We start from the raw sequence: 57,671 nt of genomic DNA on the forward strand, positions 1-57,671 counted from the left end.
AACAAAAAGACACCAAAAACTGGCATCAAAAAAACAAGCCACCCCCACCAAAGGAAGACGAGGAGTCCCCCACGAGGATGGCCAAAAACAACAAACAAAAACCACCAAACACACTATTGAGTTCTCAAACAACACACCCGGCATCCCCGCCCGACCGCGCATCTACCCCGCGACTTTCGCCGCGTGCTAGTAGAGCGGACAGTTGGAAGACCACCCGTATCCGGGCAAGTCTTCCTCGGTGATGCCGTCGCGCTCCTCGGCTTGGCCGGGTCGCGGCGACCTCCACAAGTTACGTGCCGGATAACGGAGAGTCAAATGGCCAGGTAGACGGAGTGTCGGGCACAAGTTCAGGCCGAGAGCGTCCGCTCGACCCCCGCCACGTTGCGCTTGCCGCGCCTCAACACGAGCCACTTGCCATGAAGGAAGTCCGCCGGCTCGGGCGCCCAGTCATCGCTCTCGACGCGGATGTTGTTGACGTACACGCCGCCCTCGGACAACGTGCGTCGCGCCTCGCCCTTGCTCTTCGAGAGTCCAGTGGCCACCAAGAGGTCACCGATCCCGTCGGGAACACCCGCCGCGAGCTGGGCCACCGCCGTCTCGCGCAGCGCGGCGCCCAGTGTCGATTCGTCCAGTCCCGCCAGCTCGCCGCGGCCGAACAGTGCCTGGCTGGCCAGTTCGACCGACTCGGTGGCAGCCTGACCGTGGACCAGCGTGGTGAACTCCTCGGCGAGCCGCCGCTGCGCAACGCGTTCGTGAGGTCGTTCGGCCGTCGCGGTCTCCAGTTCGGCGAGTTCGTCGGCCGACAGGAACGTGAACCAGCGAAGATAGCGGATCACGTCCGCATCGGCGGTGTTCACGAAGTACTGGTACCAGGCGTACGGGCTCGTCATCTGCGGGTCGAGCCAGAGACTTCCGCCACCGGTCGATTTGCCGAACTTCGTCCCGTCGGCGGCCGTGACCAGCGGAACCGTCAGCGCGTGCACCGTCGCACCCAGCTTCTGACGGACCAGGCGTACGCCGGCGATGATGTTGCCCCATTGGTCGGAGCCGCCGATCTGCAGCGCGCACCCGTACTTCTGATGCAGTTCGACGTAGTCGTTGGCCTGCAAGAGCATGTAGCTGAACTCCGTGTAGGAGATGCCCTCGCCGTCCAGGCGCCTGCGGATGGTGTCCCGATCGAGCATCACGTTGACGGAGAAGTGCTTGCCGACGTCGCGCAGGAACTCAATCGCCGAGAGCTGCGACGTCCAGGTCAGGTTGTTCTCGACGATCGCACCGGTGGGCGACCCGTCGAAGTCGACGAACCGCTCGAGTTGGCCGCGAATGCGGTCGGCCCACTCGGCCACGGTGTCGCCCGTGTTCAGACTGCGTTCGCCAGCGTCACGGGGATCGCCGATCATTCCGGTGGCGCCGCCGGCGAGCACGATCGGACGGTGCCCCGCGCGTTGGAACCGTCGCAACGCCAACAACGGCACCAGGTTTCCGGCGTGCAGGCTCGGTGCGGTCGGGTCGAAACCTGCATAGACGGTCAGCGGTCCTGCGGCGGCCGCGGCGGCCAAGGCCTCGCGGTCGGTGGACTGCGCAATCAAGCCGCGCCAGTCCAATTCGTCGAGGATGCCGGCGCCCTGAGAAGTCACGGGCCAATCCTCCCGCATCAGTCGCTCTCGCCCGGCGCGGGTGCCCGCGGACTTCGGCGGTACGAGGACACCTGCGGGCACTCCGCCAGCCAGAACCGCCACGGCCTGTCTGCGGCCTTGCTCACCCCGACGCGCGGGCCGCTGACGACGGGCCGGGCCGCCGAGAGTTCGAGACCGACGAGGCCGCGACCGTCGCAGAGGTCAATCCCGTTGTCCTCCATCGTGATTCCCAGCGCCGAACAGAGATTGCCGGGTCCACGGGCCAACGCCGCTGAGGTCACGGCGCCGCGGCGGGCGTGGGCGATGTCGAACCCGTCCGTCACCACTGCGGCTCGGAGAAGGACGGCGGCGGCCACGCCTTCCTCACCGCAAACGACGTTCGCGCACACGTGGATGCCGTGGCTGCGGTAGGCGTACATCCGGCCCGGCGCACCGAACATGACGGCGTTGCGCCCTCCGCGGCCGCGGAAGGAGTGCGCGGCCGCGTCGGGCCACGGTCCGTCTGGCGGGCCGCCGTACGCCTCGACCTCGACGACCACCGCAGAAGCTCCGCGGCCGGTCAGCAAGGCTCCGACCAGCAATTGGGCGGCCGACACCGGGTCGGTAGCCAACCGTTCCGCGCTCACCGAAGGGATTCTGCCCGGCGTCCTTGACACCGCTGACCGGGGGGAGGATATTCACCACATGATGACTTCATCGCACGATGAATTAATTCGGAACGGCACCGAACCCGCCGTCTCCGTCGAGCATCTGACCGTCATCCGCGGCAAACGCACTGCCCTCGACGACGTCACGGTGCACATCGCCCCCGGCACCATCACCGGCGTGCTCGGCCCCTCCGGCTGTGGCAAGACCACGCTGATTCGCAGCATCGTCGGCACCCAGATCGTCGTCTGCGGCACGGTCACCGTGCTCGGGCGGCCCGCGGGTTCCGCGGAGCTCCGGCACCGCGTCGGTTACGTCACCCAGGACGCCACCATCTACGAAGACCTCCGCGTGATCGACAACGTGCGCTACTTCGCGTCGCTGTACGGCTCCGGCGCGAAGGCCGCCGACGAAGCCGTCACCAACGTCGGACTGGACGACCATCGAACGGCGTTGTGCGGCGACCTCTCCGGCGGTCAACGGACCCGCGCCTCGTTGGCGTGTGCGCTGGTGGCGCATCCCGACCTACTGGTACTCGACGAACCGACCGTCGGCCTGGATCCCGTGCTCAGGGTCGACCTGTGGGAGCAGTTCCACCACCTGGCCCGCCGGGGCACGACGCTGCTGGTGTCGAGCCACGTCATGGACGAAGCCGACCGCTGCGGGGACCTCCTGCTGCTGCGGGAGGGTCGCCTGCTCGCCCACACCACGCCCACGAAGCTACGAGAGGGAACGGGATGTCAGTCACTGGAGGAAGCGTTTCTGTCCGTCATTCGGCACAGCACCGCACCCGCGCTCGGCTGAGCCCGCGGGCCTATCTGGCCACCACCGGGCGAATCCTGCGGCAGCTCGCCGGCGACCATCGCAGCGTCGCGATGATCCTCGTCGTACCCGCCCTGATCATCACGTTGATGTACTTCATGTTCAAGGACGTGCCGCACCCGCCGGGCACGCCGTCGCCGTTCAACAACGCGTGCCTGATCATGCTCGGGGTGTTTCCGTTGATCGTGATGTTCCTGATCACGTCGATCACGATGCAGCGCGAACGCGTCTCCGGAACCTTGGAACGGATCCTGACCACTCCCCTGCGCCGACTGGACCTCCTGGCGGCGTACGGCACTGCGTTCTCCCTCGCCGCGGCGGCGCAGGCCACCCTGGCGTGCCTGATCTCCTTCTGGCTGCTCGGACTCGACACGGCGGGCAGCCCCGGCCTGGTGTTCGCGATCGCCATCATCAATGCCGTGCTCGGTGTCGGACTGGGGCTACTGTGTAGCGCGTTCGCGCGCACCGAGTTTCAGGCCGTCCAGTTCATGCCCGTGGTGATCGCGCCGCAGCTCCTGCTGTGCGGGATCATCGTGCCGCGCGAGATGCTGCCGGACTGGCTGCAGTGGATAAGCAACGCGCTTCCCGCCAGCTACGCACTCGAGGCGTTGAAGGAGGTCGGCGCCCATCCGGACCTCACGGCCACGGCAGCGCGCGACATCGCGATCGTCGTCGCGTTCGCGGGGGTGGCGATGGGACTGGCGGCGGCCACCCTCCGACGAAGGACGCCGTGAGCAACGCGAGCCGCAAGCGCCCGGGCCGCCCGCCCGGCACCTCCGACACCCGCGGACGGATCCTCGTCAACGCGCGAGAACTGTTCGCTCGCAACGGAATCGGTAACACATCGATCCGTGCGATCGCGGTGGCCTCGGACGTCGATCCTGCGCTGGTGCACCACTACTTCGGCACCAAGGAACAACTGTTCGCCGCAGCGGTCCACATCCCAATCGACCCGATGCAGGTCATCGGTCCGATGCGCGAGGTACCCGTAGAGGACCTCGGGCTGACGCTACCGTCGCTGCTGCTGCCGCTGTGGGACTCCGAGATCGGTTCCGGGTTCATCGCGACATTGCGGTCACTGCTCGCCGGCGATGACGTCAGCCTCATCCGGTCGTTCCTGCAGGACGTGATCTCCGTCGAAGTCGGCTCGCGCGTGGACGATCCGCTGGGCTCCGGTCCGATCCGCGTTCAGTTCGTCGCGTCGCAGTTGGTCGGCGTCGTGATGGCGCGCTACATCCTCGAACTCGAACCGTTCAAGTCGCTGCCCGTTCAGCAGATCGCCGAGACGATCGCACCGAACCTCCAGCGCTACCTCACCGGCGAGCTGCCCGGACTCGGCTAGGGTTCGCCGCGTTCCACCAACGCCGCGTGTTCGGCGTCGTCGGTGATGGTCACCGCTTCGTCGACCAGCAGCACGGGGATGCCGCCTTCGATGCGGTAGGACAGGCGCAGCCGCGGGTTGTAGAGCGCCTCGTCACCTATGAGCAACAGCGGTCCGCGATCCTGCGGACATACCAGGAGGCTGCGTAGACGTTGATCGAGCATCGAGTCAGCCGAGCGGGATGTTGATGCCGCCGCCATCATTGGGATTGAGCGCACCGTTGCCCCCGTTGCCGCCGATACCGATGGTCGGCGGGTTGAGCGCGGGGCCACCGCCCTGGCCACGGGAGGCCTGCCTCATCTGAAACACCAAAGTGGACTCGAGGGCTGCGACCAGCGGCGCCTGGTTCGGCCGCTTGTCCAGTGCGGCCGCGATTGCTTGCTTGTTGGCATTCGACGGGTAGTAACCCGCCTGGCGCAGCTTGAGGATCTTGTGGATCAAGGTGGACAGCTGACCACCACCAGCGCCGGTGTCGTATTCAGTGGCGATGATGGAGAGGGCCTCGTCGGCGGTCATCGCCGGGGCGGCCGTCGCATCGTCGGGAGCCGCTGCCTCAGTGGTGGGCTCAGCCCACGCCGGCGCGGAGCCCAGTCCGGTCACGAGTCCAGCTGCGAGCGCTGCGCTCGCCACGGCACCCGTGAACGCGCGACGCCAGCCGTTCTTGCTGGTCCGTACAGACATCAAACCTCCATCGTCGAGCGTGTATGAGTATCCCCCCCGACCCGGGTGGCCACGTACAGCCAGGCGGAGCCTAACAAAGCGTGAAGATCACGGCAGCGTGTCACTCGCTTCACTCTGATCACTCCTCGGGCGCCGTCCCGCTGATCTCGGCGCGTACGGCAGCCGTCAATCGCTTGTAGTTCCCGGTGTCGTCGTCCAGATACCAGGCATGACGGGACGGTTTCGGCATGCCCGCCGCACGCAACGGACCGAGCAGTGGCCGATACGTCGCGCTCAGCTTCATGTCCGGCACGACGTGGACGATGTCGGGCGGCTCGCCCACGGGAAGAACGGCGAGCGCCTCGTTCAGATCGGCCGTCGGCACGCTGCCACCAGGGCTCAGCACCAGCGCCGATACCGCGAGGTCGCGGCCGTCGACGACCACCCGATACGTCACCGCCAGATCGACCGCATCGACCCGTCCCACGGTGTCGTTGACCGCGGCGCTGAACACCGGTCCGCGATCGGTGCGGATGACCGACCCACGGTTGTCGACCAACCAGTAGTCGCCGTCCTCGTCGCGCCGGAACAGGTACTCCGTGGACACCCAGAGGTCGTTGGGCGCGAACACGCCGCGCTTGATCGACGCGGTCGGATCGACGGGCCCCCGCGGGTGCGCCAGCAGGACGCCTACCTCGTTGGTGCCTGCCAGCGAAACGAAGCCGCGGTCGTCTTCGAGGATGAGGTCATCCTCGGAGTCGTAGGCCGCGAGCGCGATCTGCCCGCTTCCCGGCAGCGGCCTGCCCTCGCTGCCGATCTTGGCCGCGGAGACGTTGGCCAACACGGCCTGTCCGTCGGTGGTGGCGAAGAACTCGACGATGTGTGCGGGCGCGAACTCCTCCTCGACGCGCTTCCACAGCCCGGTCGGCATGCCGGACCCGATGAACAGCCGCACGGGATGGTTGCCGTGGAGCACGAACGCCGGGTCGTCGATGACAGCGCGAAGCATCGCCCAGGTGTAGGACACGACCGTCACGCCGTACTGCCGCAGCTCGTGGACGAATTGGTCCGGACGCAAACCCCTGGACAACGCGATGCGGGTGCCACCGACCACCGCGCCACCCAGGCTGACGAGGAGCCCGGACTGATGATGCAGCGGAGTCAGGCAGTACACGGTGTCACCGGAGCCGAGGTTGGCTGCGGACGCCGTGCCGAAGGCTGACAGGGCCCACCGAAAGTTCGTGATCTGACGGGCGACGAGTTCGCCACCGACCGTCGCGAACGCGACGTAGGCTAGGTCCTTGGCGAAACCCGGGTCTGGCCGATACCAGCCGGGCAGCGCCACGACGTCCGGGTCGATCTTCTCCATGTCGACGACGTCGTCGTCGGCTCCGAGGTCCAGATGGCGCGCCTCACCGCCGCCGAGGACCAGCACCCTCAACGGGAGCTTCTTCGCCGCCTCGAGGTGAACGGGGTCGGCGATCACGTCGGACGCCGAGCCGAGCCGGGCCGCCTCGGTCAGGTCGGCGTCAGGCGGCATCAGCACGGCGACCGCGCCGAGACGCGACAGCGCCGCGATCGCGACGAGCGCGCTCGGCCTGGTCTCCATGAGCACGCCCACGTGGGCGCCCTGCCGCACACCGACGTCGATGAGGCCGCGGACGACGTTGTTGATGCGGCGGTCCACCGCCTCATAGGTGTGCACGCGCCCGTCGAACAGCAGGAACTCGCCGTCCGGCGTCGCCCGCGCCTGCTCGGTCATGATCCGCCCGAGCGAGATCCGGGTGTGGTCGTTGACCTGACCCAAGCGAGCCAGCCTTGGCAACGTGCGGGCCGTTTCGGCGATCAGCGCGCGGGCCGACTTGTTGGCGGCGAGGAACGCACCCGCCGCGGAACGGGCCACGCTGAACGTCATCTCCGCGGCCGCGCCCGCGCCGTGCACGATGCGGGTGGCCAGCGCCACACCGGACTCGTTGCTCTGCTCGGACTGCAGCGCCATCGGGACGACGTCGGCGGGCATTTCGCCGTCACCGGTGAGCCACTTCACCCACGCCGCCACCGTCGGCCAGGTCTGAGTGGCCGCCTTCGATCCCACGACGAGGCCGAAATGCCCTGAGCGAATGAGGTATTCGTACACGTCGGCCCGTGGTGAGGCGCGCTTGATGCCACGCACCGACGCGGGCTGGCCGATGTCGTCGACCTCACCGACGACGGCGAGCACGGGGCAGTCGATGTCGCTGAGCGTGACGAGGTCGCCCCGGATCGCGAAGCCGCCACTCATCATCCGGTTGTGGGCGATGAACTGTTTGAGCAGTTCCGCAATCGCCGGGCCCGACCACGCGATGTAGCCATCGGACGCGAGGAACCGGCGTTGCTGCTCGCGCGGCAGCAGGGCCTCGCGGTCGTGCAGCTGACGGACGAAGTCCAGCCGCGACTGTGCCGTCTTGACGGGGTCGAGCAACTGAAAGCCCGTGCGGGCCAGCCAGCCGGGAATGTCGAGGTGGCTGAAGACGTGGTCGGCCATGAAGTCCGCCGCCCCGACGGCCAGCCCCGCGGGCAGGTTCATCGGCAGCGCGGCCAAGGTGTCGACGGGCGACCCGAACGCGACGATGCTCGCGAGATCCTTCGATCGTCGGTACGCGGCGGTCTGGTAGGCGAACATGCCGCCCTGCGAGTAACCGGCGAGGTGGACGTCGCGGTCGGTGACCTTCTTCACGGTGTCGATGGCTTCGCTCAACGCGACGACGTGATCGGAGAGGTTTCGCTGCATGCCGCCCTCGACCTGATCGGGCGAGCCGAAGTCGATGACCCAGGGGTCGATCCCCGCCTCGTGAAGGATGCCGACCGCACCCTCGTCGCGGGTGACGTCCCACATGTCGGCCGACATCATCATCGGGTGCACCATCAGCACCGGTGGACCGGCCGGCTTGGCCCCCGGCCTGCTGTCGGGCGGGAAGTACCGGCGCAGCCGGTACATGGGCACGCTCTCGATGATCTGGAAGGGTGACGGCACCGCGCCGGTCTCGAGACCGCCGTAGCGCAGCACTTCCAGACCGTTCTGCGCGGTCGCCATCAACCGCCCCACGGGCCCGGTGATTGCCGAAAGGTCCACCACGACCGTCCCCTTTCGTGCGACGCGCGAATCCCCCGATCCGACGTCATCATGGCACAGCGCACTTGGGACTCCTCCCGGATCAGCCCCTATGATCGGCGCCTGATGGCGAACCTGATCAACCTCGAACGCGCAACCGTTGGTTACGGCACGCGAACACTGCTCGACGGCGTGAGCCTCGGCGTCGACGAGGGCGACGCGATCGGCGTCGTCGGCCGCAACGGCGACGGCAAGACGACGTTGTTGCAGATCCTGACGGCGACCCGTCCACCCGATTCCGGCCGCGTCACCCACACGTCGGGATCGTCCGTCGGCTACCTCCACCAGTCCGACGACTTCCATCCCGACGCAACCGTGCGGGACGTCATCGTGGACGGCAGAGCCGACCACATCTGGGCGGCCGACGCGGAGACCAGGTCGGTGGTGGAGAACCTGCTGACCGAGGTCTCGCTGGACCGGGAGGTGAACAACCTCAGTGGCGGTGAGCGACGCCGCGTCGCGCTGGCCGCGATTCTGCTCGCGGGTCACGACGTTCTCGTGCTCGACGAACCGACCAACCACCTCGACGTCGAGGTCATCGGGTGGCTGGCTGGACACCTCGCCCAGCGGCGCTCGGGGTCACTGGTGGTGGTCAGCCACGACCGGTGGTTCCTCGACGCGGTGTGCACGCGGACCTGGGAGGTGCACAGCGGACAGGTCGACGCCTACGAGGGCGGTTACGCGGCCTACGTGCTGGCCCGCACCGAACGGATGCGGGTCGCGGCGGGCACCGAAGCGCGTCGTCGCAACCTGATGCGCAAGGAACTGGCCTGGCTGCGACGGGGCCCGCCGGCGCGGACGTCGAAACCCAAGTTCCGGATCCAGGCGGCCAACGACCTGATTGCCAACGAGCCGGAACCACGGGACTCCCTGGCACTGCAAAAGTTTGCGACCGCGCGCCTGGGCAAGGACGTGTTCGACCTGCACCGGGTGTCGCTCGAGGCGGGCGACAAGGTGATCCTCGACCAGCTGGACTGGTCGATCGGGCCCGGCGTGCGCATCGGACTGGTCGGCGTCAACGGCACCGGCAAGACGTCGGTACTGAAGCTGTTGACCGGTGAGCTGACACCGACGTCCGGCACCGTCAAACGCGGGAAGACGCTGAAGATCGGCTACCTCAGCCAGGCGCTGGTCGAGGTGGACGGCAACGAACGCGTCCTCGACGCCGTCGAAAGCGCCCGTCGGATCACCGAACTCGCGGGCGGCCGCGAGGTCAGCACGGCCTCGCTGCTCGAGGACTTCGGATTCACGGGCGACAAGCTGACCACCCGGCTGTCCGAACTCTCCGGCGGGGAGCGACGGCGATTTCAGTTCCTGCGATTGCTTCTCGACGAACCCAACGTGCTGCTGCTCGACGAGCCGACCAACGACCTGGACATCGACACGCTGAACGTCATCGAGGACTACCTCGACGGCTGGCCCGGCACGCTGATCGTCGTCACCCACGACCGCTACTTCCTCGAGCGCGTCGCCGACGTGACCTACGCGCTGCCCGGCGGGGGCCGCTGCGTGCTCCTGCCCGGCGGGATCGAGCAGTACCTAGCCGAACGGGTCGCTGCGGAGAGCACGTCGACTACGCGTCCCGGCGAGCGCAGGGAGACCGACTCGGCTCGGGAGCGCAGGACGGGAAAGGAGCTGTCCCGCATCGAGAATCAACTGGGCAAGCTCGACGAGCGGATCGCGAAGCTGCACCTCACCATGGCCGACGCCGCCGCCGACCACGTGCGGCTCGGCGAGCTCAATGAGGAGCTCCGCGAGGTGCAGAAACGCAAGGACTCGCTCGAAGGAGAATGGCTCGAATTGGCCGATGACTAACCGCGAAGTGGCGCCTATGGTTTGTACATGGGGGCTGATCTTGAACTGCGGCGCCGCATTGAGCGCTTCGACCTGGACGCCGGCGCGTATCCGGGCTACTTCGTGGAAAAGCTTGCGTACGAGAACAGTTGGACTCGTTCGTTCGCCGAGCGCGTGCTCGGCGAGTACCGCCGTTACGTGTACCTCTCGTGTACGGCCGACCACCTCGTCGTGCCCAGCGACGAGGTGGACATGGCCTGGCACCAACACCTGCTCGACACCGAACACTACTGGGGTGAGTTCTGTGCGATCGTGCTGAAACGGCCACTCCACCAACGTCCAAACAAGGGCGGGAGCGTTGGTCAGCAAGATCACCTCGACCTCTATCGATGCACTCTGCGAACCTATGAGCGGACGTTCGAGTGCCAACCTCCCGAAGACGTGTGGCCACCTGCGACTCGTCGGTTCGCCGCTGGATCGACTCACCGGCGAATCACGCTCGCGCACAACTGGATCGCATCGACGAGACGGATCCGGGTCGTTGGTGTCGGGGTGCTCATTGCGCTCGCGTTGCCCACGACCGTGGCATGGGCTATTCCATCCGTCGTCGTGCCGAGAGCGTTCGGACTCAGCGACCTCGACTGGACCGATGGCACGTCTTCCGTCGCATTCGCCTTCGCGAGCGTCATTGCGGTGCTGATGTCATACGTATTGCGACGGACGCTGCTCAGCACCGTTTCCGCGACCGCGGTGGATTCGGTGAACAATCCAATGGACCCCTACGGGACCGCCGTGCTCAATGCCAACACCCAACACGCCGTTAATGTGGCCGTGGCCGCGCTCGTCCGTGACGACGCACTCGGCTTCGACAAAACGATCCGGCAACCGAAGACCCGGGCGTACTGCCTCGTCCGCACCGGTCCCCTTCCGGTGCAATCACTTCCGTTGGAACGTGCCGCGTACGGTGCGGTCACGACCGCAGGCGGGAGCGCCACTCTCCGCGAGGTACACGAAATGATACGACCCGACGCCAAGCGCATCCTGGACTCGCTCCGCCAACGTGACTTGCTCCGACGCCACGACCGCTACCTCGGTCGCCGATGCGTCGTCGCATGCCCGATCGTGCTCGTGGCCATCCTCGGTGCCTTTGCGATCCCGACGAGCGGTGCCACCACGACTGGGATCATCGTGATACTCATCGCCGTTCTCCTCATCTTCGCAATCGGCCTATCCGCCGCTCCGCCGCAACTGACGGCGTTGGGCCTCGACGCACTGGACGCGACACGGGAGCAGCACCCGCCGAAGTCTTACGTCGGACGCGACAACGTCACCGACGGCCGGGCGTTGTCCTGGGTCGTCGCACTTCAGGGCGCAACCGTCCTTCGTGCTTCGCTGTCCACCCTTCGCGACGCGATCAACGCCCCGGCGGCGATGGGCGGCGGTGGACGCGGCGTCAAGAGTGCAGGCTGCGGAGGTGGGACAAAGCAAGGAGGCGGCTCGACTGGGGCGCGTGGATGCGGCGGCGGTGGTGGATGCGGCGGCAGCGTCGGCGGCGATAGTGGTGGATGCGCCGGCAGCGGTGGCGCCGATGGTGGTGGTGGATGCGGGGGCGGTTGCGGCGGCGGTGGAAGCTAAGCTAAGAGGCGACGGCCGCAGCCCGATTCGCAACCGATCCGCCGGAAGAGTGGCTGTCGCTAGCCGAGGACTAGCGCCAGCCGACCGCTGAGGGAATTGCGCCTTCGGCAACCGCGGCGGCCAGCTGGCGGTGATCGTGCTCATTCTGGTCGGCGTACGCCGAGGCGAAGTCGACGAGTGACGTCTCCACCCGGCTGCCGGTGCCCAGATAGTCCGCAATCGCGGCTGAATCACCGCTGCGGGCGTGTGCCCGCGCGAGCACCTGACCGCACAGACCCGCGAAGTCCGACAGCTGGGCGGCGATCGTCTCCCCCTTGGGAATCACCTTGCCGTCGCGGAACTGCCGGACGTAGTAGTCGTTTCCCTCGATGGTGGTCCACCCGACGAACATGTCGGTGGAGCTCTGAATCAGCCTCTGGCCGTTGATGACACGCTGACCGTGATGGGCGTACTCACTGCGCTCGGCGAACTGCTCGTACACCGATGGGCCCGCTTGTTTGATCTGCAGAAAGAACGGATCGCGGGTGCGCCGTTCCTCGAGCAACACGAGGTAGACCCGCATCCCGACGCTACCGACACCGACGACCTGACGGACGGAGTCGGCGAGGTCGAATCGCGTCAGGAGGCTCCAGACGTGATTCGGCAGCGAGTCACGGTAGGCGAGGAAGATCTCATCCGGATCGGCATCCGCTTCGCCGAACGCGTGGGTGCGGAACGGGGGATCCTCGACGATCCTGCGACGGCCCTCGGTGACGGCGGTCAACTTCCTGGCTGCTCCGCGGCTGGTGCGCTTTCGCAGCTGGCCCTCGAGCTGACTGCCGACTTCGTCGGCGTCGTACGGCGCCAGGTACTTCAGCAGGTCGTCGACCACGATCTTGTCGTACCAGATGTCGATCTCCGGCATCGGTGCGTACCCGTGCATCCGTGTCGAGTAGCCGCGATAGGAGGCAGAGACAGATTGTCGGCCAACGGATTCAGACAATCCGTGCGCGCGGGCCAGGACGACCAGCGACGCCGCGAGGCGCTTGAGGTCCCACTCGAAGGGGCCGGGCAGTGTCTCGTCGAAGTCCCGGAGATCGAAGGACACGTTGCGCTCTGGGGTGTTCCACAGGCCGAAGTTGAGCACGTGCGCGTCGCCGCACAGTTGGACGGTGATGCCGGTGTTCGGTGTCGACGCGAGATCTGCCGCCATCACCGCGGCGGCTCCGCGGAAGTACGTCCACGGCGATGCGGCCATCCGGCCGTGCCTAATGGGTAACAGGTCCTTAGCGCGGATCGCATTCTGCGCCAGAATCGTCGCCAAAGCGTCGTGCCCGCGGGTGTCGGGGTCCCAGGTCGCGAGGCTACTTCGCGACACCACCTTCCTGGCGGCGCGCCCATCTCCGGTGTGGCTGCTCAGGCTCGAGGCGGGCGACATCGATCAAGACTAGTCGCGCAGGCGGATCCACAATTGATCGGCGGTGTCGCGGACGACCCGAAGCTGTTTGGCGACCTGGACGGGTGCCGTGCCGCCGCGGGCGTCACGCGAGTTCACCGAACCTTCGACCGTCAGCACCTCGCGGACCTCGGGCGTCAACCCCGGGTGGATGCCCGCCAGTTCGTCGTCGGCCAGTTCTTCGAGCCCGACGCCGCGTGCCTCGGCCACCCGCACCGCAGCACCCGCGGCTTCGTGGGCGACGCGGAACGGAAACCCCTGCCGGACAAGCCATTCCGCGACGTCTGTGGCAAGGGTGTACCCCAGCGGCGCGAGCTCGGCCATCCGGCTTGCGTCGAAGGTCAGCGTGGCGACGAGTCCGGCCATCGCGGGCAGCAGCAGCTGCAGCTGGGCCACCGAGTCGAAGACCGGCTCCTTGTCCTCCTGCAGATCGCGGTTGTACGCCAACGGTTGCGCCTTCAGGGTGGCCAGCAGACCGGTGAGGTTGCCGATCAGGCGGCCGGACTTGCCGCGCGCCAGCTCCGCGATGTCGGGGTTCTTCTTCTGCGGCATGATCGAACTGCCCGTGGACCAGGAGTCGTGCAACTTGACGTAGCCGAATTCGGTGGTGCTCCAGAGGATGACGTCCTCTGCCAGCCGAGACAGATCGACCGCGATCATCGCGAGGACGAAGGCGGCCTCGGCCGCGAAGTCGCGGGACGCCGTCGCGTCGATTGAGTTGTCGGCGGCGGCGGTGAAGCCGAGGTCGGCGGCGATCGCGTCGGGGTCCAGGCCAAGCGACGAACCGGCAAGCGCCCCAGAGCCATAAGGTGATATCGCCGCGCGGTCGTCGAGGTCGAGGATCCGGTCGACGTCGCGCAGCAGCGGGTGGGCGTGAGCCAGCAGGTGGTGCGCCAGCAGGATCGGCTGTGCCGACTGCAGATGTGTCTTGCCCGGCATGATCTCGGTGGGATGGGACGCGGCTTGGGTGGCCAGTGCCCCCACGACGTCGAGCACACCGTTGCCGATCACGCGCATCGCGTCGCGCAGCCACATCCGGAACAGCGTGGCCACCTGGTCGTTTCGCGACCGGCCTGCCCGCAGTCGTCCACCGAGGTCGTCACCCGCCCGGTCGATCAACCCGCGTTCGAGCGCGCCGTGGACGTCTTCATCGCTTGGCAGGGGCACGAAGCTGCCGTCGGCGACGTCGTCCCCGAGCGCGTCGAGCCCGGCCAGCAGACCATCGCGTTGCTCCTCGGTCAGCAGGCCGGCGCGGAAGAGCACCTGCGTGTGCGCCTTCGACGCCTTGACGTCATACGGCGCCAGCACCCAGTCGAAGTGGGTGGACTTGCTCAAGGCGGCCAGGGCGTCCGACGGGCCGTCGGCGAACCGTCCGCCCCACAGCGATCCCTCGTTGGTGCTCAACTCACGCTCCCCCGCGAGCGTGCGTGAACTCCGAAATTCGACCGGCGTGTCGCCCGCAGACACGCACGCTCGCGCTATTTGGGGGCACTGTTCAGGTCCCTGCGGGCGGCGATCTTCGACGACAACCCGTGCACGTGGACGAAGCCCTTCGCGCTGGACTGGTCGAAGGTGTCGCCCTCGTCGTAGGTGGCGAGGTTGAAGTCGTACAGCGACTCGGCGCTGCGCCTGCCGTTGACGGCGATGTGCCCGCCGTGCAGCACCATTCGGATCTCCCCCGTGACGTGCTCCTGGGTGGTCGCGACGAATGTCTCCAAGGCGTTCTTCAGCGGCGAGTACCAGAGTCCGTCATAGACCAACTCACCCCAGCGCTGATCGGTGGTCCGCTTGAATCTGGCGAGTTCGCGCTCCAGCGTCACGTGTTCGAGTTCGGTGTGCGCGGTGATCAGCACCATTGCTCCAGGCGCCTCGTAGATCTCGCGGCTCTTGATGCCCACCAGCCGGTCCTCGACGACGTCGAGTCTGCCGACGCCCTGCGCGCCGGCGCGACGGTTCAGCTCGACGATGGCCTCGAGCACGGTGACCGGCCTGCCGTCGATCGAGACCGGCCTGCCCTTCTCGAAACCGACGATCACCTCGTCGGGCGAGCTCCAGTTGAGCGTCGGGTCCTCCGTGTAGTCGTACACGTCCTTCGTCGGCGCATTCCAAAGGTGTTCCAGGAAGCCAGTTTCCACCGCGCGGCCCCACACGTTCTGGTCGACGGAGAACGGCGACCGCTTAGTGACGTTGATCGGGATGGCGTTCTCCTCGGCGAACGCGATGGCCTTCTCCCGGGTCCACGCGTAGTCGCGGACGGGCGCCAACACCTCGAGATCGGGTGCCAGCGAGGCGAATCCGACCTCGAAGCGCACCTGGTCGTTGCCCTTGCCGGTGCAACCGTGCGCGACGATGCCGCCACCGTGCTCGCGCGCCGCCTCGACCAGATGCTTGACGATCAGCGGGCGGCTGATCGCGGACACCAGCGGGTAACGGTCCATGTACAGGGCGTTGCTCGTGATGGTCGGCAGGCAGTACTGCTCGGCGAACTCGTCGCGGGCATCCACCACGACCGCCTCGACTGCGCCACAGTCCTGTGCGCGCTGCCGCACGACCTCCATGTCCTCACCGCCCTGGCCGAGATCGATGGCTACGGCCACCACCTCGCGCCCGGTCTCCTTGCCGATCCAGCTGATCGCCACGGAGGTGTCCAGACCGCCGGAGTACGCCAGGATGACGCGTTCGGACATTGAATCGATCTCCTTACTTCAGTTCTTCGAGGGTGCTGGCCAGCTCGGCACCCGTCATGGGTTCGCGCGCCACCACCAGGATGGTGTCATCCCCGGCGATCGTGCCGACGACGTAGGGCAGAGCAGAGCGGTCGATGGCGCTCGCCAGATAGTGGGCCCCGCCTGGCGGGGTGCGCAGAACGGCGAGGTTGCCGCTCGCGTCGGTCGACACCAGCAGATCGCCCAGCAACCGCGACATCCGGTCGGTGCCGCCGGAGACCCCGCGGACGGGGCTGCCGTCCTCCGGCACCATGTAGACCCCGGTGCCGCCGTCGGCGCCCCGCAGCTTGACCGCGCCGAGCTCCTCGAGGTCCCGGGACAGCGTGGCCTGCGTGACGTCGATGCCCTCGGCCGCCAGCATCGCGGCCAGCTCGCTCTGACTGCGGACCGACTTCGACGACAGGAGCGTCACGATGCGCGCCTGTCGTCCAGCCCTGGTGGCCCCAGTCATGCGCGATCCAGCAGCCACACCAGCAGCGCCTTCTGCGCGTGCAGACGGTTCTCGGCCTCGTCCCAGACCGCGCTCTGCGGCCCGTCGATGACGTCGTCGGTGATCTCGTGCCCTCGGTGAGCCGGAAGACAGTGCAGGACAACGGCATCCGGGTCCGCGAGCGCCATCAGCCCACCATTCACCTGGAATGGCCGGAACGGGCGGACGCGGTCGAGCCCGTCGTTCTCCTGCCCCATCGACGTCCAGGTGTCGGTCACCAGGACGTCGGCACCGTCGGCGGCGGCCCTCGCGTCGGCCGTCACGGTGACGGTGGCCCCGGTGTCGGCGGCGCGGCCTTCCGCGGCGGCCACGAACTGCCTGGCTGGCTCGAAACCCGTTGGCGCGGCGATTGTGACGTTGATTCCCGCGGTGACGCCACCGAGCATCAGCGAGTGGGCCATGTTGTTGGCACCGTCGCCGAAGTAGGCCATCCGCAGGCCCTTCAGGTCACCCTTGCGTTCGGCCAGCGTCTGAAGATCGGCCAGCACCTGACACGGGTGGAACTCGTCGGACAGCGCGTTGACGATGGGCACCGTCGAGCCGGAGGCCATGGCGGTCAACCGTTCCTGCGCGAAGGTTCGCCACACGATCGCGTCGACGTACCGGGACAGCACCCGGCCGGTGTCCTCCAGCGTCTCCTCACGGCCCAGCTGGGTGCTGCGTCCGTCCACGACGACGGCGTGACCGCCGAGCTGCGCAATGCCCATCTCGAACGAGAAGCGCGTCCGGGTGGAGTTCTTCTCGAAGATGACGGCGACGCCGCGAGGCCCTTCGAGCGGGCGCCTGCTGAACGGCGCCTTCTTGAGTTCGGTTGCAAGAGCAAGGACTTCGGCCTGCTCACCGGGCGAGAGGTCATCGTCACGCAGGAAGTTCCGGGCGGTCACGAGGCTTCCACTGCGGTGTCGAGGACCGCGGGCAAGGCGGTGAGGAATGCGTCGATCTGCGCGTCGGTGATGACCAGGGGCGGCGCGAGCCGCACCACGTCGGGCGCCGCGGCGTTGACCAGGAAGCCCGCGTGACGCGCTGCGGTCTCGACCGCCTTGCCGTGCGGCGCGGTCAGGACGATGCCACGCAACAGGCCGCGGCCCCTGACGTGGTCGACGAGCGGATGTCCGATCGCCTCGATGCCGTGGCTGATGGTCTTGCCGAGTACGTCCGCACGGGTGATGAGGTCGTCCTCGGCAAGCGTCTTGAGGACGGCCAGTGCCGCGGCGGTGCACACCGGGTTGCCCCCGAAGGTGCTGCCATGCAGGCCCGGCGTCAACAGTGCTGCCGCGTCCCCGATCGCCAGGCAGGCGCCGATCGGCAGCCCGCCGCCCAGGCCCTTGGCCAGGGTGACCACGTCCGGGGTGATGCCGTCGTGCTGATGGGCGTAGAAGGAGCCGGTACGTCCGACACCCGTCTGCACCTCGTCGAGCACCAGGAGCGCGCCGTGCCGTGCGGTGATCTCGCGGGCCGCAACGAGGTAGCCCGGCGGCGGCGTCACCACGCCGCCCTCCCCCATGATCGGTTCGAGGAAGACCGCGGCGGTCTGGTCGGTGACCTCGGCGGCCAGTGCGTCGACGTCGCCGTAGGGAACGTGGGTGACATTGCCGGGCAGCGGCTCGAACGGCGCCTGCTTCGACGGTTGACCGGTGAGCGACAGCGAGCCCATCGTGCGGCCGTGGAACGCGCCCTCGGCGGCCACCAGCTCGATGCGGCCGGTGAGTCGGGTGATCTTGAAGGCGACCTCGTTGGCCTCGGTGCCGGAGTTGCAGAAGAACACCCGGGCCTTCGTCTCGCCACCGAGGTGGGCTACCAGCGCCTCGGCCAATGCGATGCCCGGCTCGGTGGCGTACAGGTTCGACGTGTGACCGAGCGTGTTCAGCTGCTTGGTCACGGCCTCGATGACCGCGGGATGACGGTGCCCGAGGACGTTGACGGCGATACCGCCGAGCAGGTCGACGTAGGACTTGCCGTCGGCGTCGGTGACGACCGCGCCATCGCCGCTGACCAGCGCGACCGGTGGCGTGCCGTAGTTGTCCATCATCACGGCCTGCCAACGTTCTTGCAGCCCTTGAGTGTTCGTCACTTCATCACCACCTTCGTTCCCGATCCTTCGTCCGTGAACAGCTCGACCAACACGCAGTGCTCGACCCGGCCGTCGATCACGTGGGCGCTGAGGACGCCCGCAGCGACGGCGCGCAGACACGCCTCGATCTTGGGCACCATGCCCGACTCCAGCGACGGCAACAGTCCCGTCAGCGTCGTGACGTCGATCTCGCTGACCAGCGAGGAGCGGTCGGGCCAGTTGGTGTATAGACCTTCGACGTCGGTGAGCATCAGCAGCTTCTCGGCCGACAGCGCCTCGGCCAGGGCGGCCGCCGCGGTGTCGGCGTTGATGTTGTGCACCACGCCCGCCGCATCGGGCGCGATCGTCGAGATCACCGGAATGCGTCCCGCGGCAATGAGATCCACTACCGCTCTGGTGTCGACCTTCTCGACGTCGCCGACCAGGCCGATGTCGGTGGCCACCCCGTCGACGGTCACGCTACGTCGCACCGCGGTGAACAGCCGGGCGTCCTCACCGGTCATGCCGACGGCGTAGGGCCCGTGCGCGTTGATGAGGCCGACGAGTTCACGGCCGACCTGACCGAACAGCACCATTCGGGCGACGTCGAGGACTTCCGGTGTGGTGACGCGGAACCCGCCCTTGAAGTCACCGGCGATGCCGAGCTTCTTCAGCATGGCGCTGATCTGTGGACCACCCCCGTGCACGACGACCGGATGGATGCCGCAGTTGCGCAGGAACACCATGTCCGCGGCGAAGGCCGCCTTGAGGACCTCGTCGGTCATGGCGTTGCCGCCGTACTTGACGACCACGATCTTGCCGTGCAATTGCCTGAGCCACGGCAGCGCCTCGGCGAGAACCTGCGCCGCGTTCACGAGCTGTATGCCGAGTTCTCTTCGACGTAGGCATGGGAGAGATCGGTGGTGCGGACGGTGGCCTCGCCGGTACCGACGGCCAGGTCGACGACGACGGAGATGTCGGCGCCGGACAGGTCCACGTCCCGGGCCCCGGGTGCGCCGGTGCCGTCGATGCACACCGGGAAGCCGTTGAACGACACGCTGATCCGTTCCGCGGCCATGTCCACGGGCGCCATGCCCACCGCCGCGAGCACCCGACCCCAGTTGGGATCGGAGCCGAAGATCGCCGTCTTGACCAGGCTGTCGCGGGCGATGACGCGGGCCGCCACGACCGCGTCGGCCTCGCCGGCGGCGCCGGTGACCGTGACCGCGACGCGCTTGGTGACGCCCTCCGCGTCGGCCTGCAGCTGCGCGCAGAGGTCGTCGCAGACCGCCAGCACCGCCGCGTCGAGTTCGTCCTGCGTGGGGGCGATCTCGCTGGCCCCGGAGGCAAGCAGCAGCACGGTGTCGTTGGTGGAGCAGCTGCCGTCGATGTCGAGCCGGTCGAACGTCTGGGCCGCAGCGGTGCGCAATGCTCGGTCGAGCGCATCGGCGTCAGCCACGGCGTCGGTGGTGATGACGCACAGCATGGTCGCCAGCGACGGCGCCATCATTCCGGCACCCTTGGCCATGCCGCCGACCGTCCAGCTGCTCTGGTGGTGCAGCGCGACCTGCTTCGGGACCGTGTCGGTGGTCATGATGGCCTGGGCCGCCTCGGCGCCGCCGGTCAACCCGCCTGCCATCTCGTGCACGATGTCCTTGACCCCGCCGAGAACCCTGTCCATCGGAAGCCGGTCGCCGATCAATCCCGTTGAGCAGACGGCGACTTCGATGGCTCCGGTTTCGGTGCCCCAGTCCGACAGCGCGTTCGCAACGGCCTCCGCGGTCGCATGCGTGTCCTGGAAGCCGAGGGGTCCGGTGCAGGCATTGGCTCCGCCCGAGTTGAGGATGACGGCGCGAAGACGCTTGGTGGTCATCACCTGTTGCGTCCACAACACGGGGGCGGCCTTCACCTTGTTGCGGGTGAAGACGGCGGCCGCGGCGTAGTCGGGGCCTTCGTTGAAGACCAACGCGAGGTCGGGCTTGCCGGAGGCCTTGATGCCGGCCGAGATGCCGGTAGCGCGGAAGCCGGACGGCGCGGTGACGCCCTGCGTGCGTACGAGTTTGGTCACGGTGCCACCCCCACGATCGAAAGTCCTTCCGTCTCCGGCCAGCCCAGCGCCAGGTTCATCGACTGCACGGCCGCCCCTCCGGTTCCCTTGACGAGGTTGTCGATCGCGCACAGCGCCACCAGCACGCCGGCGTCCGCATCGACGGCAACCGCGACCTGCGCAGCGTTGCTGCCGATGACCGAGCCCGTGCTCGGCAGTCGCCCCTCGGGGAGCAGATGTACGAACGGCTCACCGCCGTAAGCCTTCTCGTAGGCCGCGCGGATCTCGGAGAGCGAGGCGCCGGTGCGTGCGGTGCACGTCGCGAGGATGCCCCGCGACGTCGGGATCAACACGGGCGTGAAGGACACGGTCACGTCCTTGTCGGTGACGGTCCGCAGCCCCTGCGCGATCTCGGGCGTGTGCCGGTGCGCACCGCCGACGTCGTACGCCCTGGCCGAGCCGATGATCTCGGACCCGAGGAGGTCGACCTTCGCCGCGCGGCCCGCGCCGGAGGTGCCGCTCACCGCGACGACCGTCACGGCGGGTTCGACGAGGTCCTCGGAAAGTGCGGGAAGCAGGGCGAGCAGGGCGGCGGTGGGGTAACAGCCGGGCACGGCGATGCGTTTGGCGCTCCGCAGCGCCTCTCGTCCGCCGGGCAGCTCGGGCAGACCGTAGGGCCAGCTGCCCGCATGCGTCGAGCCGTAGAACCGCTCCCACGCCGCAGGATCGGTGAGGCGGAAGTCGGCGCCGCAGTCCACGATCAGGGTGTCGGTGCCGAGCTGCTCGGCGAGCGCGGCGGAACGCCCGTGCGGCAGGGCGAGGAACACGACGTCGTGGCCGGCCAGTACGTCCGCGCTGGTGGCGTCGAGAATCCGGCCCTCGAGGGGCAACAGGTGCGGGTGGTGCTCGGTGAGATCGGTGCCTGCGCTCGCCGCAGCGGTCAACGCGCCGATGGTCAGGCGTCCGTCGCGGTAGGCCGGATGTCCGAGGAGCAGCCGCAGGATCTCGCCGCCGGCATATCCGCTGGCCCCGGCTACCGCGATGGAGATCATGCACGAATTCTGCATGTTTATGCGTATGGTTGCAAATTCATTACTCAGCGGCGCTGAACTGCGCCGACTCGCGCGGCCGCCGCCTCGACCGCCGCATCCCGCGCCGCGCTAGCCTCATCCTCGGTGAGCGTCCGGTCCGGCGCGCGGAACCGCAGCGCCAACGCCAACGACCTGTTGCCCTTGCCGATTTGCGGGCCCGCGTACACGTCGAAGATCCGGACGTCCTCGAGCAGTTCACCTGCGCCGTCCCGCACCGCGTCGACGACGGACTGCGCGGCAACGTCGTCGGCGACGATCAGGCTGACGTCCTGGAACACCGCGGGGAACGGCGACACCGCAGGAGCGGGCAACGGCTCGACGACCGGCACTGCGTCGAGGTCGAGTTCCACGGCGCAGACGCCCTTCGGCAGGTTCATGCGTTCGATGACCGCGGGGTGCAGCTGGCCGGCATACCCGATCACGGTGCCGTCCAACAGGATCTGCGCACAGCGACCCGGATGCCACGGCAACTGCTGAGCGGCCCGGAACTCGAACTCGACGTGGCATGCCCGCCCGACGATGCGCACCGCCTCGAACGCGTCCATCGCATCGACGGGGCGACCGGGTCCCCAGGGACCCGCAGGCTCCCGCATGCCGGTCAGGACGGCGCCGACGTGCAACGGCTGCCGGGGCAGTGCCTCATCGATGATCGCGATCTCGGCCTCGGTGGGGCGGCGATCGACCGGGAGCCGGTCGATCGACGTGGTCTGCGGTGTCGCCATTACCACCTGTTCGATGCCGAACAACGCATCGTCGGGGGCGCCGCGAGACACGTTGCGCACCAACGCCTCCAGCAACCCAGGCAAGAGCGTCGAGGCCAGATGGGGCCGATCGGCCTCCAGCGGGTTGAGCACCTGCATGGTCGCGCGACGAGGATCGTCGTCCGGGAGCCCCCAGGCTTCGAAGATGCCCGCGGGCAGGAACGGCGTCGGCAGCACCTCCACGAAACCGTTGAGCGCCAGCGACTTTCCGATCGCGCGCCGACGCTTCTGGGTAGGGCTCAGCCCGCGTCCCGCCGGGGCGGTCGGCAAGACCGAGGGGATCATCTCGAGACCCTCGAGCCGGAGTACCTCTTCGACGAGGTCGGCGGGCTGTTTGAGATCGGTGCGCCAGCTCGGCGGAATGACGGTGACGATCCCGTCCGAGGCCGTCACCCGTCCCCCGATCTGGGTCAACCGTCGAACGGTCGCACCGGCGGGGTACTCCACACCGGCCACCCGGTCGGGCAGATCCAGCGGCATGCTGACCGCTGCGGGTGACCAGTCGTCACGGGGTGGATCGCCGCGCCAGTCGGTGAGCGTCGGTTCGGCGGTGCCGCCGGCGATCTCGGCCAGCAGGGCGGCGCCACGATCGAGGGCGGCGACGGAGGTCGCGGGGTCGACGGTGCGCTCGTAGCGACGGCCTGCCTCACTCACCAGGCGTAGGCGACGCTGGGTACGCGACACGGTCGCCGGATCCCACACGGCCGCCTCGAGCAAGACGTCGGTGGTGCTGTCACGAACCTCGGTGGTGCCTGCACCCATCACGCCGCCGATGGCGGCCGTCGCCACGTCGTCGACGATGAGCACGTCAACGGGATCGAGTGTGCGCGTGAGGTCGTCGAGGGTGACGACCGTCTCCCCCGGCTCGGCGAATCGGACGTCGAAGCCGCCGGTGATGAGACTGCGGTCGTGCGCGTGCATGGGGTGGCCGATCTCGAGCATGACGTAGTTCGTCACGTCGACGGCAGGTGAGATGGCCCGGATCCCGCTCAGCAGGAGCCGACGCTGCATCCACCAAGGTGACACCGCGGTCGGATCGATGCCGGTAACCGGGCGAAGCCCGAATCGTTGTACGCCCGTGCCGGATTGGATCGTCAATGGCCACGCCTCGCCCGTGACCGGCAACGGCTCGACGTCGGCCGGGTCGACGAACTCGAGGTCGTAGGCGCACGCAAGCTCGCGCGCCATTCCACGGATCGACAGGCAGTAGCCACGGTCCGGGGTGATGGCCAGGTGGAAGACGGCGTCGTCGAGGCCGAGCACGTCGAACGCGGAATCACCGGGCTCGGCGGTTCCCGGGGGCAACACCAGGATTCCGGCATGGTCGCTGCCGAGTTTCAGTTCGGACGCCGAACAGATCATCCCGTCAGACGTGCGGCCGTAGGTCTTGCGCTTCGCGATCGTGAAGTCGCCGGGAAGGGTGGTGCCCGGCAGTGCCACGACCACCAGATCGCCGACCGCGAAATTCGTTGCCCCGCAGACGATGTCACGTGACTCGAGCTCACCCACGTCGACCTTGCACGCACGGATCGGCTTCTTGAACTCGGTGAGTTCCTCGATCTCGGCGACACGACCGACCGTCAGCGGTCCCGACACCGGACCGACGGGAACGATTTCTTCGACCTCGTGACCGACGCTGATGAGCGCGCGTTCGAGCTCGTCGGGCGAGACGTCCCAATCGGGAGCGCCGGCCTGCACGGCGTCGCGCAGCCAGCTGTAGGGAACGCGCATCAGGCTCCGACTCCGAACGGGAGGGAGAAACGCACGTCGCCCTCGACCATGTCGCGCATGTCCGGGATGCCATTGCGGAACTGCAGCGTTCGCTCCAACCCCATGCCGAAGGCGAAGCCCGAGTACTCCTCGGGGTCGATGCCGCACGCGCGCAACACGTTCGGGTTGACCATGCCGCAGCCACCCCACTCCACCCAGCCCGGGCCGCCCTTCTTGTTCTCGAACCAGATGTCGACCTCGGCCGACGGCTCGGTGAACGGGAAGAAGTGCGGGCGGAGACGGGTACGTCCCTGCGGACCGAACTCGGCGCGGGCGAAGGCGTCGAGCGTGCCGCGCAGGTTCGCCATCGTCAGTCCGCGGTCCACGGCGAGTCCCTCGACCTGGTGGAAGACCGGCGTGTGGGTGGCGTCGAGTTCGTCGGTGCGGAAGGTGCGGCCGATCGACACGATGTACACCGGTAGCTCGCGTTCGAGCAGCGCACGGATCTGCACCGGCGACGTGTGAGTCCGGAGCACCTGCCGCGACCCGTCGGGCGCGACCTGGAACGTGTCCTGCTCGCTGCGCGCCGGATGGTCGGGCGGGAAGTTCAGCGCGTCGAAGTTGAACTGCTCGGTTTCGACCTCGGGTCCCTCTGCCAGCTCCCAGCCCATCGCCACGAAGACGTCGGCAACGTGATCGGTCAGGATCGTGATGGGATGCCGGGCACCGAGGGGTTCGCGCGTCGACGGCAATGTCACGTCGATGCGCTCGGCGACGAGGGCGGCGGCGTCCCGTTCGGCTCGGAGCACTTCGATGCGGGCGTCGAACGCGTGCTGCGCCGCCGTGCGGGCCTCGTTGACGCGCCGACCGGAATCGGCACGGTCGGTCTTGGCCAACGCGCCAAGCGCCTGGCGTGCCAACGCGATCGGTGACTTGTCGCCGAGATGCTCGGTCTTGGCGCGCGCCAACGCGTCCAGGTCAGCCGCCTGCTCGAAGGCCTCGCGGGCCGCGCCGACGGCAGTGGTCAGCGCCTCCTGCGACAGTCCCGAAGAGTCCGGCTGATCTACCACTCGGCGATCATAGCGACGGGTGGGCTGTGACCCGCGCTACCCTCACGCCGTGATCATGCGATCCGGGATCGTTGCAGGTGTCTGGATCATCGCCGTGCTTGCCGGACTGGCGGCCGCGTTCGTGTCTTGGTGGTGGGCGCTGCCAGCGCTCGTGCTGCTGGCCCTGGCGGCCCTGGGGACCTGGGACGTCGTGCAGACCAGGCACACGATCCTGCGGGTGTACCCGATCCTCGGTCACGTCCGCTTCCTGATGGAGATGCTCCGTCCGGAGATCAGGCAGTATTTCATCGAATCGAACACCGAGGCGACGCCCTTCGATCGGGAGACTCGCGACCTCGTCTACGAACGGGCCAAGGGCACCAAGGGTGACGAGCCGTTCGGGACGGAGCGCGACATCGGTGCGATCGGCTACGAGTTCCTTCGTCACTCCATTCGGGCCCGCTTCGCCGAGGGCCTCGACCCCAGGGTGCGCCTCGGCGGAGTCGACTGCGCCCGGCCCTACGACATGGCGATGCTCAACGTCTCGGCGATGAGCTTCGGCGCACTGTCCGCCAACGCCATCGAGGCCCTCAGTGCAGGTGCGGCCCGCGGCGGATTCGCCCACGATACCGGCGAGGGCGGCATCAGCCCCTATCACCTGCGGGGCGGCGGAGACCTGATCTGGGAGATCGGCTCGGGCTACTTCGGGTGCCGCGACGCCGACGGCCGCTTCGATCCCGCCGCGTTCGGCGAGAAGTCGAGGCTGCCGTCGGTCAAGGCGATCTCGATCAAGCTGTCGCAGGGCGCCAAGCCCGGACTCGGCGGCTTGCTTCCCGGCGCCAAGGTCAGCGCCGAGATCGCCGCCACGCGCGGCGTGCCGATCGGAAAGACGGTCATCTCGCCGCCGTCGCACAGTGCGTTCAGCACGCCGACGGAGTTCACCGCCTTCATCGCCACCCTGCGACGGCTGTCGGGCGGCAAGCCGGTCGGCTTCAAGCTGTGCATCGGCGCCCGCACCGAGTTCCTGTCCATCTGCAAGGCGATTCTGGCGACCGGCATCGCCCCGGACTTCATCATCGTGGACGGCGGTGAGGGTGGCACCGGCGCGGCTCCGCAGGAGTTCGAGGACCACGTCGGGATGCCGCTGACCGAGGGCCTGATGCTGGTGCACAACAGCCTGGTCGGCACCGGCCTGCGTGACCGCATCCGCATCGGCGCGTCGGGCAAGGTCGCCAGCGGCGTCGACATCGTCAGCCGGGTGTGCCAAGGCGCTGACTTCCTGATGTCGGCGCGCGCGATGATGTTCGCCGTCGGGTGCATCCAAGCGCTCAAGTGCAACACCAACCGCTGCCCCACCGGCGTCGCCACCCAGGACCCGTCCCGTGCCCGCGCACTCAACGTCCCCGACAAGGCGACGCGGGTGTTCAACTATCAACGCGCGACCGTCGCCAGCGCCGCGCAGATCGTCGCCTCGATGGGTCTCGACGGATTTCACCAGCTCTCGCCGGCGATGTTGAACCGTCGCATCGAGGGCCAGCGCACCCAGACCTACGCCGAGATCTACGACTGGCTAATGCCCGGCGAACTACTCGAGGACCCACCAGAAGCGTGGCGCTCAGACTGGATCGAGGCGTCCGCCGACCAATTCCGCTGAGGCCGTTGCTGATTCAGTAGGCGTTCGGCGTCGACGCGTCGGGCCCGGGCTTCCGCACGGGTGACGGCCCGCCGCGGCATGGTCAGGCCGGTGGCCGTCCGGGTGGCGCCCTCCGAAATGGACACGGCAGCCGTCGGCATGCACAGCCGCGGGAAGTGCAGCAGGCTGCCTGGCCGGGTGGTGTACGTCTGACCGCCCGGAGCCCGCCACGTCACGGTGCCGTCGGGCTGCTGTTCGTCGTGCCAGCCACCGGGTCCCGACCAAAGGGTCTTGACCAAGTGATGTCTTCGACAAACAGTATTCAAGTTGGACGCCTGTGTAGGGCCCGCTGGATAGGCGATCGTGTGATCGATGTCGCAGGCATCGGCCGGGTGGTCGCACCCGGGAAATCGACAGGTCAGATCTCTGCATCTGACGAAATGCCTGCGATGGCACATGCCGCGGCTCCGGCGGCGCCTGACCCGGATGCACGATCACTTTGATCTGCGCTTCGCACGCGATTCGCCCAATCACGTTGCCGGGCACCAGCGAGCCGCCCCATCACGAAGCCCGGCCCCTCAGCCGCGGGGCCGGTCGCCGGCGGCTGGCTCAGCGCCTCAACGAGGGTCATCTGCCTTAGCGGCTTGTCTGGCATGACTCGGGGGTCGGCGCCGTCGAGTGCACCGTCGTCGGTCGCGACGTCCTCGGCGTTCGCGACGACGTGGATGACGAGTCTGCCCAAAGGCGTCGGCGGCACGCAGTCGTCCGAGCCGCAGCGACAGGCGAGCTGGGCGAGACCGTTCGCCAAGGCGCCGGCCGCGTCCGCCCGGCGCTGGTCCAGAGTGCGGCCGTCCCCGTCGCACACCGTTCTGGCGATGGCGTCGATCCGTTGGTCGAGCGCCTTGGCGTCGTGGGCGAACAGAGTGCCCCAGAGTGATGCCATCCCGGTCGCGTCCTCCGATCCGATCTCGAAGCTGCGCGATCGCGCACGGCTCTGACAGCGCCGCAACGCATCGGGGTCACAACGATCCACCCAGTAGTCGATCGCCATCTCCATCTTCTTCGCCGACATTGCCCCCCACGCAACCGAGGCGTCGGCGACCGCGGCATCCACATCCCGAAGGGCGTTCGAATCCTTGATCAGGGCGGTACGCCACACGATCGCCGACACGACGCGGTAGGACAGCGTCCCCGCGGCGAATTGAGCCGCAACCCTAGGCAGACGGTCCCGCAGGGCGGTGGCGACCAGGAGTTGGCGCGACGCCAAGCCAGACGTGATCTGTTCGGCCGCCGCGATCTGCGCACAGACGGCATCCCAGTTGTCCAAGCACCACTGCTCACGGTCCGCCGAGCCGTCAGCGGCGTAACACCGGTCGAGTAGGACGACCATCGCGGCAAGCCGTCTTGCGCACGCTGCGGCTTCCACCTTGGCCCACGCCGCGATGGCCTCCGCCTCCGCCGCACGGGATGCGACCTTCACCAATTCGTCGAACATATGAGCGAACTTATAGGCGCTACGAGACGCCCATGCTTCGCGAGCACCCCTGAGACCCAGCCTGTGGATGAATCGGCGACTGTGGACAACGCTCGTCGACCTCGGGCAGCCGCCGCAGTGTCGTCAGCAGCGTGATGACCGTGCCGAGCAAACCCCCGGCGAGGCCCGAGACGGCGGCCATGGGCAGAGCGCCCTCCGTGCCGGCGATGACGAGAAACCCGAACGTCGCGGCGACGGCCAACAACGCCACCAGCGGCCACGTCCACGGCCGCGGCGTGCCGAAGCGCATCGCCACCACCATGCCCAGCATCAGCGCCACCAGGTGCCCGACGTCGGTGAAGTCCGCACCGACGGCGACCACGGCCACCGCCGCGGCGAGCCACCACCCAATCCACATCGGACGCCAGCGACGGGGAATCGCCGGGGTGAGGGCGCCGAGCACGGCCGTCGCGCCGTAGCTCGTGCCGACGTCGGGCGCCCTGGCGACGCTGACCGGCAGCCAACCGTTCGTCACGGCCGCGGTGAGCCCGGCGGCCACCAGCAGCGTGGCGCCCACGTGCCCCACCGCGAACGCCACCAGCAGCCGGCCGCTACGCCACAGCAGCTCGCCGAGACCGAGCAGGCACGCCAGCCCAGGCAGCCAACAGGCGACCGGCCCGGCATCGACGATGAACGCGCTGCCGAGCAAGGTGCCCACGTGACCGTGGCCTAGATTATGCAGATTGGTACTCGCGTGCCGGATCACCCGGTCCTGGACGCCGGGGCCGAGTTTCAGCAAGGCGGTCGTGACGGCGACCAGCAGCACGGCATAGCCCACCGTGACCCGAACGCGGGCCACTCGGGACAGCATTGCGAAGACCATCGGGACCGACTATGCCCCCGACGCCTCCTCCGCGACGTCATCCGCACCTGGCAGATCCCTGCGAGTCTTCACCCAATACATCGTGAGGTCGTCGGGAACACCGTGCGCCTTCACCGAGAATAGTTGCTTGCGTATGCGTTTCACCGTGATGCCCAAGGACTCGAAGTCCTCGTCGGAGATTCCCGCCAGGGTGACGTTGGACACGATCAGCCCGCCCCTGGTGGCGCGGTCCATGACGCGCGCGGTCACGTTGACGTCGACCCCGAGCCAATCCGAACCGATCCGCTGCGGGCGGCCGGTGTGGATACCCGCCCGCATCAATGGCGTATATCCGCCCACCTCCACGGATTTGACGGCTTCCAGCGCTTTCAGAACCGCCCTCACGGCGGTGGCCGGATCGGAGAAGACCGCCATCGCACCGTCGCCCATCCGTTTGACGATCTGCCCGCCGGCCTCCAGAAGCGGTGGTTCCGCCACCTGAGTGACGCGCCGCAGCAGCTTCAGGGCGGCTTCGTCGCCGGCGCGCAGCGACCAGTCCGAGAACCCGACCAGATCGGTGAACACCAGCGTGACCTCGCGGTTGGCCGGTCGGCCGGAAACACGCTCCGTCAGCGCCTGCCACACCTGCAGGCCCGCCAGGCTCACCTCACGTGACGCGGCGTACCGGTCCAGGATGCGGTCGGCCGCACGCGCAGCTGCCCGCGGACCGCCGACGCCAGCCGCGGACAAGGGATCCCCGAAGTCCGGATCACCGGGCAGTGCCCGACGGGCACGTCTGACGAAGGCGATGACACCGGGATTGCGGTTGGCGTTCCTCAGCCACGACAGCGGGCCCCTGGGATTCTGGCCGGACCGTTTCTCGAACGATTCGACATCCACGCGGACCAGCCTAGCTGCCACCCCACCGACGGGGCATCGCGCCGGTCCCGCGTTCACCGGTGCGGATTCGGGCAGGTCACGGCGGCGTGGACGGCATGTGCACGACGGATAACGATGCACGGCGCGCCACTGGACAATGATGGACAACACACGTTGTCAGGCATATCTTGGGCGGACGACCCTGGGCTTGAAACTGCGCGAGGACACCATGACCGCCAGATCGACGACGACCGACGATCCACTCGGCCCCGATTCCCTGACCTGGAAGTACTTCGGCGACCTCCGCACGGGCATGTTGGGCGTCTGGATCGGCGCGATCCAGAACATGTACCCCGAGCTCGGCGCAGGCGTAGAGGACCATTCGATCCTGCTGCGGGAGCCGCTTCAGCGGGTCGCCAGGTCGGTCTACCCGATCATGGGGGTGGTCTACGACGGCGACCGCGCGGCGCGGACCGGTTCCCAGATCCGGGGCTACCACGAAACCATCAAGGGCACCGACGCCTCGGGCCGCCGCTACCACGCACTGAAACCCGAGACCTTCTACTGGGCGCACGCCACGTTCTTCATGCTCATCATCAAGACGGCCGAGTACTTCTGCGGCGGGTTGACCGAGGCCGAGAAGTGCCAACTCTTCGACGAACACGTCCAGTGGTACCGGATGTACGGCATGAGCATGCAACCCGTGCCCGCGAGCTGGGCCGACTTCCAGGAGTACTGGGAAACCACGTGCCGCGACGAGCTCGAGATCAACCGAGCCACGTTGGACATCCTGTCGATCCGCATCCCCAAGCCGTGGTTCGTCGCGATGCCGACCCCGGTGTGGGACCAGCTGTTCAAGCCGTTGGTCGCCGGTCAGCGGTGGATCGCCGCAGGTCTCTTCGACCCTGCGGTCCGTGAGAAGGCAGGCATGCGGTGGACGCCCGGCGACGAGGTGGCGCTTCGGCTGTTCGGCAAGCTGGTGCAGATGGCGTTCGTCGCCGTGCCCGACGAAATCCGGCTTCACCCAAGGGCATTGGCGGCCTACAAGCGGGCGTCTGGTCCCTCCCCCGCCGACGCCCCGCTGGTCGAGGCGCCTGGCTTCATGGGTCCCCCACGCGACCGCCGAGGGCTGCCCATGCACTATGTGCCTGGTAGCAAGTCGTTGATCGAACGTGCCGGATCACTGGCGCACACCACGTTCTCCCTCGCAGGCCTGCGTCCGGCGCGCGGTCGGCAGAAGCCCGGAAAGGCTGCCTGAACACATGCTCGAATGGTCAGACGTCGACATCGCCGTGCGCGATGCGGTCCGTGAGTTCGTCGACAAGGAGATCCGGCCCCACGTCGACGACCTGGAGAGCGGCGACATGGCGCCCTACCCGATCATCCGCAAACTGTTCTCGGCCTTCGGCATCGACGTCATGGCCAAGGAGTCGCTGGAGAAGCGACTGACCAAGATGCGCGATGGCGGGAGCTCGTCCGACGGTTCGTCGTCCGGTGGCATGTTTGGTGGTGGCGGTGACCAGGCGCGCATGGGCTTCGTGTTGGTCAGCGAGTTGTGCCGGGTCAGCATGGGCGTGGTGACGGGGATGGGCGTCAGCCTCGGCCTGACGGTTCCGACGATCGCGTCGCGCGGCACGCTGGCACAGCAGGAACGTTGGCTGCCCGGCCTGGTCACCTACGAGAAGGTTGGCGCGTGGGCGATCACCGAACCGGACTCGGGTTCCGATGCGTTCGGCGGCATGAAGTCCTACGTCGTGCGCGACGGCGACGACTACATCCTCAACGGGCAGAAGACGTTCATCACCAACGGCCCGGACGCCGACGTGACGGTCGTCTACGCGAAGTTGGACGAGGGCGACCCGGCTGTCAGCAAGCGCGACCGGAAGGTCTTGACGTTCGTCCTCGACAAGGGCATGGACGGATTCTTTCAGTCAAAGCCGTTCCGCAAGATGGGTATTCACAGCTCGCGGACGGGTGAACTGTTCTTCAACGAGGTCCGGCTCGGACGTGACCGGCTGCTGGGCGAGACCGAGGACAACGAGAAGGGCGACGGCCGCGACAGTGCCCGCTCGAACTTCTCCGCCGAGCGCATCGGCGTCGCCGCGATGGCACTCGGGGTAATCGAGGAATGTCTGCGCCTGTGCGTCGACTACGCCAAGTCGCGGAAGCTGTGGGGTCAGGAGATCGGCCAGTTCCAGCTCATTCAACTCAAGCTGGCCACCATGGAATTGGCACGAATGAACGTGCGCAACATGCTTTTTCGCGTCATCGAGGCCGCGCAGGCGGGCACGTCGATCTCGCTGCCCGAGGCGTCGGCGATGAAGTGGTACTGCTCGCAGGCCGCCACCGACGTGGCCATGGAGGCGATACAACTGTTCGGCGGGAACGGCTACATGACCGAATATCGCGTCGAACAGTTGGCCCGCGACGCCAAGTCGCTGATGATCTACGCAGGCAGCAACGAGGTTCAGATCACCCACGTGGCGCGGGGCTTGCTGAGCGACTGAACTTCGGCGCGCTACCGACCCTGGAGAATGAACTCGGCTGCCCGCCCCGCCATGGCCATCACCGGCCCATTGAGGTTGCCTGCCAGCATGATCGGCATCGCCGAACAGTCCACGACGCGCAGACCGTCCACTCCCCTGACCCGGAGCCGGTCATCGACGACGTCGCCGTCGCGCGACCCCATCGCGCAACTGCCGATGGCGTGGTAGCCGGTGTAGCCGCCATCCAACGCGGAGTCGACCAGTTCGTCGTCGCTCTGCACGTCCACGCCGGGGAACATCTCGTGGTCGATCCGGTCGGCGATGGGCGACTGCGCGAACACTTCGCGCGCTCGGCGAATCAGGTTGGCAGTGGTGGTGCGGTCGTATTCGCTGGTGAGGTAATTGGGTTCGATGCGCAGCGGCGCATCGGGATCAGCCGACGTGATCGTCACGCTGCGCTCCGACGTCGGGCGCAGCGCGAAGCCAAGGCATGACAGGCCCGGCTCACGTTCGATGGAGATCGGCTCACCCGCCTGATAGGCGGGGATCGTGAAGGGTCCGAGCAGGAGCCTGGGTCTTCAGAAAGGCCAAGACCTCGAAGGTCGGGGTCGCCAACATTCCCTTCCTGGTGGCCAGATAGCGGGCCGCGGCGGACGCCTGACCGAAGCTGGAGGACAGCTTGCGGTTGTAGCCCAGGTCCTGGTTCAGCCGGAACCTGAGCGCGAAGCAGCGGTGTTCTCGCACCCGGCGTCCCACGTTCTCGCGATCCACGATGACGGGGATGCCTGCGTCCTCGAGCACGTCGCGGGGACCGATGCCTGAGACCTGCAACAGCTGCGGGGTGCCCATACTGCCTAGGGCGCAGACGATCTCACGGTTGGCACGGTATTCGGCGTGCGGACCGCCGGCCGTCGTGACCTGGACACCGACGGCACGGTCGTTCTCGAGAATGAGGCGACGGACCGTCGTGCCGGTGACGACGTGGAGATTGTCGCGGCGCTTGGCGGACTTCAGGAAGGCGTCGGCGGCGCTGACCCGGCGCCCGTTCCTGATCGTCGCGGGTGTATACCCGATGCGCGGACCATCGGATTCGTTGACGTCCTCGATCTCGCTGAGCCCCGCATGCGCACCCGCACCGATGATCTCGGCGCAAAGGGGATCCGGCCCCCGCCCCACCGAGACGTGCAGCGGTCCCCCGACACCGCGGGTCGACGACGGACCGAACTCGTTGTCCTCGAAGCCCTTGAAGATGGGCAGGATGTCCTTCCAGCCCCAGCCCTTGTTGCCGAGGCGCTCCAATTCGTCGTAGTCGGCCCGATTCCCGCGGTCGTAGACCATGCCGTTGATGGAACTGGACCCGCCGAGCACCGTGCCGCGGGTCCAGAACTCGGATCGTTGATTGGGCCGAACGGCGTCGTCCGGTAGCGCCACGCGTACTTCTCGTTCGCCATGAGCGTCCCCGAGCCCTTGGGTACGTGGAACATCGGATGCCGGTCGGCCCCAGCCGCCTCGATCGGCAACACCGTCGTGCGGGGATCGGCCCACAGTCGGTTGGCGACGACGCATCCGGCCGACCCGGCACCCGCGATGGTGTAGTCGTATCTGGTCACGAGAGGCCTCCGCAGCGACTGGAGCGACGTTACAAATAGCGCATGAGTTGTAGCGTCGAACAGTACCCCCGAGGCGGCTAGTCGCGGCGGGAAGCCCGCGAACTCGAGTACAGGCAGATCGCAGCTGCCGCAGCGACGTTGAGGCTCTCGGCGCTTCCCGACATAGGGATGCACACACGGTCGTCAGCCAGCGACGCGACGTCGCTCGACAACCCATGGGCCTCGGCACCGAACAGCCAGGCTGTGGGTGCGGACAGGTCTGCGTCGTCGAGGGACAGTTCGCCATCGAGCGTCGTGGCGAGGACCCGAAGACCCGCGGTGCGTAGCGCCTCGATCAGTGCTGCGGTATCGGCCATTTCGAGCACCGGCAACGCGAAGATGCTTCCTGCAGAGGCACGGAGGCACTTGCCGTTGTAGGGATCGACGCTGTGCCCGGCCAGGACGACCGCATCGGCGCCCATGGCGTCTGCGAGGCGGATCACCGTCCCGGCGTTTCCCGGTTCGGAAGTCTCGACGGCCACCGCGACCAGACGCGGCGAGTTCGTCAAGACATCGTCCAGGCTCGGCGTCGGCATCGTGCACACCGCGACCAGCCCGACGGGAGTCACAGTGTCGGACAGCGACTTCGCCGCCTTGTCGGTCACGACGTGGATGGGGGTGTGACCAGGTGCCGAACGCAGCAGCTCGTCGAAACGGTTGTGCGCGGACTCCGTCACGTAGACGTCGGTGACCAGTCCTCGCGCCAACGCGGCCTCGACCAGGTTGGAGCCCTCGGCCAGAAAGAGACCGCTACGTTTACGGCCCACGTGGCGAAGCAGCTTGGCTGCCGCGACCACGCGGGCCGAACGTTCGGTGAGCGGTTGGGAGCTCAGGCGGCCTCGCCCGACGGCGCGTTGACGTCCTCGGGAAGGGCGGCCTTGGCGACCTCGACCAGCGCCGTGAACGCAGCCTCGTCGCTGATGGCGATCTCGGACAGGTTCTTGCGGTCGACCTCTACGCCAGCCAACCTCAGGCCCTGGATCAGCCTGTTGTAGGTGATGCCGTTGGCGCGGGCCGCGGCGTTGATCCGGGTAATCCACAGCTTGCGGAAGTCGCCCTTGCGCGCCTTGCGGTCACGGTAGGCGTAGGTCAACGAATGGAGCTGCTGCTCCTTGGCCTTGCGATAGAGGCGCGACCGCTGGCCGCGGTAGCCCTTCGAGGCCTTCAGTACGGTACGCCGCTTCTTCTGGGCGTTGAGTGCGCGCTTCACGCGTGCCATGAGGTGTTCCTAAATTCTCGTACGGACAGGGAGGGCTGCGGTCAGCCGTTCAACATCTTGTTCACGCGGCTGGCATCGTTCGCGGCGACGACGGTGCGACCATCGAGGCGACGGGTGCGCTTGGTCGCCTTGTGTTCGAGCAGATGGCGGCGGCCGGCCTTCTGGCGCACGATCTTTCCGGTGCCGGTCTTGCGGAAGCGCTTCGACGCTCCGCTGTGAGTCTTGGCCTTGGGCATGAGTCCTCAGTTCTCGTGGTGGATCAGTTCTATGGTGTCGCTGGTGGTGCTTCGCCGGGCGGTGCGGCCACCGGCTCGGCGGGGACGGGTACCGCGCGCTGCGCCTGCGGCGCCGCGGCGTCGTGAGCCGCCCTGGCCTTGGTCTTCGCGCCACGGTGTGGTGCCAGCACCATCGTCATGTTGCGGCCGTCCTGCTTGGCGGACGTCTCGACGAAGCCGTAGTCGGCGACGTCGGCGCCCAGCCGCTGCAGGAGCCGGTAACCCAGTTCGGGCCGCGACTGCTCGCGTCCGCGGAACATGATGGTCACCTTGACCTTCGACCCCGCCTCGAGGAACCGGACGACGTGACCCCTCTTGGTCTCGTAGTCGTGGTCATCGATCTTGGGCCGAAGCTTCTGCTCCTTGACGACGGTCTGCTGCTGGTTCTTGCGAGACTCGCGCTCCTTGAGTGCCGTCTCGTATTTGAACTTGCCGTAGTCCATGATCTTGCAGACCGGGGGCTTGGCGGCTGGAGCAACTTCGACGAGGTCGAGATCGGCATCCGCGGCGACGCGGAGCGCATCTTCGATGCGCACTATGCCTACCTGCTCACCGTTGGGTCCGATCAAGCGGACTTCAGGTACACGTATGCGCTCGTTGATGCGGGTCTCAGTGCTGATGGGGCCTCCTATGTAGTCTCCGAGGAGTCCACGCCATCAGCACCCTGCTCAATAGAGCAGAGTGGCCCTGCATATAGCAGGGCCCGATGCCGACCGATCGCGACTCGCGTCGCCTGCGTGAAACGCAGAACACACACCTGACGGTGCCTGTGACCGGACCGCTGTACCTAGTTGGCCAACGGTGGGAGCGGGACTCCACTTGCTGTCCTGGCGTATGCCGGGACGGTCGCGCGTGTCAGTCTAGCAGTCATGACCGATGTTCCTGAATCGCCCGACTCGGCGGCTCCGCCCGTCCGTGAGCTGGCCGAGATTCCCGCCGTCGAGGTGATCACCAGGGCGGCCGTGATGCTGATGAGTGCGGCCGCCGAGAAGCTGGGACTGTCAGAGGATGACCCCGACGAGTCTCCACATCGGGATCTGGATGAGGCGCGACGGCTGATCACGGCACTGGCCGGCCTGGTGAAGGCCTCCGCGGAGTATCTGGGACCGCATGCCGGACCGGTCCGCGACGGCTTGAAGCAGCTCCAGTTGGCGTTCCGTGAATCCTCCGCGTTCCCCGACGAACCCGGCCAGGGCCCAGGCGAGAAGTACACCGGGCCGGTCTGGTAGCCACGCGCCGCGCGCTCTTCCCGCCCGCAGTCTCAACCATTTCGCGGCTGGAGCGAATATCCTGGCGGCCTATGACGCTGACCACGCCGAAGCAGCTTCGAAAGTCGAGTTTCCGGTGGGTGCCCGCAGCCGCGGCGTGGCTCGTCGGCACCATCGCGACACTGTCGCTGATCGCCAGCATTTCGCCGCTGGTTCGGTGGGCCATCAAAGTGCCGCGCGAGTGGGTCAACGCCTACATCTTCAACTTCCCGGATACCAGCTTCGCCTGGGCCTTCGTCCTCGCACTGCTCGCGGCGGCGCTGGCGGCCCGCAAGAGCGTGGCGTGGTGGATCCTCGTCCTCTACATGGTCGCCGCGATCGGCTGGAACGTCGCCGACCTGTCCACCGGGCCCGAATCGGTCATGGAGGACGTCGGCCAGGTCATCGGAGTGGGGTTCCACGTCGCGGCGATCGCCTTCCTGGTGCTGGCCCGCAAGGAGTTCTGGGCGAAGGTTCGACGGGGCGCACTGATCAAGGCCGCCGCGGCGCTGGCGGCCGGAATGGCGATCGGCATCCTGATCGGCTGGGGGCTGCTCGAGATGTTCCCCGGATCCCTGGACTACGACGAGCGCCTGCCGTACGCCGCCAACCGGGTCGTGGTGTTCGCCGGGGTCGACGCCGACGCCTTCTCCGGTCACCACCCGCACGTCTTCGTCAACGCGCTGCTCGGCTTGTTCGGCGCCCTCGCGCTCATGGTGGCGGCCATCGTGCTCTTCCAGTCGCAGCGGGCCGAGAACGCACTGACCGGTGAGGACGAGTCGGCCATCCGCGGAATGCTCGAAGTGTGGGGCAAGAACGACTCACTGGGATACTTCGCCACCCGTCGCGACAAGTCGGTGGTGTTCGCGCCCAACGGGCGGGCCGCCATCACCTACCGCGTCGAGGTCGGCGTCTGCCTCGCCAGCGGCGATCCCCTCGGCGACCCGCGTGCGTGGCCCGCCGCCATCGGGGCCTGGCTCACGCTGTGCCAGTCCTACGGATGGGCGCCCGGGGTGATGGGCGCGAGCGCCACTGCCGCACAAGCCTTCCGCGAGGCCGGTCTCAACGCCCTCGAACTCGGCGACGAGGCCATTCTGTACCCGGACCGGTTCAGACTCTCCGGACCCGACATGAAGCCAGTGCGTCAGGCGGTCACGCGGGCGCGACGCGCGGGCCTCACCGTGCGCATCCGTCGCCACCGCGACCTCTTGCCCGAGGAAATGGCCAGGGCCATCCAGCGCGCCGACGATTGGCGTGACACCGAGACCGAGCGCGGCTTCTCGATGGCGCTGGGCCGACTCGGCGACCCGGCAGATGGCGACTGCATCTTGGTCGAAGCCGTCGACGAGCAGGACGCCGTGGTGGCCATGCTGTCGCTGGTGCCATGGGGCACCAACGGCGCCTCCCTGGACCTCATGCGCCGCTCACCCCAGTCGCCCAACGGCACCAACGAACTGATGGTCAGCGAGCTGTGCCTGCAGGGCGAAGACATCGGCATCAACCGCATCTCACTCAACTTCGCGATGTTCCGCTCGGCGTTCGAGGGAGGCGCGCAACTCGGCGCTGGCCCGATCGCCCGGCTGTGGCGTGCGCTGTTGGTCTTCTTCTCACGCTGGTGGCAGCTCGAGACGCTGTACCGCTCCAACATGAAGTACATGCCCGAATGGGTACCGCGCTTCGCCTGCTACGAGGACGCCCGCCTCGTCCCGCGCGTCGGCATCGCGTCGGTGATCGCCGAGGGATTCCTCGTACTGCCGTTCAGTCGCCGCACCAAACAGCATACGGGGCAACACATCTCGGCACCGGAGAACCTCGTCAACTCTGGCAGGCTGCAGCACGACGGCAGCGCTCCGGACCTCAGCGGCCTCGAGATCGAGGGTCCTGAGGACGAGGTCGTCCACCGGCTTCCCGAACAGGTCAGAGTCCGGATGGCCAAGCTCAAGGCGTTGCAGGACAAAGGCATCGACGCCTACCCCGTCGGCAAGGCGCCCAGCCACACCGTCGCCCAGGCACTCGAGACGGCAGGGGACTCCGTCACGGTGTCCGGTCGGGTGCTTCGGCTCCGCGACTACGGTTCGGTGCTGTTCGCCGATCTGCGCGACTGGTCCGCCGAAGTCCAACTGCTCTTCGACAACTCGCGTTTGACCCAGGGCAGCACCGCCGACTTCACCAACGCCATCGACCTCGGCGACCTCGTCGAGGTCACGGGCAGCATGGGCGCCAGCAAGTCCGGCACCCCGTCGCTGCTGGTAGACGGTTGGCGACTGATCGGCAAGTGCCTGCGGCCGCTACCCGACAAGTGGAAGGGTCTCACCGATCAGGAGGCACGGGTCCGCACCCGCTACGTCGACCTGGCCATCAACACCGAGGCCCGCGATCTGATCCGGGCTCGCAGTCACGTCCTGCACGCGATTCGGGAGACGTTGTTCGCCAAGGACTTCCTCGAAGTCGAGACGCCGATCCTGCAGCAGATCCATGGCGGTGCGAACGCCCGCCCCTTCATCACCCACATCAACGCCTACGACCTCGACCTCTACCTGCGGATCGCACCGGAGCTCTACCTCAAGCGACTCTGCGTCGGCGGCGTGGAGCGGGTGTTCGAACTGGGCCGCGCCTTCCGCAACGAAGGCGTCGACTTCAGCCACAACCCCGAATTCACCCTGCTGGAGGCCTACCAGGCGCACGCCGACTACAACGTGTGGATCGACGGCTGCCGCGAGCTGATTCAGAACGCGGCGCTGGCCGCCAACGGGTCACAGGTCGTCATGCGCCCGCGGGAGGACGGAAGCCTCGAGCCCGTCGACATCTCCGGCGAGTGGACCGTCAAGACGGTGCACGGCGCCGTCTCCGAGGCGCTCGGTGAGCACGTCGACACCGCCACGGACCTGGCCACCCTGCGGCGCTTCGCCGACGCCGCGAAGATCCCGTACCAGACCCACTGGGACCACGGCGCCGTCGTCCTCGAGATGTACGAGCACCTCGTCGAGGACCGCACCGAGAACCCGACGTTCTACAAGGACTTCCCGACGTCGGTGTCACCGCTCACCCGGCCGCACCGGAGTCTGCCCGGCGTCGCGGAGCGGTGGGACCTGGTGGCCTGGGGCGTCGAGCTGGGCACCGCCTACAGCGAGCTGACCGACCCCGTCGAGCAACGCCGCAGACTCCACGAGCAGTCCTTGCTCGCCGCCGGCGGCGATCCGGAGGCCATGGAACTCGACGAGGACTTCCTGCAGGCAATGGAGTACGCAATGCCCCCGACCGGTGGCCTGGGGATGGGCGTGGACCGAGTGGTCATGCTGATCGCCGGCCGCAGCATCCGCGAGACCCTGCCCTTCCCGCTGGCCAAGCCTCGTTAAGCGCAAGTTGACAGCGTGTTACCAGGAACGGCAGCCACCATGTCGTGGTGACATCGTGGTCGGCCGCCGGCGCCTTTCGGCAACAACACCTGTCGTTGATGCACGGCTGGTTGCCCTGGACGATTCAAGCCATCGCCGTGGCCGTTCTGTTGGTCGCGATCGGCTGGCGCACACGCCGCTGGCACCTGGTTTGGCTGCCCGTTGCGGCTGTCGGCGGTATCAGCCTGGCGGCGGTGGCCTACTGGTTCATCTCCTCTCAGGGCATGTCGGACGACCCGGCTCCGAAGTTGCTGTGGGTTTGGCTCGTCGCCACGGGGGGTGCCGCCGTGGTGTTCGTCGCCGGCTGGCGCAACGCCCGCTGGTGGCGTCGGGTGGCGTCCGCCGCGGGATTGCCGCTGTGCCTCCTGTGCGCGGCGCTGGCGTTGAACCTGTGGGTCGGCTACTTCCCCACCGTCCAGACCGCGTGGAACCAACTCACGGAGGGCCCCCTGCCCGACCAGACCGACCAGGCGACCGTCGTGGCGATGCAGAGCAAGCATCAGATTCCGGCCAAGGGCGTCGTGGTTCCGGTCAACATCGGCTCCACCGCGTCGGGGTTCAAGCACCGCGGTGAGCTGGTATACCTCCCGCCCGCCTGGTTCGCGACGAACCCGGCACCGCACCTGCCGACCCTGATGATGATCGGCGGCGAGTTCAACACCCCCGGCGACTGGCTTCGCGCGGGCAATGCGATCAACACCGTCGACGACTTCGCCGCGGCCAATGGCGGCAATGCGCCGGTGCTCGTGTTCGTCGACACTGGCGGCGCGTTCAACAACGACACCGAATGCGTCAACGGCTCTCGGGGCAACTCCGCCGACCACCTCACCAAGGACGTGGTGCCGTTCATGGAGGCCAACTATGGCGTCAGCCCCAACCGCGCAAACTGGGGCCTCGTCGGCTGGTCGATGGGCGGTACCTGCGCGGTGGACCTGGCGACGATGCACCCGGACATGTTCAGCACGTTCGAGGACATCGCAGGCGATTTGGCGCCCAACTCCGGCACCAAGCAGCAGACCGTCGACCGGTTGTTCGGAGGCAACGCCGCGGCGTACGCGGCATTCGACCCGGCCACCGTGATCACCAGGCACGGCCTCTATACCGGGCTCTCCGGATGGTTCGACGTCAATGGATCTGGTTCATCGAGCGGGCCGACGGTCTTGAACGCGGTCAATGACAACGGCACCGGACTCGGCGGCAATGATGCCGCGGCGCACGTCAGCGATCAGGCGGCAGCCGCGAACTCTCTGTGCGCACTCGGCGCGGCCAACGGCATCAGGTGCGCGGTGGCGATGCAGCCGGGCAAGCATGACTGGCCGTTCGCCGACCACGCGTTCGCCGCTGCGCTGCCCTGGCTGGCAGGGCAGGTCGGCACACCGGGAGTCCCCGTGCAGGGGCTGCCCGGCCCGCCGCCGCTGCCATCGCACATTCAGTAGTCGGACTCGGCGGCGACGATCTCGGCGAGGAACGCATCGGGCCCGGGATGGGCGAGCCGTGTCCTCGCAAATTCGCGCATGCGCTGTCTTAGCGCCGCTGCCTCGGCGCCGTCAGTGGAGCGATCGTGGCCGACGGCGATGCTGGTCGTCGACCAGTCGTGGTCCCACGCCTGGTTCTCGGTCAGCTTGTGGCCGTCCTCGCGCACCAGGGTCAACGCGGCGGTCCCGTTGCCGTCGAGGACACCGGTGCCGCTCACCGAGTCGGAGCGCAGTCGGACGTCGGTCCCACGCGCAGATGCCTCACCGGTCAGCGCGACGCGCACCGTGGCGAACACCGACGAGTCGGCGGACTCGACGGACCAGTCGATCGTGTGATCCGCCGCGTCGAACGTCCCCGGCGGCACGGCGACCCAGTCGACCGACCCGACGCCACGGGCGATCCCGCCTGGGGCGCGGTCATAGTCTCGACCGGCCGCCAGCGCGTAGTCGTCGCGTCGCCCGTTGACTGCGTCAGAGCGTGTTTCGGGGAGTTCGGCCGACCATGCGCCGACCTCGTCAGCCAGCTCGGCGCAGGCTTGCACCACCTCGACGACGCGAGGATCGCCATCCAGCGCGAATGCGTGCAGCGCCGTCTGGTGCGGTGCGAGCAGCCCCTCGACGTCGGAGTCCAACGTGTCCTCGGTGAAGAACTCCTGCGCCGCGCTGATGAGAACCGCCAACTCGCCGTCGAGCAACGCGCGGTCCAGACGCACGATCCCGTCCCGGCTGCTCTGCGGCCACCACCGCCGCAGCCAAAACCCGATGGCAAGGCGCCGCAACGGTTCCAACGCTTCGGGCCGCAGGTCGACGTCGGCGGGTTCGACTCCCGACACGATCGCGGCGTGGCCCGTCGGCCCCACGACACGCCAAAGCCAGTCGGCGGCAACGGCATCGGTGACCGTCGTCCGGGTCGCGGCCGCGCCACCCGGGTCGTCGACCGTCCACTCCAGAACCGCACCGCTGACCTCGAGCACCGCCACCGCGGGCACCACGGAGACGGGCGGCCCCACGACCCAGAACCCCGAGTCCGCGACGAGCTTCACGGGGCCACCTCGTACTCCCGAAGTTCCAACATGGACTTGATGCGTTGGCGGTGGTCGAGACTGACTGAACGCGCGACGCCCTCGAGCAGCGCCCGTAGGTCGTCGACGTCGTCGCAGGGTTCCTGCCAGACGTCGCGTCCGTGCAGGCGGGCCCACAGCCTCCTGAGATACGGCCTCGCGAAGTTCGACAGATCGTCGATCACCTGGCGCTGACGGGGATGCATCGGTCCGCCGTCGACGAGGTAGCGACGCGCGTGCAGCACGTAGGCCTCCTTGCGCAGCCGAGCCTGGATGCAGCCCGAGAGCGCGTAGCGGGTGGCGGAGGCACCGCTCAGCGGGTCGAGATCGACCGCCACCTCGATGCCGGCAACGAGGGCTGCCTGCTTGTCCTCGGCGAGCAACCCCCAGGGAGCACACGCCCGATCGACCTCCTCGGCACACAGCAGCGGAATGTCGGGCAGTTCGTCGCGGTCCATCGCGCGACGCAACGTCGCCCTGACACGGTCCACGACGCTGCGGTTCAGCGGTGGATCCCCTTCCGCCCCCCACTGCACAGGCGGAGGTGGTTGCGGCGCAACGGAACTCAGCCCGATGTCCACGATCGACCATGGCAGCTCGGCGACGTCGACGCGGGCCCTTGCACCAAAGTTGTACGGCGTCGCATCGGCGATCAGCGCCGACCACACCCGTTGCCTGGCCATCTCGGCGTTGTGCCCACCCGCGGCGCCGAGCACGGTGGTGAGGCCGGCGAGGAACGGCCCTGCGATGGTGCCTCCCGGTCGGACGTCGCGCCAGCTGCGCTCGAGCTGGCGGGACAGCTGCGCCACCACCTGCTCGCCGCCGACGTAGCGGTTGAGAACCTCGATGCCGGTCCGGTCGCGGTCGTCGTGCACTCCACGCAGTACCGACTCGGCGGCTTCGCGATCGTCCGCTGCCGGTGCGCCTCTGGTCACCGCTAGCTCGAAACACACTGGGAAGTAAAGCTCCTGAGCGTTGCCCGCCGTGATTCGCAGTCTGCGGCGCTCGAGCTTCAGAAGCGTGAACCACGCTGCGGTAGCGCCCAATTGAGGTGCCCGCTCGAGGATCAGGTTGCGCATCGCAACTGCCGTGCCGGGTGTGACGACGGGTGCCGAGAACTGCGGATTGGCGCGCAGACGAAACACCAGCGGGTCGAGGATCCGCTTGACGGTACGCCTCAGCGGAGCGCCATCTGGGCCGCTCAGGACCTCTACTGCCGGCCCGATCGCGCGCCACGCCTCATCGATCACCGCTCGTCGCGGCAGCACGACACCCTCTTTGTGGGCTGCGGTGCCAGCGTCGGCCACCAGGCGAGGAGCCGTGGTCATCCGCCCAGGATAGGCCGTGCTGCGTCAAACACCGCACCCGAAAGTTGGGTTCGGTAGCGGACGCACGGACGGACCCTGATGGCATGTCCGACGTCCTGCTGATCACCGTTGTGCTCCTTCTCTCCGCCGCGATCGGCGCGGTTCTGTGCGCGCCCCTGTCCCGCGCCACCCGCGCACCATCCGAGCCTGTTCAGGCCAGTCGACCGACCGGGGTCGGCATCGGCACCGTGCGCACCGTCGATGGGCTCATTACGGTCGACGTGGAGAGCATCTCGGGCCAGCACTTCGTCGGCAGGCTGCGTCGGCACCCCGACGAAGCGGTGCTGGGCGAATTGCACCCCGGTGTCCTGCTGTTGGTGACCTTCGATCCGTCCGAACGCGAACAGCTTTCGCTCGCCGACGACATGTCGGCGGTGCGCACGGCCTTCGACCAGATGCTCGTTCGCAAGGGACTGGTGACCCGGGCGCAGATGGACCTGATCAGGAATGGCACCAGGTCACGGGGCGTCGTGACCGCGATGAGGATGACGGGCGCCGCCCGCGAGGACTACCGCGAGGTCGAACTCGACCTCATGGTCCGCAGACCGGCGGGCGGACAGTTCCCCGCGCACGAAACCGCGCTGATCCCCGACTCGGCATTGATCAAGGTCGCACCGGGCTCCGTGATCGATGCCTACTACCTCAGCGGCGACGAATCCTCGGTCGCCGTCTCCGTGCCACCCGCCTGACCGATCAGCGCGCGCCGTCGACCGCGAAGGTGACGAGTGCCGCCCAGTACAACGGGCTCGCGCTTACGTCGCCGGAACGCCACTGCCGCAGGCGATCCCGCTGCCACCGATTCACCGCGCAGCCGCCCTCGTCCTCGTCGTGAGCATCGTCCACGGCGACGACGAGGTCCGCCATGGGATCGGCCGCACCGCCGGTGAACTGCCGGTACCCCGCCGTCGTCGGCAGTGACCACAGCGTGGCCGTCACCAACTGCGCGCCGCACAGGACCATCGCCGCGACCAAACCCGTCGCCTCGTCGAACCGGTAGTCACCACCGGACGCGCACGCGACGAGCGCCACCCGGGGCGGCATCGGCATCCGGCGGGACATGATGGCCGCCGCGGTGAGCGGACCCTCCTCCGCCAGATGCAGCGCAGCCTGGTCCGCGCGGCCGGACTGATCCTCGGCGGCGCTGGCGTGACCGACGTAGAGCAGGCGGCGAGGCTCCTCGGCCAACATCGCGGCGAGCCAGTCCCGATCGGCGTCCGCGCGGCGGAACAGTTCCGTCGACGTAGACACCTTCGGCAGGACCCGCTGCCTGGCGACGTCTCCGGCGAAGTGCCGAGCCAGGCGCGTCTCCGGCGACGGTCGACCGAGGACCGAACCCAGTGCCGAGTCGGGCCGTTGACCTGGCACCCGCGGATCGAGGATCAGCAGGGGCAAGCGGTGACGACGCTCGTCCCATGCCGTTCGCGGACGAGGCGCGTTGACGATGTTCGGCGGGATGGCCATCAGCACGTCGACCAGCTCCACCAGCCGGTGGGCATCGGTCTCCGAGTCCGCGGGCGGGGCGAGCAGACCCCACGGCACGCGCCCCAACCTCGCACTTGGCGAGACGAATAGCACCGCATGCGGCGTGGACACGCAGTCCGCCAGCAGGCGCCAGGCCGCATCGGAGAGCAGCGTCGCCCCGAGACGTCGAGCAAGCGCCAGCTCGGTAGCCGGAGTGGCGAACGGCCCGGCCTTCAGCGCCCTGGTTACCGCTTCAGCGACGGACTCCCCCGCCGACGGGTCGGGAAGCGCACGGGCGAGTTCGTCGAGCCCCTCGCGAATGTGCACCGCCTGCACCACCCAGGTGAGCGTGCGGGACGGATTCCCGACCACCCGCAGACTGGCGTAGGTGGCCACGCCGACGTCCGCGAACCGCAGAACCAGCGCGGGCGTCAGGGCCACGTCTCCCATACCGATTCGGCCGCGGTGATGCACTGGCCGTACCGCTGCAGCGCCAACTCTCGGTAGTGATCCAGCACCGGTCCCGTGGTCGGGTCCATGCGCAACGGAGGCAGGGGGCCCAACCGCGTGAGCCCGGTGCCGTCGGTGATCGGTGGTCCCGCCGCGACCAGGGCGAGCTCGTCGACGTCGGTGATCGGCGCGGCTGCCGTGGAAACACTCGACCACTCCATCGCCGCGGCGTCTGCGTGTTCCGCGCTGAACGTGCCTCTTGCACTGTGGTATTCGACCAGCTGGCTGACGAGATCCGAGTTCTCCCAATCCGACGCGACGGCGAAGGCGCCGGCCAGCAGCGGCGCCGACACACACGTCGCCCACTGCGCCCGGGCTTCCGCGTCGGCGACCGAATACCGCACCGAATCGACGGCCAGCGACGCGGGAACCTTGAGTTCCGCGGCGCGTTCCAGCTTCTCCATCGCCGCGCTATGGTGCGCCGTGCCCGGCTGCGCCCTGGTGATCACACCAGAACCCGCGCGGTACCTGGCCTCGGCGGCATCCCAGTCCTCGTCTGGGTCGCCTGCGCCGTCGAAGCCCAGGTCGGCCAGCGCCTCCGCCCGCCATACGTTGCCGAGATGGTCGTCGAGCCTGGCATAGGCCAACCAGCTGCTGCGTGGCGAGGAGTCGAGGCAGGCGCGTGCCTGCGCCACCATGTCGACAGCGTCCGCGTAACGGCCACGGAAGATCGCGATCCAACTGCGCTGCAGAAGAATTCGGTGGATGTGCAACGGCTTTCCGAGCTCGCGCCAGTGACGCTCGGCGTTCTCCCAGCACTCGTCGGCGGCCTTGAGTCCACCCGCGGACATCCTAGTCAGCCCGAAGAACAGCCAGCACCGGGAGACGTCGTTGGCGCGGGCATACTTGGCGATCACCGGATAGGCCTCGTACATCCGCGCTTCGGTGCTCACGCGGTCGCCGGCGGACCAGCTCGCGGCCCCGCGCTCCAATTGCGCTCGAGCCGTAGCCAATTCCCATCCACGCGCCTCGGCCCGGGCCTCCGCCCGTCGCAGCCAGGGTGCGGCCTGGTCGAGCCTGCCGGTCTCGATGCAGAACCTGGCGTACCCGATGGCGCCGAGCACCCGCAGATTGTCGGCGGACTGACCAATGTCCGACAACGTCTCGATGTGCTCGATGACGCTGTCCCACAAGGACACGGACCGCACGTGCAGATCGTCGTCGCACAAACCCTCCGCGCAGACGATTCGCGCATAAGTCACCAGATAGGCGTGTTCCTCGGCGAGATCGGCGAATTCCTCGTCGCCGTCGTCGAGGGCGCGGAGACCGATCGCCGCCCCCTCGTGGTCACCGATGGCAGCGGCCAGGCCCGTCTCGAGAAAGCCTGCCCGGCGGCCGTACCTGCGGATCAGGTGGCGTATCTCGGCGGTCGTCATGGTCGACTTGGCGACCACCTCCGGTGCCGCAGTGCCCGCCAGAATCGACGAATAGACGGCCAGGCAGTCGCGGATGCGACGAGCGCCCTCGCGGACACCGTCGTAAGCCGTCCTGACCAGGTAGAGCTCACCGAGCTGAGCCAGCGCCTCTAGCATCCAGTCGTCCCGGTCGGCCGCCTCGATCTGCGGCATCAGAGGCAGCAGCAGTTCCTTGGCCGCCGTCTCGTCGGAGGCCAAGGCCAGGTGGCGGGCGCGCTCCAGCTCCCCGGGGATCGACACGGCTGCATCATAAATCGCCGTGGCCGCAAGGTGTGGAAGTCGGAAGTGGCGAAAGCGGCGGACGCGCCATGCACGCCCGCCGCCCGCGGTGTGACCTGTCAGTTGCAGGTCACCTTGATCTCGAACTTCTTCGTGATCATTCCCGCCATCGGGTTCTTCATGTCGGCGCCCTGCGCCTCACCGGTGATGGTGTAGGTGCTGCCGTCGACCGCCACGTCCGCGGAGCCGCTCTTCATGCCGCCCATCTGGGCGACGGCCAGCGCGTTGCCGTCGACCACCAGGCCCAGTGACTCGACGACCGGGGTCGCCTGGTCCGTCATCACGACGCCGACGCCCTGCTGGCCACCGACCGCGCCACTGGCCACGTTGATCTTGCCCGCCGCCTTGACGCAGGTTACCGAGTTGAGGTCCAGCCCTGCCAGATCCTGGCCCTCGACCTTGACCTCGGTGTTGCCGCCGGTGCTCACCTGGGGGGTGCTGCTACCGCTGGCGGCGGGTGTGCTCGATGCCGGCGTTGAACCCTTGTCGTCCGAGCAGCCGACCAGAACCAGTGCGGCCGCCGCGATGCCGATGCCCGCCGTCACGATCTTCTTCATGGAGAGTTCCCTTCATTCGCTCCGCCCCGATGGCGTCGTCGTGAGGCAAGTACAGGCGGGCCGAATCGCTACCGATCCCAACAATCGACGGGGGTACGGTGGCAGCGTGGCCGACTCAGCTGTGCCAGATTCCGGGTCCGACGTGGGAGATCCCGGTGAGATCATCGACGCCGAGGTGGTGCCGGACCCCGTGCCCGTGACGTCCCCGGACACCGGCTACACCTCCGGCGGCGTGCCGACCTTCGAGGCGGTCAGGGAAAAGATCGAGACCAGGTACGGCACTGCCATCGGGTCGGCGGAGCTGGCGTCGGAGACCGACGACGCACGGCAGGTCGAGGAGCAGTACGAAGCCCGGCAGCGTGCCGCCCACGATCGCCTCGAGCAGATCAGAGCGTCGATGCGGGACGAGCCAGACAAGGCCTGACGTGTTGCGTTCCTTCAGCGTCGAGGAGCGACGGACGCGGCTGGCGCGACGCCACTTCCTCGCCGAACCGGCCGACAAAAGCGTCGCAGGCGTGGCCGGCTCGTTCGTCGGCCTACACGCCACCGACCCGGTCACGCCCTACGTGTCGCTGTGGGCTCGCCGCAACGGGTTTCGCGTCGCCGGCCTCGACGCCGCGCTGTACGAGCACCGCACGGTGGTCAAACACCTCGCCATGAGGCGCACGTTGTGGGTGTTCAACGCCGACGACCTCCCGGCCGTGCAGTCCGCGGCGAGTGATCGGGTGGCAGGCAACGAGCGCAAGAAGTTGATCGCCGACGTGGTGAAGGCCGGTATCGCCGCTGACGGCGAGGCGTGGCTGGCGGAGGCGTCGACGGCCGTCCTCGCGCACCTGAACGAACACGGCCACGCCAGCGCCCGAGAACTGCGGGCGGCGCTGCCCCAGCTGGCGGGCACCTACGACCCGGCGCCCGGCAAGAGCTGGGGTGGGCCCGGTCCCATTTCACCGCGGGCGCTCACGGTGTTGGGCGTCGAGGGGCACTTGGTCCGCGGCCCCAACGAGGGAACCTGGACGACGTCTCGCCCGAAGTGGACCACCGCGGCGCAGTGGCTCGGCACCAGCCCGGACACGATGGACCACCACGCTGCACGGGCGAGCCTGATCCGGACGTGGCTGCGGACGTTCGGACCCGCCACCGTCAACGACCTGAAGTGGTTCTTCGGACACACCCTGACCTGAGCGCGGGAAGGCCTGCGCGACGTCGGCGCCGTCGAAGTGGACCTGGACGGCGTCGTCGGCCATGCGTTGCCCGACGATCTGGAACCCGAACCCCCGTGCGACCGCTGGTGCGCCCTGCTGCCCGGCCTCGACGTGACGACGATGGGCTGGCAGGACAGGGGCTGGTATCTCGGCGAGCATCAGGGCCAGGTCTTCGACCGCAACGGCAATGGCGGCCCGACGGCGTGGTGCGATGGTCGGATCGTGGGCGGTTGGACTCAGGACGGCGACGGCCTGGTCGTCCTCAGCTCGTCGAGAAGGTCGACGCCACGGCGTCGAAGGCGTTGGCGCGCAAGGCCAAGGAGCTGACCCATTGGCTCGACGGGATACGGATTGCCCCCCGGTTCCCGTCGCCGCTGTCCAAGGCGACGTAGCGCCCATGGACTCTGCGGCTACGGAGGAAGAGCTCGAGTGCACCACACCGTGGGCGCAGAGCCGAGGGGCGAAAACTCGACTAGGCGGATTTACGAGACCTTGCGCCGCCTCTTCGCGGGCGCCGGCGTCGGCAACATCTCGGCGAGGAACTGACCGGTGTAGCTCTCCGAGACCGCGGCCACGTCCTCCGGGGTGCCCGCGGCGACGACCGTACCGCCACCGCCACCGCCCTCCGGACCCATGTCGACGATCCAGTCCGAGGTCTTGATGATGTCGAGGTTGTGCTCGATGACGATGACCGTGTTGCCCTTGTCGACCAGACCGTTGATGACCTTGAGCAGCTTGCGGATGTCCTCGAAGTGCAGGCCGGTCGTCGGCTCGTCCAGGACGTACACCGTGCGACCCGTCGACCGCTTCTGCAGCTCGGCGGCCAGTTTCACGCGCTGGGCCTCACCGCCGGACAGCGTGGGTGCGGGCTGGCCCAGCCGCACGTAGCCGAGGCCGACGTCGACGAGGGTCTTCAAATACCGGTGAATCGAGGTGATCGGTTCGAAGAAGCCGGTCGCCTCCTCGATCGACATGTCGAGGACCTCGGAGATGGTCTTGCCCTTGTAGTGGACCTCGAGCGTCTCGCGGTTGTACCGGGCGCCGTGGCAGACCTCGCACGGCACGTACACGTCCGGCAGGAAGTTCATCTCGATCTTGATGGTGCCGTCACCCGAACACGCTTCGCAGCGCCCGCCCTTGACGTTGAACGAGAACCGCCCCGGCTGATAACCGCGCACCTTGGCCTCGGTGGTGGCGGCGAACAATGTCCGGATCTTGTCGAAGACACCCGTGTAGGTGGCCGGATTCGACCGCGGAGTGCGTCCGATCGGTGACTGGTCGACGCGCACCAGCTTGTCGAGTTGGTCGATGCCGTTGATCCGCGTGTGGCGGCCGGGTACCTGACGCGCGCCGTTGAGCTTGTTGGCCAGGACCGACGCGAGGATGTCGTTGACGAGGGTTGACTTGCCCGATCCCGAGACACCGGTGACCGAGGTCAGCACTCCGAGAGGGAAGGAGACGTCGATCTCGCGCAGGTTGTTCTCGCGCGCGCCGACGACCGTCAGTTGCCGTCTGCGATCGATCGGACGGCGAATCGCCGGCACCTCGATGCTCTCCTTGCCGGAAAGGTATGCGCCGGTGATGGATTTGGTATTGGTCAGCAGATCCGCATAGGTGCCGCTGTGCACGATGTGGCCACCGTGCTCGCCGGCTGCGGGCCCGATGTCGACGACCCAGTCGGCGTGGGCGATGGTGTCGAGATCGTGCTCGACGACGATCAACGTGTTGCCGAGGTCCCGCAGGCGGACCAGCGTGTCGATCAGTCGCCGGTTGTCCCGCTGATGCAGTCCGATGGAGGGCTCGTCGAGGACGTACAGCACGCCTGCGAGACCGGAGCCGATCTGCGTGGCGAGCCGAATGCGTTGCGCCTCACCGCCGGAGAGCGTGCCCGCAGCCCGGGACAGCGTCAGATAGTCCAGGCCGACGTCGAGCAGGAAGCCAAGCCGCGACTGCACCTCCTTGAGTACCTGTCCGGCGATGGCGTGCTCGCGCGTGCCGAGCGTGAGCGCGTTGAGGAACTTCGAACAGTCGGCGATCGACAACTCGCAGACCTGCGCGATGGACTTCGCGTCGTCGTCGGCGGCTAGCGTGACGGCCAGGATCTCCGGCTTGAGCCGGGTGCCCTCGCAGACGGGACACGGGACGTCGCGCATGAACCCGTCGTAGCGTTCCTTCATCTGCTCGGACTCGGTCTGCTCCATGCGGCGGTGCAGGAACGCCATCACGCCCTCGAAGTCGGCGTAGTACGAGCGGGTGCGTCCGTAACGGTTCTTGTACCGGACGTGCACCTGCTCGTCGCAGCCCTCGAGGATGGCCTTGCGTGCCTTCGCCGGCAGCTTGCGCCACGGTGTGTCGACGTCGAATCCGAGGCTTTCGCCGAGGCCTTCGAGCATCCGGGTGAAGTAGTCGGCGGTGTGGCCCATCGCCCACGGCGCGATGGCGCCATCGGCCAGCGTCAGCTCCGGGTCGGGCACCACGAGGTCGGGGTCGACCTCCTTGCGAATGCCGAGGCCGGTGCACTCGGGACATGCGCCGTAGGGCGAGTTGAACGAGAACGACCGCGGTTCGAGGTCGTCCACCGCCAAGGCGTGGCCGTTGGGGCAGGCTAGCTTCTCGGAGAACCGCTGCTCGCGGTGCGGTGCATCTTCGTCTTCGTCCACGAACTCCAGCACGAGGATGCCGTCGGCGAGCCCGAGGGCCGTCTCGACCGAGTCGGTGAGGCGCTGTTTCGAGCTGGCCTTGACGCTGAGGCGGTCGACGACCACCTCGATGTCGTGCTTCTCCTGCTTCTTGAGCTTGGGCGGATCGGTGAGGGTGTGTACGACGCCGTCGACGCGAACACGGCTGTATCCCTGGGCGTTGAGCTTCTCGAACAGGTCGACGAACTCGCCCTTGCGGGTACGCACGACGGGGGCGAGCACCTGAAATCGGATGCCCTCCTCCATCGCCAGCACCTGATCGACGATCTGTTGCGGCGTCTGCCTGGCGATGCGCTCTCCGCAGACGGGGCAGTGGGCCGTGCCCGCGCGGGCGTAGAGCAATCGCAGGTAGTCGTACACCTCGGTGATGGTGCCGACGGTCGAGCGGGGGTTGCGGTTGGTCGACTTCTGGTCGATCGACACCGCCGGGGAAAGCCCCTCGATGAAGTCGACGTCGGGCTTGTCCATCTGGCCGAGGAACTGCCTGGCGTAGGCCGACAGCGACTCGACGTAACGGCGCTGCCCCTCCGCGAAGATGGTGTCGAATGCCAGCGATGACTTGCCGGAACCGGACAATCCGGTGAAGACGATCAACGAGTCGCGCGGCAGATCTACGTCGATGCCTCGCAGGTTGTGCTCGCGCGCTCCCTTGACGATCAGGCGGTCAGCCAACTGATCCCTCTCTGGTCCCATACCGCTCCCCAAACCCGCAGAAAGCGCTCCGCGACCATGCTATGTCCATGCTCCGACAACCCATGAATCACGTCCCGGGCCAAGCCCGTACCGTGGCGGACATGAGTGGTGAGAAGACCTCGGTCGCCGATGACTACACGGGCCACGTCGAATCCGGTTCGGCCGCGCGCCGCACGCTTCCCGGCGCGACGATCGTGAAGGCATCGGTCGGCCCCATGGACAACAACGCCTACCTCATCACGTGTTCCCAAACTGGCGAGACGCTACTAATCGACGCCGCGAACGACGCCCCGATCCTGCTCGACCTGGTGGATCGCTATGCCCCCAAGCTGTCGCTCATCGTGACCAGCCATCAACACGGCGACCACTGGATGGCACTCGAAGAGGTGGTCAAGGCCACCGGCGCGCCCACGGCCGCGCATCGACTCGACGCCGAACCGCTACCCGTTACACCGGACCGCATCCTGGCCCACGGGGACACCATCGAGATCGGCGAATTGACCTTCGACGTGATCCACCTCCAAGGGCACACCGAGGGTTCGGTGGCACTGGCGCTGAGTGGGCCTGCGGCGGGCGACGCCGTCCAGTTGTTCACCGGTGACTGCCTGTTTCCGGGAGGCGTCGGAAGGACGTGGAAGGACGGCGACTTCGAACGACTGCTCGGCGACGTCACGCGACGCCTGTTCGACGTCTATCCGGACTCGACCGTCGTGTATCCGGGTCACGGCGACGACACCACGCTCGGGAACGAGCGGCCGCACCTCGCGGAGTGGCGCCAGCGCGGTTGGTGAGACCGCCCAACGTGCGGTCATGGTGAGAATTCGCGCGAATCTCCGCCCTGACCGCACACTCGGCGGTCGTTGTCGGGGAGGCACGTACCGTCGATCTCATGAACCCATGGCTCAAGCCCGACAAGCCCGGCCCCGGACAGGAGTCGGTCTGGGACTACCCGCGCCCGCCGCGGCTCGAGGAGTTCCACGGCTCGATCACCATCGAACTCGGTGGGTCGACCATCGCGTCCACCGACCGTGCATGGCGTGTGCTGGAGACCAGCCACCCGCCTACGTACTACCTGCCGCCGTCCGCATTCGGTGAAGGTGTGCTCCGCGAGGCGCCCGGGTCGTCGTGGTGCGAGTGGAAGGGCGTCGCGTCCTATTACGACCTCGTCACCGACGCGCGAGTCGCCGAACGAGCCGGGTGGACCTATCTGGACCCGACACCGGGCTTCCAACCGGTGACCGGCGCAATCGCGGTGATGGCGGCACAGGTCGACTGTTGCACCGTCAACGGCGAGCAGGTCGAACCGCAACCGGGTGGCTTTTACGGGGGCTGGATCACCAGTTGGGTCAAGGGCCCGTTCAAGGGCATTCCGGGATCGAGGGGCTGGTAGCCCCCGACGTCAGGAGGTGTGGACGATCAGAACGTCGGACTTGGACCGACGTGCGACGTTGGCGGGCACCGATCCGAGCAGCCGACCGGCGATCGTGTTCAAGCCGACGTTGCCGACGACGAGGAGGTCGGCCTTGAGCTCTTCCGCCAGATCGACCAGGGCGTCGACCGGAGCGCCGACGACGGCCTTCTCCTCGACGTCCTTGGCTCCCGCCGTGTGGGCCCGTTCCTTGGCCTCGCGCAGAATCGCGTAGATGGGGGCGTTGCCCGACATCTTGTAGCCCTCGTCCTTGAGAACGTCGGCGGCCCGCGAATCCTCGCTCTGAGGGAAGTACGCCGTCGCCACCACCAACTTCGCGTCCGCTCCCGCAGCGATCTGGGCGGCCCGATCTACCGCACGTAGCGATGAATCCGAACCGTCAGTGCCGACCAAAACGGTCTGATAGGCGCCCATTCATGCCCTCCAGTGTCGATTGCCAAGCCACCCGAGACAGTAGCCCGTCGTTTCATCAACAGGGGCCGATTCGCTCGGATGACACGCGTACTGCCGGGACTGATCGTAACCGCAGCCCACTCCGCGAACGCGACGTTGGTGAGCAAAGGTACGCAATTCGTCCCTGCGCGTGACGGATCGCATCGGCGTCCTCAACGTGACCTGGGCCATTGACGGTGCCGTGGAGAAAGGTGAAGACGTTATCCCACAGAGACTTTCATGAGTACCGCTGACTGAATCCCGATGTCGCGGGTCGAAGTTGGATGGCTGAGATTCTTCGACGCGTACGGCAAAGTCGTTGTCGGAGAACGTGTAGCGGTACCACGGCTCGTCGTCGCAGCATCCGAGCTGGTGCCGGAGATTGCTGAAGGCGCCGCAGACGTTGCGGCAAGGAGTAAGTGTGTGAGACGCATCATCGTCGCGATCACCGGCGCATCGGGAGCCATTTACGGCGTCCGCGCGCTGGAGACGCTGGGCAAGGTCGAGGACGTCGAGACCCATCTGGTCGTCACCTCGTCGGGCCAGCGGACGGTCCGCTCGCTGGCCGACCACCACCACCATCCGCGCGACATCGGCGCGGCCGTGTCGTCGGGTTCGTTCGTCACGACCGGCATGTTGGTCGCGCCATGCTCGGTGAAGACCCTCAGTGGAATTGCGAACTCCTACAACGACGAGCTCGTGGTGCGCGCGGCCGACGTGTGTCTGAAGGAGCGACGCAGAGTCGACCTGATGGCCAGGGGCGACGAACAACGGGGAGATCATCATGCCGCCCGTTCCGGAGTTCTATGCGTTGCCGCGCTCTCGACGAGGTCGTCGATCAAACGGTGTCCCGGGCTCTCGAACTACTGGACGTCGTGATCCCCGGGTATTCAGCGGTGGGATGGCAGGTCGGTAGCTCCGGACGAGGGCCTAGGCGGCCCGTGATCTTCCGAAGTACAACTCCTGGGTGGCGATGCACACCACCTGACCCGTGCGGTTGTACATCGTGGCCGTTGCCAGTCCGCGGCCGCCGATTCCGCTGGGCGAGAACTGATCCGACAGCACCCAGTCCGACAGGTCGACGGGCCGATGAAACCAGAGGGCATGGTCGATCAACGCGTTGTACGTCGTGAGCGGCGTGGCGCGCCGCATGGTGATTGCCGTCTCCAGCATCGTGGTCCCCGACAGATACGTCAGAAGGCAGCTGTGCAGGACCTCGTCGTCGGGAACGGATTCGGTTGGTCGCCACCACATCCGGATACGAGGCGAGGGCTCGGGTAGCTCCAGTGCGAGCCGGGGCGGCGGGTCGACGTAACGCAACTCGAAGGCCTGCGGACGCACCCAGTGACCACCGAGTTCGTCGGCGTAACCCGCCAACTGCTCCGCGACGGGTAGCACCGACTCCGGGGCGGGTGCGTCCGGCATCGGGGCGTGGTAGTCGAGACTGTCCACCGGTGTGCTCAACGACACGAGCGCCTCCAACAACACGTCGCCGTCCTGCCGCGCGGTGACCTGTCTGGTGGACAGCGTCCCTCCGTCGCGGGACCGGACGACCTCTAAGTCGACCGGCCGCCGGGCGTCACCGGCGCGCAGGTAGTACACGTGCACGCTGTGCGGCGTGCGGCCAGGCGCAGTGCGACTCGCTGCCATGAGCGCCTGCCCGGCGATGTGCCCACCAACGATGTGGTGGGCGGGGTTGTCCAGCTGGGTGGCCACGAAGTTGTCGTCGTCGATCTGGTCCACCTGCAACGTGGCGACGACGTCGGCCAGCGACGGCGAACGGAAGGTCACTCCGGCATCATGCCGCAAGCGCGCATGGTCACCATTGATCGCATCGGCAGGCATGGGTTCCGGGTGCTCAAACCCACGACGAAAGACTCCCATGTCCGACGGTCCTCAACCCTTCAAAAAGAAACTCTTGAAAAAAATGTGCGAAAGCCGGTGGCTCGCGCCCCCTAGCTGTTGAACGCGGCCCAGTCGGGCGGCGACACCTCGAAGGAGTACGACATGACCACCACGCTCAGGACCCGCCGCGGCAGGACCCTCGCCGCGACGATGCTCGCTGCGGCGGCCGTCACCGGCGCCATCGGCACGGCGGTGCCTGCCAATGCCGCCCCCGCCAAGTACATCGCAATCGCGTACTCGCCGGCGAATGGGCACATCGGCACGGGTCAACACACCAACCTCGACACCGCCCTCGCTAGCGCGCTAAGCCAATGCGGCGGCCACTGCGCGGTCGAGACCTGGTCCAAGAACGGATGCGTCGCAATCGCCGTCAGCGGTCAATACCACTACGGCTGGTATGGCTCGAACCTGCGGGATGCTCAGCAAGGCGCCATGCAACGAACCGGGCCCGGCTCTTACGTCGCGTGGTCGGGCTGCGCAAAGTGACCAGCTGGTCGGCCCGTCATCGTTCCGGTGGCGGGCCGACCAGTTCGGGTGAACCACTCAAGCGGTGATTACGTAATGTACGGAAGAAGTAGTCTCACAGCAGCTCGACAGGAAGACCGCATGACAAGCGCCCCGCCCGAGTTCGGTGGCGCACTCGACGATGCTGAACTCGCGATGGCTGCCGCACACGGAGACCGAGCGGCTTTCGCAGCGATCTATGACAGGTATGCCAACCGGCTGTACGACTTCTGCGCGGGCATGTTGCGCGACACCGACGCGGCGGCCGATTGCGTGCAGGACGTGTTCGTCGACGCGGCGTCCCAACTCGGTGCGCTGCGTGACCCGAGCCGATTGCGGCCCTGGCTGTATGCAGTAGCGCGCAACCAGGCGTTGGCACGCATCCGGGCCCGCCGTCGCGAAATGCCCACGGATGAACTGCCCGAGTTCGACAGTGGAGAGCCCGATTTGGCGACGCTGGCGGCCCGCAGCGAACTCGC

The 57,671-nt window shown here is 67.6% G+C and carries 51 protein-coding genes and 2 pseudogenes (1 of these 53 running past the window's edge); 21 read left to right on the forward strand and 32 right to left on the reverse strand.

What is annotated here, in order from left to right:
- The coding region (locus tag VET27_RS24285; protein ID WP_526522290.1) for a hypothetical protein at window positions 1-190 on the forward strand (190 nt) is incomplete at its 5' end.
- A 157-nt stretch (window positions 191-347) separates the two neighbouring features.
- Here the strand turns inward: VET27_RS24285 and tyrS are convergent.
- A complete protein-coding gene (gene tyrS, locus VET27_RS24290; protein ID WP_526522385.1) occupies window positions 348-1,616 on the reverse strand; it encodes a tyrosine--tRNA ligase in 1,269 nt (422 codons plus the stop codon).
- 38 nt (window positions 1,617-1,654) lie between these two features.
- Window positions 1,655-2,263 carry a DNA-3-methyladenine glycosylase gene (locus tag VET27_RS24295; protein WP_526522292.1) on the reverse strand — a complete coding sequence of 203 codons (609 nt, stop codon included), beginning with the start codon at window positions 2,261-2,263 and terminating at the stop codon, window positions 1,655-1,657.
- A 58-nt stretch (window positions 2,264-2,321) separates the two neighbouring features.
- Between VET27_RS24295 and VET27_RS24300 the strand changes: the two genes are divergently transcribed.
- Genes VET27_RS24300 through VET27_RS24310 form a run of 3 tightly spaced genes read left to right on the forward strand, consistent with a single transcriptional unit; the run spans window position 2,322 to window position 4,446 of the window.
- A complete protein-coding gene (locus VET27_RS24300) occupies window positions 2,322-3,086 on the forward strand; it encodes an ABC transporter ATP-binding protein (protein WP_526522294.1) in 765 nt (254 codons plus the stop codon).
- Window positions 3,020-3,838 carry an ABC transporter permease gene (locus VET27_RS24305; protein WP_526522296.1) on the forward strand — a complete coding sequence of 273 codons (819 nt, stop codon included), beginning with the start codon at window positions 3,020-3,022 and terminating at the stop codon, window positions 3,836-3,838. Before VET27_RS24300 ends, VET27_RS24305 begins: the two co-directional genes overlap by 67 nt.
- Window positions 3,835-4,446: a TetR/AcrR family transcriptional regulator gene (locus tag VET27_RS24310; protein WP_526522298.1), complete on the forward strand. Its 612-nt coding sequence runs from the start codon at window positions 3,835-3,837 to the stop codon at window positions 4,444-4,446. Before VET27_RS24305 ends, VET27_RS24310 begins: the two co-directional genes overlap by 4 nt.
- Here VET27_RS24310 and VET27_RS24315 read toward each other — a convergent pair.
- The 3 genes from VET27_RS24315 to VET27_RS24325 all read right to left on the reverse strand — a co-directional run bounded on the left by VET27_RS24315 (window position 4,443) and on the right by VET27_RS24325 (window position 8,260).
- Window positions 4,443-4,649, reverse strand: coding sequence for a Trm112 family protein (locus VET27_RS24315; protein WP_526522300.1), 207 nt, complete (start codon window positions 4,647-4,649; stop codon window positions 4,443-4,445). The two genes, VET27_RS24310 and VET27_RS24315, sit on opposite strands and share 4 nt — an antisense overlap.
- Before the next feature lie 4 nt (window positions 4,650-4,653).
- Window positions 4,654-5,166 carry a hypothetical protein gene (locus tag VET27_RS24320; RefSeq protein WP_526522301.1) on the reverse strand — a complete coding sequence of 171 codons (513 nt, stop codon included), beginning with the start codon at window positions 5,164-5,166 and terminating at the stop codon, window positions 4,654-4,656.
- A 118-nt stretch (window positions 5,167-5,284) separates the two neighbouring features.
- Window positions 5,285-8,260, reverse strand: a complete 2,976-nt coding sequence (locus VET27_RS24325) for an AMP-binding protein (RefSeq protein WP_526522303.1) — start codon at window positions 8,258-8,260, stop codon at window positions 5,285-5,287.
- 102 nt (window positions 8,261-8,362) lie between these two features.
- Between VET27_RS24325 and VET27_RS24330 the strand changes: the two genes are divergently transcribed.
- Complete coding sequence (locus VET27_RS24330; RefSeq protein ID WP_526522305.1) at window positions 8,363-10,111, forward strand: ABC-F family ATP-binding cassette domain-containing protein; 1,749 nt, start codon at window positions 8,363-8,365, stop codon at window positions 10,109-10,111.
- Between the two features lie 27 nt (window positions 10,112-10,138).
- On the forward strand, window positions 10,139-11,725 hold the full coding sequence (locus VET27_RS24335; protein ID WP_526522307.1) for a TIGR04222 domain-containing membrane protein: 1,587 nt from the start codon (window positions 10,139-10,141) through the stop codon (window positions 11,723-11,725).
- A 70-nt stretch (window positions 11,726-11,795) separates the two neighbouring features.
- Here the strand turns inward: VET27_RS24335 and VET27_RS24340 are convergent, their stop codons facing one another.
- The 11 genes from VET27_RS24340 to pheS form a co-directional block, all read right to left on the reverse strand.
- Window positions 11,796-13,142 carry a DUF2252 domain-containing protein gene (locus tag VET27_RS24340; protein ID WP_526522309.1) on the reverse strand — a complete coding sequence of 449 codons (1,347 nt, stop codon included), beginning with the start codon at window positions 13,140-13,142 and terminating at the stop codon, window positions 11,796-11,798.
- A gap of 9 nt (window positions 13,143-13,151) precedes the next feature.
- Window positions 13,152-14,564, reverse strand: coding sequence for an argininosuccinate lyase (gene argH, locus VET27_RS24345; RefSeq protein WP_526522311.1), 1,413 nt, complete (start codon window positions 14,562-14,564; stop codon window positions 13,152-13,154).
- Window positions 14,565-14,638: 74 nt separating this feature from the next.
- On the reverse strand, window positions 14,639-15,847 hold the full coding sequence (locus tag VET27_RS24350; protein WP_526522313.1) for an argininosuccinate synthase: 1,209 nt from the start codon (window positions 15,845-15,847) through the stop codon (window positions 14,639-14,641).
- 13 nt (window positions 15,848-15,860) lie between these two features.
- Window positions 15,861-16,337 carry an arginine repressor gene (locus VET27_RS24355; protein WP_526522315.1) on the reverse strand — a complete coding sequence of 159 codons (477 nt, stop codon included), beginning with the start codon at window positions 16,335-16,337 and terminating at the stop codon, window positions 15,861-15,863.
- On the reverse strand, window positions 16,334-17,260 hold the full coding sequence (gene argF, locus VET27_RS24360) for an ornithine carbamoyltransferase (RefSeq protein WP_526522317.1): 927 nt from the start codon (window positions 17,258-17,260) through the stop codon (window positions 16,334-16,336). The genes VET27_RS24355 and argF overlap by 4 nt, the downstream gene beginning before the upstream one ends.
- The gene (locus tag VET27_RS24365; RefSeq protein WP_526522387.1) at window positions 17,257-18,405 is read right to left on the reverse strand and encodes an acetylornithine transaminase; all 1,149 of its coding nucleotides are present in this window, start codon (window positions 18,403-18,405) and stop codon (window positions 17,257-17,259) included. Before VET27_RS24365 ends, argF begins: the two co-directional genes overlap by 4 nt.
- A 38-nt stretch (window positions 18,406-18,443) precedes the next feature.
- Window positions 18,444-19,301: an acetylglutamate kinase gene (argB, locus tag VET27_RS24370; RefSeq protein WP_526522319.1), complete on the reverse strand. Its 858-nt coding sequence runs from the start codon at window positions 19,299-19,301 to the stop codon at window positions 18,444-18,446.
- Window positions 19,298-20,494 (reverse strand): bifunctional glutamate N-acetyltransferase/amino-acid acetyltransferase ArgJ, encoded by a 1,197-nt coding sequence (argJ, locus tag VET27_RS24375; RefSeq protein ID WP_526522321.1) that lies wholly within the window; start codon window positions 20,492-20,494, stop codon window positions 19,298-19,300. Before argJ ends, argB begins: the two co-directional genes overlap by 4 nt.
- Entirely contained in the window at window positions 20,491-21,525 is a 1,035-nt protein-coding gene (gene argC / locus VET27_RS24380; protein ID WP_526522322.1) for an N-acetyl-gamma-glutamyl-phosphate reductase, read from the reverse strand. The genes argJ and argC overlap by 4 nt, the downstream gene beginning before the upstream one ends.
- Window positions 21,526-21,569: 44 nt before the next feature.
- Complete coding sequence (gene pheT, locus VET27_RS24385; RefSeq protein WP_526522324.1) at window positions 21,570-24,056, reverse strand: phenylalanine--tRNA ligase subunit beta; 2,487 nt, start codon at window positions 24,054-24,056, stop codon at window positions 21,570-21,572.
- The gene (pheS, locus tag VET27_RS24390; RefSeq protein WP_526522326.1) at window positions 24,056-25,105 is read right to left on the reverse strand and encodes a phenylalanine--tRNA ligase subunit alpha; all 1,050 of its coding nucleotides are present in this window, start codon (window positions 25,103-25,105) and stop codon (window positions 24,056-24,058) included. Before pheS ends, pheT begins: the two co-directional genes overlap by 1 nt.
- A gap of 55 nt (window positions 25,106-25,160) precedes the next feature.
- Here pheS and VET27_RS24395 point away from each other — a divergent pair, with 55 nt between their 5' ends.
- Window positions 25,161-26,738: an FMN-binding glutamate synthase family protein gene (locus VET27_RS24395; protein ID WP_526522389.1), complete on the forward strand. Its 1,578-nt coding sequence runs from the start codon at window positions 25,161-25,163 to the stop codon at window positions 26,736-26,738.
- 60 nt (window positions 26,739-26,798) lie between these two features.
- On the forward strand, window positions 26,799-26,930 hold the full coding sequence (locus VET27_RS24400) for a hypothetical protein (RefSeq protein WP_526522328.1): 132 nt from the start codon (window positions 26,799-26,801) through the stop codon (window positions 26,928-26,930).
- Window positions 26,931-27,135: 205 nt separating this feature from the next.
- Here VET27_RS24400 and VET27_RS24405 read toward each other — a convergent pair whose 3' ends face one another.
- The 3 genes from VET27_RS24405 to VET27_RS24415 are packed head-to-tail and all read right to left on the reverse strand — an operon-like array spanning window position 27,136 to window position 29,953.
- Window positions 27,136-28,212 (reverse strand): DUF222 domain-containing protein, encoded by a 1,077-nt coding sequence (locus VET27_RS24405; protein ID WP_526522329.1) that lies wholly within the window; start codon window positions 28,210-28,212, stop codon window positions 27,136-27,138.
- A gap of 19 nt (window positions 28,213-28,231) precedes the next feature.
- A complete protein-coding gene (locus tag VET27_RS24410; protein WP_526522331.1) occupies window positions 28,232-29,074 on the reverse strand; it encodes a rhomboid-like protein in 843 nt (280 codons plus the stop codon).
- A 9-nt stretch (window positions 29,075-29,083) separates the two neighbouring features.
- Window positions 29,084-29,953, reverse strand: coding sequence for an adenylate/guanylate cyclase domain-containing protein (locus tag VET27_RS24415; protein WP_526522333.1), 870 nt, complete (start codon window positions 29,951-29,953; stop codon window positions 29,084-29,086).
- Between the two features lie 208 nt (window positions 29,954-30,161).
- Here VET27_RS24415 and VET27_RS24420 point away from each other — a divergent pair, with 208 nt between their 5' ends.
- Window positions 30,162-31,190: an oxygenase MpaB family protein gene (locus tag VET27_RS24420; RefSeq protein WP_526522335.1), complete on the forward strand. Its 1,029-nt coding sequence runs from the start codon at window positions 30,162-30,164 to the stop codon at window positions 31,188-31,190.
- A 4-nt stretch (window positions 31,191-31,194) separates the two neighbouring features.
- Entirely contained in the window at window positions 31,195-32,439 is a 1,245-nt protein-coding gene (locus tag VET27_RS24425) for an acyl-CoA dehydrogenase family protein (RefSeq protein ID WP_526522337.1), read from the forward strand.
- 11 nt (window positions 32,440-32,450) lie between these two features.
- Here VET27_RS24425 and VET27_RS24430 read toward each other — a convergent pair.
- The 5 genes and pseudogenes from VET27_RS24430 to infC all read right to left on the reverse strand — a co-directional run bounded on the left by VET27_RS24430 (window position 32,451) and on the right by infC (window position 36,181).
- A pseudogene (locus tag VET27_RS24430) lies at window positions 32,451-34,028 on the reverse strand (GMC family oxidoreductase).
- A 77-nt stretch (window positions 34,029-34,105) separates the two neighbouring features.
- Entirely contained in the window at window positions 34,106-34,864 is a 759-nt protein-coding gene (locus VET27_RS24435; RefSeq protein ID WP_526522339.1) for a TrmH family RNA methyltransferase, read from the reverse strand.
- Between the two features lie 32 nt (window positions 34,865-34,896).
- Window positions 34,897-35,286: a 50S ribosomal protein L20 gene (gene rplT / locus VET27_RS24440; protein ID WP_284226817.1), complete on the reverse strand. Its 390-nt coding sequence runs from the start codon at window positions 35,284-35,286 to the stop codon at window positions 34,897-34,899.
- A gap of 41 nt (window positions 35,287-35,327) precedes the next feature.
- A complete protein-coding gene (gene rpmI / locus VET27_RS24445; RefSeq protein ID WP_140694803.1) occupies window positions 35,328-35,522 on the reverse strand; it encodes a 50S ribosomal protein L35 in 195 nt (64 codons plus the stop codon).
- A gap of 29 nt (window positions 35,523-35,551) precedes the next feature.
- Entirely contained in the window at window positions 35,552-36,181 is a 630-nt protein-coding gene (gene infC, locus VET27_RS24450) for a translation initiation factor IF-3 (protein ID WP_526522390.1), read from the reverse strand.
- 249 nt (window positions 36,182-36,430) lie between these two features.
- Here infC and VET27_RS24455 point away from each other — a divergent pair, with 249 nt between their 5' ends.
- The 3 genes from VET27_RS24455 (at window position 36,431) to VET27_RS24465 (ending at window position 41,639) form a co-directional block, all read left to right on the forward strand.
- A complete protein-coding gene (locus VET27_RS24455; RefSeq protein WP_526522341.1) occupies window positions 36,431-36,790 on the forward strand; it encodes a DUF1844 domain-containing protein in 360 nt (119 codons plus the stop codon).
- A gap of 71 nt (window positions 36,791-36,861) precedes the next feature.
- Window positions 36,862-40,164, forward strand: coding sequence for a bifunctional lysylphosphatidylglycerol synthetase/lysine--tRNA ligase LysX (lysX, locus tag VET27_RS24460; RefSeq protein WP_526522343.1), 3,303 nt, complete (start codon window positions 36,862-36,864; stop codon window positions 40,162-40,164).
- A gap of 98 nt (window positions 40,165-40,262) precedes the next feature.
- On the forward strand, window positions 40,263-41,639 hold the full coding sequence (locus VET27_RS24465; protein WP_526522391.1) for an alpha/beta hydrolase: 1,377 nt from the start codon (window positions 40,263-40,265) through the stop codon (window positions 41,637-41,639).
- Here the strand turns inward: VET27_RS24465 and VET27_RS24470 are convergent.
- Both VET27_RS24470 and VET27_RS24475 read right to left on the reverse strand, forming a co-directional pair.
- Window positions 41,633-42,721: a hypothetical protein gene (locus VET27_RS24470; RefSeq protein ID WP_526522345.1), complete on the reverse strand. Its 1,089-nt coding sequence runs from the start codon at window positions 42,719-42,721 to the stop codon at window positions 41,633-41,635. The two genes, VET27_RS24465 and VET27_RS24470, sit on opposite strands and share 7 nt — an antisense overlap.
- Complete coding sequence (locus VET27_RS24475; RefSeq protein WP_526522346.1) at window positions 42,718-44,067, reverse strand: hypothetical protein; 1,350 nt, start codon at window positions 44,065-44,067, stop codon at window positions 42,718-42,720. Before VET27_RS24475 ends, VET27_RS24470 begins: the two co-directional genes overlap by 4 nt.
- A gap of 83 nt (window positions 44,068-44,150) precedes the next feature.
- Between VET27_RS24475 and VET27_RS24480 the strand changes: the two genes are divergently transcribed.
- Window positions 44,151-44,795, forward strand: coding sequence for a hypothetical protein (locus tag VET27_RS24480; RefSeq protein WP_526522348.1), 645 nt, complete (start codon window positions 44,151-44,153; stop codon window positions 44,793-44,795).
- 4 nt (window positions 44,796-44,799) lie between these two features.
- Here VET27_RS24480 and VET27_RS24485 read toward each other — a convergent pair whose 3' ends face one another.
- The 3 genes from VET27_RS24485 to VET27_RS24495 form a co-directional block, all read right to left on the reverse strand.
- The gene (locus VET27_RS24485; RefSeq protein ID WP_526522350.1) at window positions 44,800-46,017 is read right to left on the reverse strand and encodes a CHAT domain-containing protein; all 1,218 of its coding nucleotides are present in this window, start codon (window positions 46,015-46,017) and stop codon (window positions 44,800-44,802) included.
- A complete protein-coding gene (locus tag VET27_RS24490; protein ID WP_526522352.1) occupies window positions 45,999-47,732 on the reverse strand; it encodes a hypothetical protein in 1,734 nt (577 codons plus the stop codon). Before VET27_RS24490 ends, VET27_RS24485 begins: the two co-directional genes overlap by 19 nt.
- A gap of 98 nt (window positions 47,733-47,830) precedes the next feature.
- Window positions 47,831-48,328 (reverse strand): lipoprotein LpqH, encoded by a 498-nt coding sequence (locus tag VET27_RS24495; protein ID WP_526522354.1) that lies wholly within the window; start codon window positions 48,326-48,328, stop codon window positions 47,831-47,833.
- A gap of 121 nt (window positions 48,329-48,449) precedes the next feature.
- On the opposite strand from VET27_RS24495, the gene VET27_RS24500 reads away from it, so the two are divergent.
- Together VET27_RS24500 and VET27_RS24505 are read left to right on the forward strand one after the other, a co-directional pair.
- The gene (locus VET27_RS24500) at window positions 48,450-48,752 is read left to right on the forward strand and encodes a hypothetical protein (protein WP_526522393.1); all 303 of its coding nucleotides are present in this window, start codon (window positions 48,450-48,452) and stop codon (window positions 48,750-48,752) included.
- 4 nt (window positions 48,753-48,756) lie between these two features.
- Window positions 48,757-49,922 (forward strand): annotated as a pseudogene (locus tag VET27_RS24505) (DNA glycosylase AlkZ-like family protein).
- Between the two features lie 90 nt (window positions 49,923-50,012).
- Here the strand turns inward: VET27_RS24505 and uvrA are convergent.
- Window positions 50,013-52,901: an excinuclease ABC subunit UvrA gene (gene uvrA / locus VET27_RS24510; protein WP_526522356.1), complete on the reverse strand. Its 2,889-nt coding sequence runs from the start codon at window positions 52,899-52,901 to the stop codon at window positions 50,013-50,015.
- A 122-nt stretch (window positions 52,902-53,023) separates the two neighbouring features.
- Here uvrA and VET27_RS24515 point away from each other — a divergent pair, with 122 nt between their 5' ends.
- Both VET27_RS24515 and VET27_RS24520 read left to right on the forward strand, forming a co-directional pair.
- Window positions 53,024-53,713 carry an MBL fold metallo-hydrolase gene (locus tag VET27_RS24515; RefSeq protein ID WP_526522358.1) on the forward strand — a complete coding sequence of 230 codons (690 nt, stop codon included), beginning with the start codon at window positions 53,024-53,026 and terminating at the stop codon, window positions 53,711-53,713.
- A 98-nt stretch (window positions 53,714-53,811) separates the two neighbouring features.
- Window positions 53,812-54,312: a DUF427 domain-containing protein gene (locus tag VET27_RS24520; protein ID WP_526522359.1), complete on the forward strand. Its 501-nt coding sequence runs from the start codon at window positions 53,812-53,814 to the stop codon at window positions 54,310-54,312.
- A gap of 9 nt (window positions 54,313-54,321) precedes the next feature.
- Here the strand turns inward: VET27_RS24520 and VET27_RS24525 are convergent, their stop codons facing one another.
- Window positions 54,322-54,765: a universal stress protein gene (locus VET27_RS24525; protein ID WP_526522361.1), complete on the reverse strand. Its 444-nt coding sequence runs from the start codon at window positions 54,763-54,765 to the stop codon at window positions 54,322-54,324.
- A 441-nt stretch (window positions 54,766-55,206) separates the two neighbouring features.
- Between VET27_RS24525 and VET27_RS24530 the strand changes: the two genes are divergently transcribed.
- Window positions 55,207-55,662: a flavoprotein gene (locus VET27_RS24530; RefSeq protein ID WP_526522363.1), complete on the forward strand. Its 456-nt coding sequence runs from the start codon at window positions 55,207-55,209 to the stop codon at window positions 55,660-55,662.
- A 51-nt stretch (window positions 55,663-55,713) separates the two neighbouring features.
- On the opposite strand, the gene VET27_RS24535 is transcribed toward VET27_RS24530, so the two are convergent.
- Complete coding sequence (locus VET27_RS24535) at window positions 55,714-56,574, reverse strand: acyl-CoA thioesterase (protein WP_526522365.1); 861 nt, start codon at window positions 56,572-56,574, stop codon at window positions 55,714-55,716.
- A gap of 216 nt (window positions 56,575-56,790) precedes the next feature.
- Here VET27_RS24535 and VET27_RS24540 point away from each other — a divergent pair, with 216 nt between their 5' ends.
- Together VET27_RS24540 and VET27_RS24545 are read left to right on the forward strand one after the other, a co-directional pair.
- Complete coding sequence (locus VET27_RS24540; RefSeq protein ID WP_526522366.1) at window positions 56,791-57,174, forward strand: DUF4189 domain-containing protein; 384 nt, start codon at window positions 56,791-56,793, stop codon at window positions 57,172-57,174.
- A gap of 120 nt (window positions 57,175-57,294) precedes the next feature.
- Window positions 57,295-57,671, forward strand: the beginning of a protein-coding gene (locus tag VET27_RS24545) for an RNA polymerase sigma factor (RefSeq protein WP_526522368.1). 982 nt of this gene lie beyond the right edge of the window; the window shows 377 of its 1,359 coding nt (coding positions 1-377); the start codon lies at window positions 57,295-57,297; its stop codon lies off the right edge, out of view.

This window comes from Mycobacterium sp., from assembly GCF_035633495.1.
Taxonomy (GTDB): Bacteria; Actinomycetota; Actinomycetes; order Mycobacteriales; family Mycobacteriaceae; genus Mycobacterium.

Excerpts from the sequence above, each read along its gene's own strand:
- VET27_RS24300 (WP_526522294.1), top strand. The coding sequence starts at position 2,322 with ATGATGACTTCATCGCACGATGAATTAATTCGGAACGGCACCGAACCC.
- VET27_RS24305 (WP_526522296.1), top strand. The coding sequence starts at position 3,020 with ATGTCAGTCACTGGAGGAAGCGTTTCTGTCCGTCATTCGGCACAGCAC.
- VET27_RS24315 (WP_526522300.1), bottom strand. The coding sequence starts at position 4,649 with ATGCTCGATCAACGTCTACGCAGCCTCCTGGTATGTCCGCAGGATCGC.
- VET27_RS24320 (WP_526522301.1), bottom strand. The coding sequence starts at position 5,166 with ATGTCTGTACGGACCAGCAAGAACGGCTGGCGTCGCGCGTTCACGGGT.
- VET27_RS24330 (WP_526522305.1), top strand. The coding sequence starts at position 8,363 with ATGGCGAACCTGATCAACCTCGAACGCGCAACCGTTGGTTACGGCACG.
- VET27_RS24335 (WP_526522307.1), top strand. The coding sequence starts at position 10,139 with ATGGGGGCTGATCTTGAACTGCGGCGCCGCATTGAGCGCTTCGACCTG.
- VET27_RS24340 (WP_526522309.1), bottom strand. The coding sequence starts at position 13,142 with ATGTCGCCCGCCTCGAGCCTGAGCAGCCACACCGGAGATGGGCGCGCC.
- VET27_RS24350 (WP_526522313.1), bottom strand. The coding sequence starts at position 15,847 with ATGTCCGAACGCGTCATCCTGGCGTACTCCGGCGGTCTGGACACCTCC.
- VET27_RS24355 (WP_526522315.1), bottom strand. The coding sequence starts at position 16,337 with ATGACTGGGGCCACCAGGGCTGGACGACAGGCGCGCATCGTGACGCTC.
- VET27_RS24365 (WP_526522387.1), bottom strand. The coding sequence starts at position 18,405 with ATGATGGACAACTACGGCACGCCACCGGTCGCGCTGGTCAGCGGCGAT.
- argC (WP_526522322.1), bottom strand. The coding sequence starts at position 21,525 with ATGATCTCCATCGCGGTAGCCGGGGCCAGCGGATATGCCGGCGGCGAG.
- pheT (WP_526522324.1), bottom strand. The coding sequence starts at position 24,056 with ATGCGCGTTCCCTACAGCTGGCTGCGCGACGCCGTGCAGGCCGGCGCT.
- VET27_RS24395 (WP_526522389.1), top strand. The coding sequence starts at position 25,161 with ATGCGATCCGGGATCGTTGCAGGTGTCTGGATCATCGCCGTGCTTGCC.
- VET27_RS24405 (WP_526522329.1), bottom strand. The coding sequence starts at position 28,212 with ATGTTCGACGAATTGGTGAAGGTCGCATCCCGTGCGGCGGAGGCGGAG.
- VET27_RS24410 (WP_526522331.1), bottom strand. The coding sequence starts at position 29,074 with ATGGTCTTCGCAATGCTGTCCCGAGTGGCCCGCGTTCGGGTCACGGTG.
- VET27_RS24420 (WP_526522335.1), top strand. The coding sequence starts at position 30,162 with ATGACCGCCAGATCGACGACGACCGACGATCCACTCGGCCCCGATTCC.
- VET27_RS24425 (WP_526522337.1), top strand. The coding sequence starts at position 31,195 with ATGCTCGAATGGTCAGACGTCGACATCGCCGTGCGCGATGCGGTCCGT.
- rplT (WP_284226817.1), bottom strand. The coding sequence starts at position 35,286 with ATGGCACGCGTGAAGCGCGCACTCAACGCCCAGAAGAAGCGGCGTACC.
- rpmI (WP_140694803.1), bottom strand. The coding sequence starts at position 35,522 with ATGCCCAAGGCCAAGACTCACAGCGGAGCGTCGAAGCGCTTCCGCAAG.
- VET27_RS24455 (WP_526522341.1), top strand. The coding sequence starts at position 36,431 with ATGACCGATGTTCCTGAATCGCCCGACTCGGCGGCTCCGCCCGTCCGT.
- lysX (WP_526522343.1), top strand. The coding sequence starts at position 36,862 with ATGACGCTGACCACGCCGAAGCAGCTTCGAAAGTCGAGTTTCCGGTGG.
- VET27_RS24465 (WP_526522391.1), top strand. The coding sequence starts at position 40,263 with ATGCACGGCTGGTTGCCCTGGACGATTCAAGCCATCGCCGTGGCCGTT.
- VET27_RS24475 (WP_526522346.1), bottom strand. The coding sequence starts at position 44,067 with ATGACCACGGCTCCTCGCCTGGTGGCCGACGCTGGCACCGCAGCCCAC.
- VET27_RS24480 (WP_526522348.1), top strand. The coding sequence starts at position 44,151 with ATGTCCGACGTCCTGCTGATCACCGTTGTGCTCCTTCTCTCCGCCGCG.
- VET27_RS24485 (WP_526522350.1), bottom strand. The coding sequence starts at position 46,017 with ATGGGAGACGTGGCCCTGACGCCCGCGCTGGTTCTGCGGTTCGCGGAC.
- VET27_RS24495 (WP_526522354.1), bottom strand. The coding sequence starts at position 48,328 with ATGAAGAAGATCGTGACGGCGGGCATCGGCATCGCGGCGGCCGCACTG.
- VET27_RS24515 (WP_526522358.1), top strand. The coding sequence starts at position 53,024 with ATGAGTGGTGAGAAGACCTCGGTCGCCGATGACTACACGGGCCACGTC.
- VET27_RS24520 (WP_526522359.1), top strand. The coding sequence starts at position 53,812 with ATGAACCCATGGCTCAAGCCCGACAAGCCCGGCCCCGGACAGGAGTCG.
- VET27_RS24525 (WP_526522361.1), bottom strand. The coding sequence starts at position 54,765 with ATGGGCGCCTATCAGACCGTTTTGGTCGGCACTGACGGTTCGGATTCA.
- VET27_RS24540 (WP_526522366.1), top strand. The coding sequence starts at position 56,791 with ATGACCACCACGCTCAGGACCCGCCGCGGCAGGACCCTCGCCGCGACG.